The sequence below is a fragment of the Shinella fusca genome, from assembly GCF_014203155.1.
Lineage (GTDB): Bacteria > Pseudomonadota > Alphaproteobacteria > Rhizobiales > Rhizobiaceae > Shinella > Shinella fusca.
In genome coordinates this window covers 166,093-217,779 of record NZ_JACHIK010000005.1, presented here as the reverse complement: position 1 = coordinate 217,779, position 51,687 = coordinate 166,093, and the positions used below count along the sequence as shown (strand labels likewise).

Genomic DNA, 51,687 nt, shown 5'->3' with positions numbered 1-51,687 from the left:
CCCCGTCGGCGCCCTGAGCGTCATTGCTCTTGACGTCGACCGTAACCGGCTTGTTCTCGTCACCGGCCACCTGCGTGGCGCTGTCGTTCACCGCCGTCGGAACGTCATCGACGATCTGGACGTTGAAGGAGCCGGGCGCGGTGTCGTTGTCGCTGTCAGTGACCGTGAAGGCGACGTTGGAGAGGGTGAAGGTGTTCTCACCATTCGCCGCGAGATGCTTGACCTCCTCGGCCAGCGTCACCTGGTAGGTGTAGGTCACCGCGCCGGCGGTCGTCGGGCCGGACGCGGCGGTGATGGCGATGGTCACGACCGTTATGCCACCCACCGAGCCTGTCAGCGTGCGGCCGTTGGACGACAGCGCCCAGGTCACATGTCCGCCAAGGGCGTCGAGCTGGCCATCCAGCCCCGTCGTCAGCAGCTTGATCGCATTCAGCGGGGTGCCCGGCACGTCGTGGCCATAGCCGACCGTGATCGTGCCCGTGTAGGAGGCGCTTCCCGTCGAGGCCATTTCGCCCGGACGCAGCGGGTTACCATCCGCGTTCGCACCGGTCAGCCCGTCCTCGTCGACCACTGCGACCGGGTTGTTGACCGTCACGAGCGGTGTCGAATCCTGCGCCAGCGTGATCGTCACCGTCGCCGTCGAGGTGTCACCGTCGCCATCCTTGATCGTGTAATCGAAGGTGACGGTGCCCTGCTCGCCCGCACCGGGCGTGTAGGTGAACGTGCCGTTGCCGTTGTAGACCAGCGAGCCGGCCGCCGGGTTGGAGCCGTTCATCGGTGTCGTGCTGGTCACCGAGCCGGACGGGATGTTATCCCAATCGACCCCGTCGGCGCCCTGAGCGTCATTGCTCTTGACGTCGACCGTAACCGGCTTGTTCTCGTCACCGGCCACCTGCGTGGCGCTGTCGTTCACCGCCGTCGGGCCGTCGTCGTCGAAGGAGAGGAACGATGAGTCCTTGCCGATCAACGGCACCTTGGACGTATGGGTAACGGTGTCGTTGTCGCCATCCGTCGCCGTCACGGACAGTTGAAGGCTGATGCCCTGATTGTCTTTCATGAGAAGCGAAATCGCCTCGTCGTAAAGGCTCGTATTGCCATGGGCGATCGGCAGGAACTGATCGACCACGATCTTCGGGTTCGCCGGGTCGCTCGTGTTCAGCGAGATGCGGAAGGCGACATAGTCATCGGCCTTGCCTGTCGGGTTGTGTCCGATCTTCCCAATGATCTGGCCGTTCTCGATGCTCAGCCAGACGGTTCTGCCTGCCTCGGACGTTCCTGCAAGGTCACCCGAGGCGGTGACGACGAGCTTGGTCTCGGCTGGCTGCCCGGACTGGTTGGACGTCCAGACGAAGCTGTAGCTCGAGGAAAGCGGGTTGTTTGCCGCCGCTCCGTCGGCGCCGTATTCGACCGCCGACGTCGTGAAGAGGTTGGCCACGGCATTGGATGCCGTTTCCAGATGGCCGATCTGCTTCGTCGATGTGGTGTCGGTCGTGTACGTCACCGTCTTGTTGGAGGTGTCGTCCAGCACGCCGTTCGGCGCACCATCGTTCGATTCGCCTTCGCCGGGTTTATAGGCGTCGGGCGCCCGCTCGACCGTCTCGTCGAGATTGAGCTTGATCGCCTTAAGCGTGTCCTCTCCGTTCGCGCTCACCGTGAAGCTCGGGCCGTCGTCGCGGAAGCTGATGTTGCCGGAGATGTCGACGGAGGCCGTGTCCTTGTCGCCGTCGCCGTCCGTGACGGTGACGATCGCCCGGACGGTGCCGTCCGCAAGCGAGATCATGTCGTTGGCGTTGTTGCTATTGAGGTTATGCTGCAGCGACAGGTATTCGACAACGGAAACCTGGCCGCTCGCCGAATCGATGGCAAGCGCGATGGCGGCCGGACCATTTTCGCCGCCGACGCGGCCGACAATCAGCGTGTCGGCGCCGTTTTGCAGCGTATAGAGGAAAATTTTCTCGCCCGCCGTGGTCATGAGGCCGGAATAGACCCCGTCACCCTTGAGGCCCAGCGAATAGGTCACCGCCTTCGTGGTGGCAGCGCCATCCGAACCGAAATCCGCGATGTAGTGGATCGCGGCTCCAGGTGCGGTCGCGAAGGCAAGTGGCTTGCCGCCGCGATCCGGGTCGCTGCCGGGGTTGAGACCATCAACGGGGTCACCGTTAACCTTGGTGAAGGCCTGCAACGGGCCGTCCACGTCATCTTTCTGATTGCCGATCGTTTCGTCCGCGGTCACGCCGTAGCCCTTCCAGACGAGCGTGATCTCGGGACCGTCGTCCTGGAAGCGGATTGCGCCGCCGATATCCGCGGATTTGCTGTCCGTATCACCGTCGAAGTCCGTGATCGTGACGGTGGCCTGTATCTTGCCGGCGGCCAGGGAAATCTCGTCGTCCGAATCGGCGGCATTGCCATGCGCCAGCGACATGTACTGGACCACGGACACGACGCCGGTGGCCGGATCGATGTGAATGGCGAATGCGGCCGGGTCCGCGCCCGGAGCGCCGTCGTCATACCGGCCGACGATCAGGTCGCCTTCCTTCTGCAGGTAGATCGCACGATGATCCGTCGTCTCGACGCCGGAATCGACCTTGTCGCCCCCGGCAGCCGGGATCAATGTCAGCGAGAACACCTTCGCGCCGCTCGCCGCCGCGCCGTCGGCGCCATAGTCGGCTGTCACGGAGAATGCAGGGCCGCTGCTGCGGGCGTAGCCGAGGACAGATCCCAGCACGTCGGGGTCGTTGCCCGGATTGGCGACATTGTTGAAGACCGGCGTGTAGAGGATATCGTCGGCGTCGCCGTAAATGGGGAAGCCCTTGCTCTGCGGCAGCGGGCTTTCGTCATGTGTGACGCCGAAATTCGCGCTCGGCGTGATGCTGACTGTCGGGCCGGCATCTTTAAAGCCGATATTGTCGCCGAGGTCGGTCGAGACCGGCGCCGTCACTGTGTCGCCGTCGCCGTCGGTTACCGTCGCGGTTGCGGAGAGCGTCACCTTGTCGTTACCGAGGAAGGTAAGGTCGCTGCCCTTGGCATGATCGATCTGATGGTACTGCGTCAGCGTGACGTGGCCGGTCCCGGCATCCACGTGAATGCGCAGGACGTTGCCGTAGCCCTCCGCCTTACCCACGACATCGCCGCCGTCCAGCTCAAGCGTGATCGCCTTGCCATGGATCGTCAGACCGGACTCCGGGCTGTCGACCGTCAGCTTGTAGCCCGACACGGTAACGGAACCGTTTTCGTCCGCGCCGTAGGTCTCCTTGACCGCACTACGGAACGCCTGCGCGAATGTAGCGCCGAGGTCTTCCTCCGCCGTGCTTTCGGCGCCGTTAACCGTTTCCGCGTCCTTCGTCACGAGTTGGATGCCGCTATCGTCCACATCGCCGACCTCAACGCTCGGCCCGTCATCCCTGAACGAGAAGAACCCGCCGTTGCCGAGTTCGATCCCTTCAGAATCGCTGTCGCCGTCGCCGTCGGTAATGGTCGCCACCAATTGCAGCGACGCGCCCTCGGTGTGCAGTTCCAGGCTCACCTTGTCATTGGGATCGTTCGGGCGTTCCGGATGCCAGATAGCATTCTTTTGTTCGAGTATTACCGTGTTGTGCTCGTCGAGGGTAATGGTGAAGTACGTCTTGCCGTTCACCGAACCGGTGATGGTGTCACCGTCCTGCGTCAGCATGATCTCGGCACCCTTCGCACCGTCCTCGCCATGCGCGAACAGGCCGGAGCCGACCGATCCACCCGAAAGCACCAGCTTGTAGCCAACCGATCCCTCAAGGTCGGCACCGAAATGGAAGCTGCCTTCCGGGAACAGCGCGTGCGCCTCGAACGTCGCGACCTTACCGAGAACCGTCTCGTCCACCTCGGCAGACGGAACCACCTCAGACTCTCTCAGCACGACTTCCGGCTTGTCGTCCACGATGTCGATGCGCAGGCTTGCCGAGGCGCTGAGGCCGCCCCTGTCCGTGATGGTCAGGGTGAAGATGTCCTTGTCCTGTTCGATATCCGGCGATTTGTCGCCGTTGGTGCTGTGGAAGGCCTCCTTCAGCGTGTAGCTGTAGGTCGCTTGCCCCGTGGCGGCGTCGAAGCTGAGGATCTTCATTTCACCATAGGCGCCCTGGATCACCAGCCCCTCAAGGGCAGCGAGCGAATAGGGCGTGCCGTTGATGGTGACGCTGGCGATGTCGCTGAGGCCATCCGGGTCGGAAATGGTGAAGGTGCCCGTCGCCCGGGAGAGGTCGATCCCTTCCTGCGGGTTCTGCTCGCCACCCTCGCTGAGCGACATCATGCCGCCGGGAGACCACCGTGCCGATCCGTTCGGCAGATAGGATTCGTAAACGGTTTGATCGCTGAGCGCGATGCCGCCGGCACTGCCGCTGGCATTGCCGTCAAGGCTGATGGACGGCCCGCTGTTGGTAAAGGCCGGCAGCAGGATTTCTTCCTCCAGCGTGCCGAACTGCAGCGCCGTCGGGGGCAGGAGGTCGATCGCCGGGCCAGCGTCGCCGATGCCGGGGACGGCTTCGGAGAAGTTGCCGCCGGCACTGGAGTTACCAGCTGCCGATGCTGTCAGCGTGCCGTCCGGGCCGGCCGCGACGTTGATGTTACTCGCCTCGAGCGCGGCGACCAGGGCTTCCTGCGGAATCTCGACATCGTCGATGACGAAGGTGGGAACGTGCAGGGCGGCGTGCTCGATGACGATGCGGCTGCCGTCCGGCTGGACGAGAATGAGATTGTCGCCGTCGATCTCGACCTGTTCGATGGAGGTGCCCGCGGGCAGCTTGACGATATTGTCTTCAATCGCGACGGTGTGGACGCCCTGCTGTCCCACGGCTGCAGGATTCTGCTGCGTCTCGGCCTGCGCCAGGTGCTGAACCTCAAACCCTGTTGCTTCGCCAGGGAACGCCACCGGGCGCTCGCCATCTTCAAGCGAAACGTTGGAAACGTACGAATTCTCGATAAAGCCCTCGGTGGTCATAGCCAAACCCCTTCTACAATAGCGTTAGTCAAGCCACGGATTTTTTGGCCAATCAATAGCGCGGCATCGAGTGCCATATATCGGGCTATATAGCCCGACCGGCTTTTTTACGATTGGTTAACTTATGCCGCCGCATTCACAACTCCATGCGCTACTGAAGTCTCGCCGCGCCAGCCTGCAGCCAACTGCCCATCGCGGGGTAGTCGCCTGATCTGAGGGCTTGGTTCAAAAGTAAGCGCTGGGTGAACACCCGAGCGATCGGCGGAACATGGCGGAAAAGGCACTCGGGCTATTGTAGCCACATTCAAAAGCGACATCGAGGACGCTCCTGCCTTCGGCCAGCATCGCCAAGGCAGCGAGCATTCGGGCTTGTTGGCGCCAGTGCCCGAAACTCACGCCGGTTTCACGCTTGAACAGCCGCATGAAGGTCGCTCGGCTCATGTGGAGTAAGGCGGCGGCGCCTTCAACGGAGAGGGTTTCCGTCAGATCGTTACGCAAGCGCTCGCAGATCTGCGCCAGCCCGGGATGCTTCGGCGTCGGCAGATTGAGTGGCTGCGCTGGCTGGAAAGAAAGCTCCATCAGAAGCAACCTGACGACGGCGTCCGTCCTGTCCCGGCTTCCGGGGTTCTCGGCAAGGTCGGCGAGCTTCAGGATCAATTCCCGCAGGAGAGGCGTGATCGCCACGACGAGGCATTCGTCGGGAAGTCCTCGCATTTCGCGGGTGTCGATCAGAAGCGACCGGAATTTCACGCCCGCATGGCTCGACGTTTCGTGATCGAGCCTCGGCGGAAGCCAGACGGCCCGGCTTGGCGGGACGACCCAGGTGCCCTGATCCGTCTTGATCGATACGACCCCGCTGACCGCATAGAGAAGCTGAGCCTGTTCGTGACTGTGCCTCGGGCCCGAAAAGCGGTGTCCGTCATGCGCGATGACGGCGATTTCGTCCGTAATGCTCACACCGTTCTTCAAGACTGATCCTTTCGCGACGATCAATGATCGTTCGGCGTTAGAATGTCAATTTCGCGGTAGCTAAGGTAGGCCATTCGCCAGCAGGAAGTTCTCGTCAGGTGTCCGCCCGCAATCGCCCCATTGACCGCATCGACGTGCCGCATTCCGCGGCATTCGGCGTTGTCGTTGCGCGCGTGGCCCAACCGCTTCCCTCTTCGGTGATTTCCCTTGCGCTGCGACTTACCGGCGGTCGTCGGGCCTGACGGCTTCCCGGCGACCGTAGTCGGCCGTGCCGAATCCCTCACGCAACGCATCGCAACGGATCACACCATGTTGACCAATCCTGAAATCAAGTATCGTCCTTTCGTTTCTCCCATCGAGTTGCACGATCGCAAGTGGCCGTCCAACCGGCTCACGAAAGCGCCCCGCTGGCTGTCCACCGATCTGCGCGACGGCAATCAGGCGCTTGCCGATCCGATGGATGTCGAACGCAAGCTGCGCTTCTACGACATGCTGCTCGCCGTCGGCTTCAAGGAAATCGAGATCGCCTTCCCATCGGCGTCGCAGACCGAATTCGACTTCGTGCGTGCCCTGATCGAAGACGACCGGATTCCTGACGACGTGACGATCCAGGTGCTCACCCAATCCCGCAGGGATCTGATTGCCCGCACCTTTGAATCGCTGGAGGGGACGCGACAGGCGATCGTCCATCTCTACAACGCAACGGCTCCGCTGTTCCGCCGCGTCGTCTTCGGAATGGAGCGGCATGAGATCGTCGATCTGGCCGTCACCGGCGTCACCGCGATGCTGGAGGAAAGCCTGAAGCGGCCTGAAACCGACTGGACCTTCGAATATTCGCCGGAGACCTTCTGCTTCACGGAGCCTGATTTCGCGCTCGAGATTTGCGAACGGGTGCTGGACGTCTGGCAGCCGACACCCGAACGCCCCGCGATCCTCAACCTGCCGGCGACGGTCGAGGTGGCGACCCCGAATGTCTATGCCGACCAGATCGAGTGGTTCTGCCGCAATATCTCGCGCCGCGATGCGGTGGTCATCAGCGTTCATCCGCACAACGACCGGGGAACGGCCGTGGCAGCGGCCGAGCAGGCATTGCTTGCCGGTGCGGATCGCGTCGAGGGTTGCCTGTTCGGCAATGGCGAGCGGACCGGCAATGTCGATCTCGTGACGCTGGCCTTGAACTTCTACACGCAGGGGATCGATCCGAAGCTCTATTTCCCGGCGATCCGTGACGTCGTGAAGACCGTCGAGCATTGCAACGGATTGCCCGTGCATCCGCGCCATCCCTATGCCGGCGAACTCGTGCACACCGCCTTTTCCGGCTCGCATCAGGACGCGATCCGAAAGGGGTTCACCGCCCACGGGCAGCGCAACGACGGCATGTGGGAGATGCCCTATCTGCCGGTCGATCCGGCAGATATCGGCGAGACCTATGAGGCGGTCATTCGCGTCAACAGCCAGTCCGGCAAGGGCGGTATCGCCTGGGTGGTCGAACGGGACAAGGGCCTGAAACTGCCGCGGCCGCTCCAGATCGATCTCAGCCGTCGTGTCCAGGCGTTCGCTGACGGCAGCGGCAAGGAAATCACGGCCGCGATGATCTGGTCGATCTTCGAAGAGGCTTACCATCTGACCGGCCCGCAGGAGTTCGAGCTGCTCGGCTATCACGATGGACGTTCGCGAAAAGCCGGGAACCAGCGCGTCTTTTCCGGACGCATCCGCCACAAAGGCCGCGAGATCGCGATCACGGGTCGCGGCAACGGTCTGATCTCCAGCGCCGTCTCTGCACTGGAAGAAGGCTGTGGTGTCGCGCTCGACGTGGTCGACTATCACGAACATGCCCTGAAACGCGGCACGGATTCCCAGGCCGTCGCCTATCTCGAATGCCGCACTCGCGACGGCCGCAAGATTTTCGGCGTTGGTATCGACGAGGATATCGCCACGGCTTCGGTCAAGGCCGTACTCAGCGCCGCCAGCAACGGCTGAGCTGCCTTTACGGCCAGGCTTTCGGGCCTGGCCGTAATCTGCCTGTCGGATTCTCTTCGCCAAGGAGAAACCCTGACGGGCTCCACCCAATCATTTGCCGGTGCCCGCATCTCGCGCTCTTCGCGCCTTGATTTGGTCGTTCAGATAAGTGGCGCTTTGTTTTCGTGTGCCAAAGCTAGTGCAAATTTGTGCCAAAGTTCGCGCCGCGCCGCAGACAATGCCTCTGGTTCACGGACATGGGGTGCCAGTTAACGGGTATGGGGTATTCATCAGTTCGGTGGCGCACCCGGCAGGATTCGAACCTGCGACCTTTGGAATCGGAATTGGAAGAAACAGATTCTAACAGCTTGATTTTTATAGTGTGGTTTTCATGCTGCGCTAGGACTGCGCTAGATTTTGTTCATCGCTTCAGATTTCTGATTAGCTCAGTGCGATTCTCCTTTGGCAGTTTAATTAAGTTGGTTGTTCTGCATCGACTAACCTAGGGTCAAGTTCGCCGAGTTGTGGTGCGTATCCCGCGAATTCCAATATGCATCGATGCCCAATGGCGATGGTTGTGCGCTGCATCCAGGGAATACTTATTGTTTCAATAGGCTGCGAATCGTGTCTTAGTCGGCCGGGTTCCAGACTGAGGCGCGCAATAAATGACATCATCTAAGCTCAAGATACTTTACGGTCCGCCGGGTACGGGCAAAACGTGGCGAGCTGCGCGCGAAGCCGTGAGAGTCATCGAACCAACGGTCTCTGACAGCGACATAATGGATCGACACAGCGCTTTGGTACTGTCGGGAGCCATTGTCTGGGTAACGTTCCACCCCAGCTACACGTACGAGGATTTCGTTGAGGGCTTTCGTCCGGAAGCTACTGACAAGGGCATACTTTACAAACCGAGATCCGGGCCTTTCCGGATTGCGTGTGAGAATGTTACTCGTTCTGCCCCATTGCAGCAGCAATTCTATGTCGGTCAAGAAATCGTATCAAGCACTGGGCAGGATTATGAGGTTGTGGCCGCGTCTGCGGATAACGTCCTGCTTCGGAACAAGAAGGGAAAAGGTGCGGGTCTACAAACTCCGGTATCGTTGGGCCTAATCAGTAAACTTTCGGAACTCGGATATCTGCCCGGCGACCTTTCGATTCCAGGCTCTGAGCATGAGCGGAAAAAGGAGATTGCCGAGAAGGTCGGATATGACATGCAAACTTTGTTTGGCATGACCGGTCCCCTTAGGGCGGTCTGGGAGGTTGTTGCTCAGGCTGTGCCGCCTAAGGTTGATCCTCGTAAAGTAGTTTTGGTGATAGATGAGATCAACCGAGCCGATTTGTCTAGGGTGTTTGGGGAGCTCATAACCCTATTGGAGCAAGACAAGCGATTAGGTGCTGCCGAAGAACGTAGAATTCTCCTCCCGTATTCCCAAACATTGTTCGGCGTTCCGCAGGAGTTGAGTGTGATAGGCACAATGAACACCTCGGACAGGTCGCTATCAACTATGGATGCCGCTCTCCGTCGGCGCTTTGAATTCGAGGAGGTCCGACCAGATGTTTCTCGTTGTGCATATCCATACGCGGGTATCGACCTAAGGGCTATTTTGGCGGGGATAAACAAGACAATAGCCGTGACGGCAACTCGCGAACGACAAGTTGGCCACGCTTTTTTTGAGACAACCAGGCTTGAGGCAATCCGAGAGGACCACTCGTACGCCAAAACCACCCAGGGTGAGCTACGGGCCGTAGCAGCAATGCTTCGATCATTTATCACCCCGTTGCTGCTGGACCTGTTTAAAGGAGATTGGAAGCGGGCAGACTTCGTATTAGGTCGAGATTTTGCGAGCGGTAAGGGAGGCCTTCTTGAAGAGGTTTCGAATAGTTCGATCTTTGCTCGTGCCGGTGATGAACTGGATCTAGTTGACCTTGCAGAATTCGCTTATCCGGCTTGGTGGGATCCTGACAGTCCCTCATGGGACGGTGATAAATTTGGCACTTACCTAAGTATGGCGGCGAACTAGTCGATGGCTCTGACTATAAATGTGCTGGAACACCGGCTCATTGAGCTCCCTGAACGATTTGATAACATTCGAACCAAGCGTCGATTGTTGCGAGCTGGACAAAGTGAGCTGGGAGCCGCTTTGCGGTTGGAGCGTGAAAGGCTGACAAGCTTAGGGTTGGTGGGCCTGGTCTCGACACCCAAGGTACAAGTACAAATTCTTCCAAAAATATACAGCTCTGACGACAGCGCGATTGCTAGCGGCTTGCAGTTCCTGCAAGCGGCTTTTCCCTTGGCATTAGCACGCAGGGTCGGAGTTAAGGAGGCCTTGGTCGCAAGGTCCGGTACTAATCTACTGGATGTTGTCCTATCATTTTTTCTCCAAAAAATGGCTGGTTTGTTAGAGTGGGAGTTCCCGCGCGAGTACTTCGAAGTTGATGAAAGGCGCGATTGCATCTCTGGCCGTGTCGATCTGAACAGTTTTGCAAGGCAGCCTCCTGGCACTATGCGGGGCGTGATGGTGCGACATGCTCCGCTTCAAGCTGATAACCTTACTGCTCGCCTTTGCAGGGCGGTAGTGGAAGAGGCGGGTGCTCGCTCATCCGACGCCAAGATCATATGGCAGACTAGGCAGCTTTTGCTCTCGCTAGGTGCCGTGAAGGCGGTAAGCCTAACGCCGGAACTTGTTGAGAAAGTTCGAAATGGTACCCGCACTGGAGGGCTTGAATGGCTCTTTGCATTTGCCGATCTGCTCGTGGAGCGCACGAACTCCAACCCCTGGGAGGGAGGGAGCAGTTTAGGCGTAGGCGTTCTCTTCCGCCTAGAGCATTTATTTGAGGAAGCTGTGCGGGCAGCTTTGGCGCGTGGAATGAAAAGAACGGCGGGAGGAAGTGTTGAGAAGGCCAGTCTGGGGCACCTTCTACATTTAGGCGGTGCAGGTTTCCTGAAGCTGAAGCCGGACCTGAAGGTCAAGTGTCATGGAAATGTCCTGGTGGGGGATGTGAAGTGGAAATTGCTCAAAGGCCAATTGCCCTCGGAGACTGATGTGTACCAGCTGCTAGCATACGCTCGTGCTCTTGAGGCTTCAAAGTGCTTTCTTGTGTACCCATCCCCCAGCCGCAATAAAGATGCGGTCCATTTCACCGAGTACACTGCATTCGGCGAAGCTATGCGTGTCGGCGTGTTTCAGGTGGACCCACTTCAACTTCTGCAGACAGACATGCTTAGAAGGCAGGTTGCAGAAGACGTTTTTGCGACTGCTGTTGCTGAGTTTTGCGATCTTAAAAGTCATTCGGCGGCTGCCAACCGTTGACCCGAGTTTGACAAATGGAACATGCCATTAGCAATGTGCAATTTTACCAACTGTTCGGCAAAAGCTCTTGCCATAAGCGGTGGCACCGCGTTCCCGATTGCAGTGTAGGCATCCACCACACCCACACCCGAAATCTTGAACCAGTCCGGAAAGGACTGAACACGTGCGGCTTCTCTGATGGTGATTGAGCGGCGCTCAAAGGGATGCCAATAACCGTAGGTGTCCTTACCAATGTGGGCAACTATCGTCTTACACGGCTTTGATGCAGATAGTCGCTCGAACCAGTCGCCGTGCTGCGTAGCGCCGTTTTTAAGGTAACCTTCTAACAGCAGATGCTGCTCATCAAGCCCTTTTGCGATCTGGTTGTGTTCGAGCAGGAGGCGGAGAACGATGCTGTCATCGACAATTGTTTCCAGCCACGACAGTTCGTCGGAAACCGACATTTTTTTCGACTTTTCCTGCAAGTTTCGAAGAATTTCTCGCGCCTTCTTAAGGGTAGGTGACTTCGAAGGCTTTAAGTCCATCCACCGGATTCCGGGGGCGACATATTCTATAAACGCGCGATCATCGTCTCGCCCGAGCCGATAAATATGTCCTGTAGTCGTAAGAGGGATTTCGCCAGTAAGCGGGTTTGGTGCGTGGACCCACCGCCTGTAAGATAGTTCGGCTTTCGGCATCCGCTCATCGATTTTGTGATAGACGTTAACTCGTCCCTCATGTCGTGCGCTGGAGTCGAACGGATGAGCTGCCGCCAGGCCATCTAAAGCTACCGCCAATGGAACATCGTCCTTGAAGACGGGCAGATCAAAGAAGCTCGTTACCTCCTTCTCAGCATCCGTCCTGCCCTCCCGTCGGACCCCGAACATTATGAAGCGACGCCTATCCTGGGGAACTCCGAATTGCCTTGCATTCAGTACTTTGTGCTTCACCGCATAGTGCGCACTATCGGAAATCGCGTCGATCAGCTCTGCGAGCATCGATGGGGCGTCCAAGACACCATTGGGCGTTTTCAATGCCGACTGAAAATTCGCCACGTTCTCAAAGAGGAAGACATCAGGTCCCAAAGCTCCAAGAAATAGAACATATTGGCACATCAATGCATTTCTTTCATCGCCGTACTCACGATGGCTCCAGGCGTGCACACCCTGATCGCGCAAGCTTTGAATGACGGGACGACCGATCCTGCTAAATCCCTTACATGGAGGGCCGCCCAGAATGACGTTGACCCTCCTTCCTCCGGTGTAAAGTTCATCTATCTGTTCACGATGCTCCACGCAGTAACTCGCACGGATCGTCTCACGAGTGGCCCGCCACTGTACCCACAACTGTCCAAGGGCTGCTCCCTGCGGCGAACGAAGAAAGGCGACTACATCTGAAACCTTGCTGGCGTTATCTTTTAGCTTCCCGCGTCCAGTTTTCTCAGAAGCATCGAGCAATGATTGTACTTGAGTGTCCCACAGCTCTTGCATGCTTTTCGAGATTTCGGCATCAATATCCGGAGCGGATAACGGACGGCGGCCTCTGGCGTGTTGATACTCTTCGCTCCACGGGAGGTGACCCAAGGCCGGACGTGGCGAAACCAAGGACGTTAGTCCCAGTTTCCCCATCAGATTTTTGACTAGAGCGGTGGATGTAGAGCCTCGCATTGATCCGTTGATGGCCGACTTGTATTTTGGCCCGTCGGCTAGCGTTGCGAACCTCTCAGAAAAATCTCGGTCGCATTGTTGTATACTTAGCAGAAAATCATCCACGTTCAGCGCATTTAGTTGCGCCAAAAGTGGATCATCGGCCCCAGTGAGCGCAAGGTGGACAAGGTAGAAAAGTCGTATTTCAGAAGCATGAGCAAACCAGTTAAGGTCAACTTTGCGGCCAATATTTACTTTGGCGTTCGGTGCTCTTGTCCCGAAATTGTCATTGTAAATGCTGATAGCGCTCGGGTCGATGTCAAGCCCAAGCACCGTTTTGAAGTTGATCTTGTCGATGGTACCTTCGAAGCCGCAGGTGATGCCACCTGCGCCACTAAATAAATCTATTATCTTGACTTCTTGCATTATCAATTCTTTCGGGGGGCGAGCTTGTGTCTCCGCGGCCGATTCTCTAGATTGCGCGCCTATGTATCGTACTTCCAGTGGGTCTAGGTCGCAATCTTTTGGCCGGATATCTAGGCAGTTTACTCAGCAGGCAGTCGATGGCAGACCGTATATCTCCTGCTCAGCGCTCAGCCAACATGTCGAGAATTAAAGGGCGAGACACGCGACCCGAGCTTCATGTTCGGCATCTCCTGCACGCCCTGGGGTATCGATACGTGCTTCATATGGCTGGCTTGCCCGGGACGCCAGACATCATCTTCAGCAAGCGGCGAAAGGTGATTTTTGTCCACGGATGTTTTTGGCATCAACACGACGGATGCCGGAATGCCAGGATACCGAAATCGAACACCATATTTTGGGAAGCGAAGCTGAGCCGTAATGTGGAGAGGGATCAACAAAACTTGGAAAAGCTCTCTGAACTGGGTTGGGGCGTCCTGATTATCTGGGAGTGCGAGATAGATAAACACGCGCATACGCGCGATAAAATAACTCGGTTTCTAGGGCCCCCACGCCTTGGAAGCTAGTCCCAACCGTGTAATGATGGAGACGGACAATTATCTCTTTATTTCAACTTTCGTGCGCTGCACCACGTTTCTGAAAAAGTTCATTGAATATCCTATCCGCGCCCCAAGCCTGTGCGGACGTGAATGCTAGTTGCCTCAGCTCATCATCGTCGAGACTTTGATTGGCAGGTTTGTAGCCCAAGTCGTGATTTGCTTCTGACCATGCGTGCTGAAAAAGCGTTTTGATCTGCAGTTCGAAAAAATCTGGGACCAGGCCTCGATCAAACGATGTATCTATGACGTCCTGCGGAAGCATCAAAATATGGTGGTTTCCGAAGTATCCAAACTCCCAGACCTTCTCGGGTAGCAAATCCTTGGACTCGATAGAGTGGAAGTACTTTTGTACGATCGCGGAGAGGCGACTGACATCCTCCTTGTAGAAGGTGATTATGCGAGCCCCGATCTGATCTTGGATTTGGTGTAAAGGATCGACGTACTTCGGATTTCCGCCAATCTTTGAATTCGCTTTTGCCATGAAACGGTCGACGGACTTGGGCCTGGTCGATATCCGGTCAATGCGCGCGTGTCCTTCAAGGAGATCTTTAAGTAACGCTTCTAGGGAACTGGCGATAGGCTGCAATACGGTGTCAAAGCGGGAGCGATACTGGTTTTCAACGGTCACTTCGTTTTCTCCAGCTTTTGGCCGGTGATAGTGCCAATTGTGCTGAACCTAATGCCCTCCGCGGCCGCGTCTTCCTGGTTAAAGAGCTCGTCGAATTTTTCTGCCGGCGCGGTCAGCATGGCTCCCGTATTCAACTCCACTGTGCGGTATGGAAGCTGCTTTTTGAATTCGTCCCCATCGAACGTAAAGTTGTCGCTAGCAAGATTTGCGTGGCCAAGTGCTTTTAGTACGGCGGCCCGTGACTCGGGAGAAAAGTTATAGCGATTGCAGAAATCGGCTACATTCAGCGTCTGCCCAGCGAGACCGGCAGCCAGCGTGGCAGCGGCGGTGATTTGGCTTTTTACAGCAAGATCGTCGGATTTACTGATCGCGTTTTTGAGGGCGACAGCCAATCGTCTCGTGCCCAAAGCGGGGCTAGTGACAAAGTCCGATAGCAGGAACTCCTTTACCCAGTAATCGGAAGAGTCGAGATCCTGACTATTGATTTGCTTATCAACGGCCATGCCCTGCCAAAAGCCGCCTGCCAAGGATTGATGTTGGTAAACCACGGCCTTGTAGGAGGAGGCGTTTTTCATGAACACCCTGTTGATGAACTCGACGGTCAGCATGTCCGCGCCCTCAGTCACCAACACTCCGTTGTTTGCGCGGAACCGGGAAATAACTAGCTTGTGCCTATCTCCTTCGGTGCCTTTGATTAGGAAAAGCAGTCCAAGACCTGACCTTTTGGTAGTCAGCTCGGATAACCGCTGGGCAACTAACCGACCTGGTTCGATTTCGGGTGCCGCTGCATAGGAGACCAGTAATTCGCGGCACACATTGACCTGGTCTCCCTGGGCACTTTTATTGAAGGCGATACCGATATTGCATTCCTGGTCGGCTTTTTCGTAGACCGACGCTAGCAACTCGAACATCTCTCCTTCATGGGGCACCAAGCTGCCGATCACTGCGGCTGGCTCTTCCACATTCTTATTCGGGTGGACGAGATAGGTATGAATGAACTCGATCGCCAAAATGCCTCCCAGCACCACAATGATTGCTTTTTTGAAACAGATCTGGTGGAAATGCAATCAGTCAGCACAACTGCAGTAGAGATCTGTCAACCTAAGCTCGCGGGAGGCTTGCGTTAGAGGCTGTGTCCGGATTCCCGATGCCTTTATCGGCGGCGTGCGCCGGTTGTCTGCAGCAATTAGATTGGATCACACGCGGACTAACTGCTGTCGTAGATGATCTGTGACTGACTCTGGTGCCGCCAAAATCAGCTAATGCCGCCTAGCCGATCGGTTAGGCTGACCAGAAGAAGTGAATCTAACAAAACACGCAATTTGTGACATTCGGGCTCTTCGCTCATTTCGCAAGGTCCGCAACATCTCGCCTCGCTATGCGTGCGGCTGATTGCTGCATTCGAGGTGAACAACGTGACCGCCAGATATGCCAAGTTAAGTCCGTCGAAAATATCAGCGAGGGAATGGATACTCCGCGTCACCGCTCCGATAGTCGGTGCTTGCGTAGTGATTGCGTGTTGGGCTGTCTACGTGGAGTTATCGGAAGTCCCACCTTACATTTTGCCGGGGCCGGGTACAGTCGCCATGGCGCTTGTAAACGATTGGCCCATATTGGGGCCGGCGCTTTGGGTGACCGCCCAAACGACTTTTACGGCGCTGCTCCTCGCTGTGGTAGGAGGAGGATGCGCAGCGGTGGCATTGGCACAATCTCGATGGGTCGAGACGCTGCTGTCGCCGGTCATGGTAACATTGCAGGTAACGCCGATCGTCGCGATTGCGCCGCTGATCCTGATCTACGCGCCGACACCTTGGATTGCCCAGTTGATATGTGCGTTTCTTGTGACGTTCTTCCCGATCATGCTGAATACGCTGCAGGGCTTGAAGAGTGCCGACCGAAATCATGCTGATCTGCTGAAGACGTATAGCGCATCCCGTTGGCAGGCCCTCGTTTACCTAAAACTGCCGTCGGCGTTACCCAATTTCTTCGCGGGGCTGAAAATCGGCGGCGGGCTTGCGTTGGTGGCGGCTGTTGTCGGGGAGTTCGCGGCAGGGCAGGCCGGGAACAACGCTGGATTGGCCTTTCGATTGCTGGAAGCGCAATATCGGCTGAACATGCCGCGTCTCTTTGCGTGCCTCGTCCTGCTTGCCATTCTCGGGGCGGTAATCTTCCGCCTCATGTCCACGCTGTCCAGGCTTACCCTTCGCCGTTGGCACGAGAGCGAGCAGAAATAACCGCTGGGGAGCCTCCGAAGCCAAACGTCATAAAACGCACATTTTCTGACGTTTGGTGCTCTGGATGGCGCTGACGCCTTGATCCCGCAGAGAAATTTCCCACCTGCGATCAACGCTCGCCCTTCCTGTTCATCGGCAACATAACGAGCGGCATGGAAATGCTGCTTTTTGTGAGGTTCTGATGAAGCAAGCGCGCGTTTTGACGGATGCCGAATTTAAACGGCTGCTTGCGGTGGTGACACAGATGAAGCATGCGGGGCGAAACAGGCTTGCGTTGATGTTGTCGCACCTCGCAGGGTTGCGCGTAGGTGAGATTGCCGCGCTGACCGTGCGCGACGTGATTGACGGCGAGGGCAAGGTGCGCGAGCAGTTGCGGCTACGGGCCGAGATCACCAAGGGCGGTCATGCCCGCGTGGTGTTTTTGAATGAGAAGCTGCGCCGGGAGATCGAGCGTCATCGAGCTGACTGGCGCGAAAATCGGGATGTCGATGCACCACTACTGTTGACGCAGAAGCGCACGGCGTTTTCCGCAAACACGCTCTGCCAGTTGATGGGGCAATTATATAAGAGCGCCGGCCTCGATGGCGCCACCTCGCACAGCGGTCGCCGCTGGTTTATCACACGACTTGCGCATTCCGGTGTCAGCCCGAAGGTCATCATGACGCTGGCGGGTCATCGGAACCTGACCACGACGCAGCGCTACATTGATGTCCGCGACGAAATGATGAAGGCGGCAGTCGATTTGCTTTGACCGCCGCCCAATCCGGCATGGCAAAAGTTCGCTCAACGAACTTTTCTGAGGAACACTATAGGGGCTTGGCGACCTCGATCCGTTTCGGCTTGTCGCGCCAGCAGGCGGTCTCGAAGTCCCTTTTGTCGAGGGAATGGGAACCGGCCTTCATGCGCAAACCAAACTGACCGAATTTCGCGACGAGCTGTTCATGTCCCTCGCGCATCTTTTCCGTCCGGTCATCGTCACCGTTTGCGAACGTGCTTTCGCCTGAAAGCTCTTCCAGAACCATATTCCACGAGGTCATGGTTGAGTAGCCGAGTGAGACGGCTTGCAGCACGACATAGGTGTCTTCGCCATGTGTGCGGAAGCTCGGATCAGGGAGCAGCGGTTTCCGCCCCTCTTTTTCAAAGTTGCGTACAACAATCATGCTGCCTTTCAAGTCCGTGCTCTTCTTGAAGACGTGATTGTTCGCGTACGGATTTCCGGGGGCATTAAGCTCCTTGCTGAAAGGAACCTTCCTCCCATAGATCGGGGCAAAAACATCAACGCCATCGTAGACATCTTTCCCGTTCGCTGCCATTTCCGCAAACAGACGGTAGCTGCTGTTATGGGTTTCGGCCTGCATCAGCACTGCATCGTCATCCATGATGATGCCCCAATCGAAATCGCTGGCATATAGGTGTTTGAGGCAATCGATGCGGTTTTCGATCAGGATGCGAGCACCGACGCGCGTAATGCCGCCGCCATGTCTGGCAAGCAGACCAAGCTCCTTGCTGGCGGCAACTTCCTCGTCGGTCCAATTGGACGCCACGACATGAACCGGAATATCCGTCATGCGGCGCCACCATTCGAGTTGCCATTCAAAATCGAACTTCCTGTCGGCTCGATGTTCGACGTCGTTAGGCAAGAAGCTCGTGATGAAGGCACCGAATGCGCGTCTGCTGGAGGACGGCGCGGCCGGAAACGTTGTTTTTTGCCGCCTGTTCTTTTCGATCAACTTATAGTTTCGGGGGCGAGAATTGGGAACGGCTGTAGCAGTGCTTGCAGGGACCGATGCCGTTTTCGCGGTGCCCGAACGCGAAGAGCCGCCGGATTTTCCTGTTCTATTGGAACCCATCGACCCCTGAGTCGGCGTTTGCGGTGCAGGCGGCGTTGGTATGGTTGCCGGAGCGAACGGTTCGCAAATCTGCGTCGGGTCCATCTTCCTGCCGATGATCAACGGCGATCTGTAATCGACGGTATCGCCATTGACGAAGGTATGCTCGATGCAGAATGCAGCATCTTCGACTTCGCCATGCGCGATGTACCCGCCAATATCTTCACCATAGGCGAGGAACGAATTCCAGACAGCCTGCGCATCGGCGAGCAAAAGCTCGTTTTGGGGCAACGTGCTCGTCGTGTCCTTGAATGCAACCGACGGATAGTTGGTGTTCATCATGCCGGACGTCTGTTCGAAGCCGAGTTCGATATGCTTGCCGTTAAACACCCATTGGAATCGCTTGGGGCGCGAAATCGGCGTCGTCCTTTGCGCGTTCGCCTTCTGAAACAGGGTCATCGCGATATCGAGATTCTTGCTATCGCGCTGCATCGCGTCCAGCGACATCGTGAAATGCCGTGTGCGCAATCCGAGTTTGCGACCCTGCCGAAGCTTTCTATCTGCGTAGTCAGATACCGGGGACAATGTCAGTCGGGTGGGGGATTTGGCATTGTCAGCCAAAACCAGTGCGCCATTGTCTTCGCTGATCGCCCATTCGGTATCCTGCTGAAACTGCTGCCGGAAGATATCGGCATCAGCCAGATCGAGAATGAATTGTCCCTTGCCGTTCAATTCGGGAAGCGCATGGGCCAGCGTGACCGTGGCATGGGTGAAGCTGTAAGCTTCGGAAAGAAAGCGGAGTTTTGTAACAGGGCCGTCTTCGGCATCCTCGTTCCAGATGGCAATGCATTGCGACTGACCTGCCGATGACGGTTTGCAGGTGCCGGAAATCAGATCGATGGCGCGATACACAGAAAACAGCGGCTTGTCAGCAAGCGGATGAGTTGTGACGGCCCTGTCGCCTATCGCTTCCAGCAGGTACTTTTCGAGTGTCGCGTCGCTATCGCCTTCCCTGATATCGACAAGGAAAGTTTGGCCACCCTGCGAAAACAGCATCGACCGATGAAAACCATCCGGCAGGCTGACACCCGGCAAAGCGGTTTTTACAATCGGCTTACGCTTCAATTCTTCCGATATCGTACTCAACCGAATAGAGCGGAGCTTTTCGGCCTTGGCTGTCGCCGGTCGCGCAAAGTGCTGGACGGCGAGAATGTAACAGCCCGACACCCCGCCGTTGCTGCCGAGCCAATCGACAAATTGCTGATCGCCGATTGTTTCCGCCGCGAGGGCGAGAACATTGCTCATCTGACTGCGCCACGATTTGCTCCGCTTGTCGGAGAAGGCCAGATCGACAAGGGCATTATAAGGATTGGCCTTCGTCACCTTGTTGGAGGCTTTTCCGTGATCGTTCAGGAAGCTTTCGAATGCCTGCGGGTCTTGGCGGATGCTTTCGCCGAATTCGAAAATCTTGTCCAACGCGACATGCAGCAGGTTTTCTGTCTTGCTCTCGTGCTGCTCGAATGCGCTGGCTGCACTTTTGATCGTGGCGAACTGTGCTTCGTAATAATTTTGGTCGCGAATTGTTTGTTTTTTAACCGCTATTCCCACTGGATGCCTCACGCATTTTATTCAACGTGGCGCAATCAGACCGAGCAATCCTTAAAATTTGCAGACGATCCCAATGCGAAAAATCTTTGACGGACGACATGTTTAACAAGCCCTCAAAATATGCCATCTACACCCCCGCAATAAGTCAGGAATTCGCGAAGCTCGGATATTCGCAGCACCTCAAACGGCGCTTTGCGTTTCTGGAAACCGACCTGAACTTTCTCGATCCGAAAAGCGGTCTGTTTCACTACCCCTATGCGCTGTACAGCGCGGGTCAGGCTGCAAAGACGGCGAACTCGGCACTCGAAGACAACATTGTCAAGCTGCGCGACCGGAATGCGACCACGGTAATCGGTGACAGCGGCGGTTTCCAGATACAGGGCAACAGGATCAAGTTCACTGGCGATCCGACATGCGAGCGCATGTTGCGCTGGCTGGAAACACATTCCGACTATTCGATGTCGCTGGACTTCCCAACCGGCGGCATCACGCCCGGCAATGTCGCCATGCATGCCGAACGGCTAATAGCCGAAGGTCACAATCTCGATGCGATGTGCGCGGCAAACGGCCTGTCACTGGATTTCAATGCCTGCTTGAAACAGTCTTTGCTCAACCTCGATTATTTCGTGCAAAACAGAAAGTCTGGGGCAACGGAACTGCTCAACGTCCTTCAAGGGCGCAACGAGGCGGAAAGCAAAGCATGGTATGAGGCCGTGAAGGGTTATGGCCTCGAAGGCTGGGCATTTGCAGGTGCTCACCAGAACTCCTTTTCGTTGCTGCTCAACCGCCTTCACGACATGCGCAACGATGGCCTGCTGCAGACAGCGAAGTGGATACACATATTGGGCATTTCCACGCCCTCTATCGCCTACCTGTTCAACGCGCTGCAACGCTGCGTGACCGAAATCAATCCCGATCTCCAGATCACGTTCGACACGGCAGGCCCGTTTATTTCCGCTGCGAAGTTTCAGGCGCTGATGACCCACCGGCTGGATAAGACCGGATGGACGTTCTCGACGGTGTCCATGCCGAAAGAAGGAAGCCCCTTGGATACCCGCACTCTTAATGAGCTTGCATGGGAAATTGCACAACGTCGCCCGAGGGCAAAGCGGGGCAGTAAAGCCATGCAAGACGAACAGACCCTCTACGCGATCCCTGCGTCAACGACGGTCGGCGCACGTGTGAAGGTCAATGAAATCTGCGTCGGGTCGAACGGTTCGTCCGATCTCGACAATGATAGCATTATGATCCTCATGAACCACAACGCCGAAGCCTATCTGCGTGTGTTCAAGCAGGTGAACAGGATTTTCGATAATCCCGAGGAATACGAGAACGATATTCCCGTCATCCTGAAAGGGCTTCGCTTCGCTATCGAGGATATTTGGGCTGACCCGCAATCGAAGACGACGCAATGGCAATCGTTTCTCGATACGATGGCAGCGGCTTGATCGCCGCTGCTGGTGCTTAAATGGCGTCGGGCCATCGGTCCCGACGCTGATTCACAGGCAATCTATTTCTTCAAATTCAGTCCGACGCCCTTGCAGGAAAAGCGTGCATCGAATGCCTTAGTATAATCGGTGTCGGCCTTGAGCAGCTTCACCTTCACCAGTTCTTCGGCGAGCTGCTTGTAGCGATCGGCAGTCATGCAGCCGATTCCCTTGTCGAGCGCATCGCCGCTATCCACGATCCCGTAGTGCTTCATCTTGTCGATGGCGTATTCGATCTGGCCATCCGTCATCTCGGGGTTGGTCGCTTTAATCAGCGCATTGGCGGCTGCATTGTCCCCGTACAGGTAGTTGTACCAGCCCTCAATTGAGGCATCGACAAACCGTTGCACGAGATCGGGGTTGGTGTCGATGAGGTTTTGCTGCACGGTGATCATGGTCGCATAGGGCTTGTAGCCGCTATCGGCGAGTAGGAAAATCTCGGGTTCCGTGCCGGTCTGCTTCTGGATCTCGTATGGTTCAGCGGTAATCAGGCCCTGTTGAGCGGAGTTCCTATCTGCGAGAAACGGCGCAGGGCTGAAAGTGTAGGGCCTGTACTGCTCATCACGGAAGCCACCGAAATTGGCCTTCATCCACTCGAAATAAGCGCCAAAGCCACCCTGCGTCATGAAAATCGTTTCGAGCTTGGCCAGGTCTTCGAATTTCTCAACGCCGCTGCCCGGGTGGGCCAAAATGACCTGTGCGTTCTTTTGATAAAACGCCGCGACATCAACCAAGGGAATGCCTTGCTCGATGCCGACAAGCTGTTCCTGCTGGGTGCCCAGATAGAAGTCGAGCTTGCCGGTTAGGAGAAGGGCGCGGTTCTGTGCGCCGGGACCACCCTGTTGGATTTCAACATCGAGGCCGTATTTGGCGTAGGTGCCGTCAGCGACGGCCTGATAGAAACCGCCGTGATCGGCCTCAGCGAGCCAATCGGTGCCGAAACGGACTTTATCAAGGGAATAGGCGGGCGAGGCGATGGAGACTGTGGAGATTGCCAGCGCGGCAACAATCGCTGCCTTGCCGGATGAGATATGCGCGTTCATGGGAAATTCCTGATACGGAAAGATGCGGTAGTTAAACGCGGTGATTGTATTGGGTAGCCCTTGGCCAAACGTTAAAGACCGATGCCGACGAATTTCCGGGTCTCGGATCGAGGAAGCCGGGGCCTTCGAGGAGAGAGCTTTTTAACGATAGGTCGCTACGCTTTCGAGCCTAATCATCCAGCGAAATGAGAACATGACGTTTGTTGGCATGCCGCCGCACACGAAGGAAATCGATATGACCTATTTCAGTAAGCCCACCGATCTCGGCACAATGCATCGCGCAATTACGAATGCAATGCTTTGTCATAGCGTCGACGTCATTGTGAAAAAATATGTAGCCGGCAAGAGGATCTTCTCGCACAAGACCCCGATACTGAAATCATTCCAGATGTTAGGGCCTGCGGATACAAAGGAAGTTTTTGAGGATATTGGCTATGATCTCGCTGTTGGCGATCAGTCAGATTATCGCTTTTACTATCAGGCCAGTGTCGTTAAGCGAATGAAGGAAAATTCCTGGCTAAGGGATTTTACGAAATTTGGGCCGAGCATAACAACGGTTGACTTGGAATCTGGATTTTCAAACATACGCTTCATTATAGCTGAATTTTATCAAAACATGGATAATTGGCAGGCACGAGCGATGTACTGGAAGTTACATTACCATGGATCCGACGAAATTCCATGTTTGGATAACTTTGTATGACTAGACGTTTCGGCTGCGAAGTCTCGACCGAGATCGCAGAAAAACTGCCTGGCGAAGCAAGTCTATACAGAGCGCTGGCTTCGTAGACCGGAACGGCGGACATCGGTTATTGCCCGGCGCTCGATTTCGCTGGCGAGTTTCTGCTGGAAATCTAGCAGCGCCGGGTAGTTGTCCAAGCGCATTCGCTTCAGCCGCCATGAAATTCCGCAAAGCGTGGCAAGCCCCGGCTCTCGGTCGACGGCGATGAGGTGCGAATAATAACGTGGGCTACGTCCGAGCCATATTCGCGAGAACTCCATCTGCGAACTGGTCAACCCATCCGCCCGCAATGCCTCGTAGATGTCTTTGATTTTCATTCTGCTATCTCCTTGAAACAAATATTTATTTCCAAGAAGGCACGGCGCTAAAATGGTGCTGGATAAATAGCACGTTATTTCAGCGGGGGATTTTCAATGAAGACAAGGATGGAACAGCTACAGGCGGATATGATGACGAAGGGTGTCTTCACCCGTCACGAACGCCGCCAAATGAAATATCTGACAAAGGCCAACGAAGCTCAACGCCAATATGTGAAAGCGGCACTTCCGGCGAACCATCTGGCCCGACGCTGGATGGAAACCTGTGGCGAGGTCGATGATTACGGCAATATCGATTATTGCGGTGTCCCGCTTTGCCCGCGTTGCCACATGCGGGAACGCGCAGTGCAAACGGGAAAGGCCATCAAGAAGATATTTTGCGATGCAGCGAACGAGGAGCTTGCCTTCGCAACGATCCTGCTGCCGCCGCAACTGGACTTCGCCGGCATGACTGACCTCGTGGAGAATGAAAAACGCCGTCTTCGCACGTTTATAGATCGCCAGCGCAAGAAAGATCATCGCTGGGATGATTTTCATTTGTTAGGTTGGTGGGAAATCGACCGCATGAGCTTTGGCGATTTCGAGACGTGCGGGCGAAACACGCGAATTGCCTTGGATGCATTGGGCTTTCCGCTAATGGAAGCCCCGGATAAAACAATCTGGCGTCCGCATCTTCATGCAATTGTCCGCAAGGGCGGATTGACCACGGAAGAAATCGCCAGCGTCTTGCGCAAGGAAACCCACACGGCAAAATATCAGGTGGATATCCAGCCATTTCGCGCATATCGCGATGCCGGCGACAATATTCAGAATATCGTCCGCTATTGCCTGAAATTCCGCATCGAGTGCGACTACAAGCGGCCAGATGCTCAGGACTTCATTGAGGCAGAACAAGCCGATGAGGCAAAGCCAACCGAACGCAATTGGTGGCCAGCCGAAGATATCCGCGCATATGTGGACTGGCTATGTCTGGAGCGATCCGGCTTTCAATCGCTTCGCGTTGTTATCGGGCAAGCCAAAGACAAATCGGCTAGCGGTGTTCAACGTGTCATGTCTTCGAGCATTTCAATTGGTGAAGAGATTGAAGACGGTAAGAAATCGACAAATGCGATGCCTGACCGTTCTGGTACTCGACACCATATTAATGAAATGAAAGTAAGTCACGTTGTATCGGATATGAATGGGATTTTCGTTGTCGAAGACAATCGCAGTGTTTCGAGGAGTAATGCGGATATCTTCGATGTGGGGAATGGCGTAACGCTTATTGTGTATAATAATATTGTACAGGATACTAACTGGACTGATGCCAGCAAAAGCAGCCTCTTGCAGCGACCGGGCGTTGGCAACATTCCTGCGGGTGCGATCGCTGTCAGCAAGACATCCAGATGCGCCGGAAGCGTCGTTAGCCTTGCCGAGCGGCTGCGTAATATCGCGGATATAAGGCAAGCCAGTGGTGATCAACGCGGCGGTGCGACGTATTGACAAAAGTTCGTTCACCGAACTTTTTGCCTCCGTTCATACAAACGAATAATCATCGTATATGGTCAGGCCCCGCAGCGCCTCCAATGCAGGATTTTCCCGGCACGCTTGATCGAAGACGCTGCGAACTGCCTTCGATGACGGCTGCGTTGCAAGCCGGGACACGTCGCCGGTGAGAGGCAAAGCTGAAAGCTCCGGCTCCTCGACAATTCGGCCTGTGATAGCGGCGGCTTCGATATACGCGCTGATCGGCATGGTGGCTGAGAAAGCCTCGTCGTGGAAAAGCTCAATGCCGAGCATAGGCCGTAACGCCATGATGTCGGAAATCCACAACGGTTGAAATACAGGCCCGCCATCGGTGAGATTGTGGAGCGCATCAACAGCATGACCACAAATACGGTTGCGGGTCAGCAGCATAACGGCTTTGCTGTTGGGATCGTAGAGGCGGGCGACCGGCGGGAAATTCGCATTCGGTCGCGCATGCCACTGAAGGCGGCGAAGCATGGTTTTCGGGAACAGTCGCTGGTATCGCCCTGGCTGGTCCATTTCGTGGACGGTGACGGTTTTTCCCTCTGTCAATGCGAACAGCAAAATCGCCCGCCACGACAGCGCCGACAAATAGCTGCGCTGGTGCATCACGCCGTCGAGCTCATAGCGCAGGTTCAGCGACGTGCCCCTGCGCTTAACCTTGTAGAGCCGTTCGGACCCCACATGCAGGTCGGTCATGAATAACATCGCCAAGTCGATTTGCGGTTGCGTGGGCGTCTCGTCGTGATCGTCGTTTGAAGGGGTCTGCATCTGGTCTCCGCTCGATTTCGGCGGAAACTAAATTCCAGATGGCGCAAAGGGCGAGTTCAAAGAACCGCTTGGACCAATGGCGACGGTGCGCATGCTTCCGGGGCCAAGTTCGGCGGGTAACGCGCGTCAAGCAGAAGCACAGAAGCGCCAAGGAACGCGGCCCAGCCCGAAAACAGTGTTGCGCAGCGCCCCGCACCGAACGCGCGTCCGTGACGCTCTTTGATGACATTGCAGCAACGCCGGAACGCACGAAGGGCATGGGATCAAATGATCCCATGCCCTTCGGATGCTTACCCGGTAAAAAACTGCGCTGTTTATGCGGATTTGCGCAGCATCTTGCCGCGTTCGACGGCGGCGGCGGTCAACTGCGCGTCAAGCTCGCCAGCCCGGACAGCTTCAACGAGCGTGTCGATGACCTTCGGCAGCGCCGAAAGCTCGCCGATCTCGACAGCATTCTTGTCCTTGGCGAATTCGATGGTCTTGCCGGCATAACGCAGGGCGAAAAACACCTTTCCGTTGCCGTCGGTGAACCAACCCTGACGCACACGCTTGGTCGCTTCGACCTCGACACGGACACCTTCGGCGTTCTTCTTGCGCACGACATGCGTCGGCGTGAACGCCTGACCGGCGATCTTTGCTTCCGCCATCTGCTTCTGCTCGGCCAGTGCGGCAATCATCTTTTCCCGCGAACGCTGCACCGGATCGGCGGTTGCGCGAGCCGGAACGGCGGAAGTGAGCTTGAGGGCCTTGAGGTGGGACATGCTGCGATCCTTTCCGAAACCGTTGAACGTGTTCTCGGGATACAGCCATCTGCCAAAAGGGCGAGCGAAGAATGTTTTCCAAGGTGCCGCCGCAACAATTTTAACGTGTTTCTCAACGTGATGTAAAAACGCACAGCATACTCTTCTCTTATGAGCAAGTTTCCTTTGATCGTCGCCGGCACTTGGTTGACCGTGTTCCTTGGAACCGGAGGCTATGCTTTCGTGCCGCGCTCTCTCTACGACCCCGCCTGCGACATCAAGGGCAATATCTCGATAAACTCAGGCGAACGCATCTATCATGTTCGGGGTCAGGAGTTTTACAACTCGACCGTCATACGCCGTGAATATGGTGAACGCTGGTTCTGCTCCGAGGATGAGGCACGTCAAGCCGGTTGGCGCAAGGCGCATCGATAGGGACTATCGGAACAACTGCATGATGTTTTCAGCGCTCGCATTGGCAATGGATAGAGACTGGATTGCAAGCTGCTCTTGTGTTTGAAGCGCCTTGAGCCGGGTCGATGCCTCGTTCATATCGGCATCCACCAGTCGACCGATACCTTTATCAATTGTCGCCATCATTTTGGCGGTGAACTCGGTCTGCATCTCGATCCTCTTCGAAAGAGCACCGAAAACCGAACCGCTCGATATCGATCGTTGAAGCATGTATTCAACACCCTCGATGTACTCGTCAACGGTGAAAGCCTCGGTCGTCACATCAATCTCGGCTAGGTCAAACATAAGTGCCCACGGCGGGTCAGACCGCACATTTCCAACGCTTACTCTCGCCGCCCGATTCCCGGCCTCTGGATACATCGTTTGATCGGCCGCGAAAGTAATTCCGTTTCCTGTTGGTGTCGCAGTCAGTCCACTACCGGCGGTGACATATTCGATCACGGTGGCAAGTGCAGTGGCATCACCGATATAGCCGTCTGTCGAGCCAAGAGCTGCATCTACCACCGCCCTGTCGACGACATAGGTGGCTGACGCAGACGGCCCAACTTGGACATCAAACCAAAACGACGCTCTCGGTGAGACCGTAAACCCCTTTGTGAATTGTATTCCCGCCACCGGATACATGTTGTCATGATTATCCACGGGTGGGTTTTCTAACCCCATGGCGAAGCCTGCGGGGTATGCTCCGTTGAAGTCAGATATCACATTGAACAAATCGATACTGGAGCCCGGCTCTCCCGTATTTTCTAGCGAGCCGATTTCAAATCTGGGCGAACTCGAACCGCCAGTGAACAAAGTTTCATATGCGGTTGCAGGAACGGAATTGTCCGTGAAAACTTTCTGAAGAACAGCCCGCATCTCGGATGCAGTTCTGATCGTTCCATCAGTTCTTCCAAGAGCTACGTCGACGACATTCTTGTCAATTCTAAGCCCCGTAAACGACACCCCAGGGCTATGAATGCCAGCATCAATAACGACGTCAAATTCTACGTAATCTGCGAGGCCAAAAGTTGCCGGGCCGGTGAAGTTATGGGACTCGTGACCTTGGTGCGCAACAGAATTCGCGTTCGTTCCTCTAAACCCGCCAATGTCTCCGATGCCGTCGATTTCTTTTTGAAGGATGCCGCCTCCGCCGAGATTAAGCATACTTGTGTTTTTAAGGTTAATTTCGGCCGCTTTCAACGAAATCGAGCCATCTGACGTCCTGACGAAAGACGAGAGGGTCGAAGTTTTCAAGTCTGGCGTTTCCATCAGATGTGTAGCTGCTGTCGTTTTGAGCCAGTTCACTCCATTGAAGCTGGCCGACGCAACAACACTCTCAGCCTGAGCATTCAACTGCGAGAGTTCTTCCTGTATTTTTGAGCGGTCGACGCCATCTTCGCTCGCCGCAACCAGCCTAGCCTTAAACTCGGTGAGGATATCAACAATCGAAGTGGTCGCGGCATAAGCAATATCAACCTTGGCAGCGCCAAGGCCAAGGGCATCCGAGACAGCAGATAGCGCCATGTTATCGGAGCGCATCGTAGTGGAGATCGACCAATAGGCCGCGTTATCCGCTGCGATCTGAACGCGAAGCCCCGAACTGACTTGCCGTTGTGTCTCGGCCATACTGCTGTCGATCATGCGCAAGGTTTGCAGCGCGGCCATTGCGGATGTGTTCGTGAGGATGCTGGTCATGTTGAAGCCTAAAGCAAGGACGAGCTCAAGGGCGACCGATGCAATCGGCTTTAAGCTCAACGATGATGGAGACACTTCAACGGTTAACCCATAAGGGTGCCCGCCATTATAGCGAGACCGTAACCCTACGCGAAAGATTCGCACCCACGTAGAGTGCAGCTTCAGCTCAATGATGTGTTCATGAAGCTGCAAATTCCTGATGAATCGTTGCTACAACCTGCATAGTTAATAGGAAGTTAATTTCGATTCCGACGCTCAAAATGGGGGACGGCAATCGCTACCGGTCACTTCTCTGAAGGCCTCTGCGGTTCCTATCGTAAGACGCTTCTAATCCGCTGCACTTCAGCTCCTCGATCCGTCGCTCCAGCAGTTTGATTTCATCGTACGTGTCATCGTCGAGCAGAATAGGCTCGTTCGCGAATTCCTCCTGGCCGGGGCGAAGGAACTCCTTGATTTGCTCGGTATTCACCTGAGCATAGTGCTTGTCGATCATAGCAAGCGATGTGCGGGTATTGCGGGCGACGTGGTGAACCGAAACGTTGTTTGCGAGCATCTGTGAGATGTAAAAGTGACGGAATGAGTAAGATGTTCGACGTATGCCGCGGTTGTCTTTCTCCAAGCCAGCTGCCGTCAGCAGCGCCCTCAACCCATTCTTGAACGACAAGATGCGCTGACCATTTTCATCTGCGAAAACTGGGTCTTCATCCCTTGGTTCGCGGCCGATCTCGTGGATGAATAGATCCCAGAGCATGCCCAGTGCGGAGAGTGCCCCATACAGAGGCACGGCGCTGCCATGTTTGCCTTTGCCCCGCACCGCCAGACGAGCGTCCTGTTGATGCAAGGGGAGGTGCCGCGTTTCGCGAAATAGAGAAATATCGCCCCAGGTCAGGTTCTTAGCCTCGGTGGGGCGCAGGCCGGAATTTGCCAAGAGCTCGATGTAAGCGTGCAATCGGACGCGGTCAGCTCGGATGCCTTCCGTAACGGCTTTCTGTGTCCAAACACGGCCATCCTTGGCCTTGATGACTTTCAGATTTGTGTGGTGTTCATTAATGCGCTCAATGCTCTTGGCAATCAGCTTTTCGTATTCTTCTGGTTTGAAGCCCGGACGGCGATTGTCTGGCTTTTTTCTCGCTTCGACGGTTGGTAACTCCAAAGGCTTGCAATAGCCCCATCGTGAAGCCTGACGGAAAAGCTCGCGGAGAATGACCATCTCGCCCTTCATGGTCGTCAGTGCAGCGACCTTGCGCGGGGCAGCGCGGGAGAAGACGCGGCCATCTTCCCGCTCGCAACGGATTTTCTCGATTTTCGATCCCGGCCCAGTCGTCCAATAGGTTTTGCGCCATTCCAGATAGCGTTCGGCGTCGGCGGTCGTGATGAGGTCGATGGCCTTGTCCCCGAAGTATGCAACAGGAAAGCGCCGGATTATCGGCGGCCAGAATGTCGGGTGATAATGGCTGCGCTCACCTCGCTCAGCTTCCGCGCAGACCTTTTCTATGAATTCTTCGGCGACATCATGGAAGGCGTGCGGGACCAGTGATAGGCCCTGCTTATGCCGATATTTTTGCTCGTGATAAATCTCGTTCGCGCGCTGGAGAGCAGAATCATAGTCAGCGATGCCGAGCGACTTCTTGATCTGCCTGCCGCCGAGCGAATAGCGCATGGACCAATTGCGGGTGCCTTCGCGCTGGAAAAGCGTGAAAGGGGTATTCGGCGATTCGGTACGCTGCAACATAACCTAGGCTCCAACGGAGTTACTTTCGTCGGAGCGCTGCGCTGAAACTGCGCTAACTCCGTGTCCGAGCCCCGGGACGCTACATTGAAATCATTGAGAAATTCCGAACGGCATGCGCTGCTGAGCTAAGACTGAGCTAACATATTTCCGTTGCACACGAGGGCAAGCGAAAGCTGATACGTCAATGAAATCAATTAGTTCAATGGCGCACCCGGTAGGATTCGAACCTACGACCTTTGGAATCGGAATCCAACACTCTATCCAGCTGAGCTACGGGTGCTTGCCTGACGATGACTCGTCTGTCCGATGAGGGGTTCTTAGCCCAGGTGGGGGCGGGCTTCAATCGGGAAATTGCGGGAAGGCTATCTCTTTCAAGGGAAAAGCCGCCGGGGTGGGCCGGCGGCTTTTTCTTGGGTCAGGCGGTCTGCATGGCGCCGGGGCCGGGGATGGCCTTTTCCGGGACCTTGCCGAGGATGATCATGCCGAGCACCTCGTCCTTCGTCACGTCCTCGGTGCGGGCGTGGCCGACGACCTGGCCGTTCTTCATCACCGAGACGCGGTCGGCGAGGTCGAAGACGTCGTGGATGTCGTGGCTGATGAGGAAGATGCCGATGCCTTCCTTCTTGAGCTGCTTGATCAATTCGCCGACCTGCGCCGTCTCCTGGGGCCCGAGCGCGGCCGTCGGCTCGTCCATGATGAGGATGCGGGCGTCGAAGAGGATCGCGCGCGCGATCGCCACCGATTGGCGCTGGCCGCCGGAAAGCGCTTTCACCGGCTCCTTGAAGCGCTGGAAGTTCGGGTTGAGGCGGCCCATGACCTCGCGGGTCTTGGCCTCCATCGCCACGTCGTCGAGCGTGCCCCAGGGGGTGCGCAGCTCGCGGCCGAGATAGAGGTTGGCGGCCGCGTCCACGTTGTCGGCGACGGCGAGCGTCTGGTAGATCGTCTCGATGCCGTATTTCTTGGCGTCGCGCGGATTGGTGATCTCGGCGGGCTCGCCGTTGATCAGGATCTCGCCGCTGTCGCGCTTGTAGGCGCCGGAGAGGACCTTGATCAGCGTCGACTTGCCGGCGCCGTTATGGCCGAGCAAAGCCACGACCTCGCCGGGATAGAGATCGACCGAGGCATTGTCCACGGCATGGATGCCGCCGAAGGAGATGGAGATGTTCTTCATCTCCACGAGGGGCGTACGGGTGTCCGTCATTGGGTGGGCTCCTCTTACTTGGCGCGGGCGCGGTAGATCGTGTCGAGCCAGACGGCGACGACGAGGACCACACCGACGACGATGCGCTGGAACGGCGTGTCGATGCCGACCAGCACCATGCCCGATTGCAGCGATTGCATGACGAGGGCGCCGAGCATGGCGCCAGCGATTGTGCCCATGCCGCCGGCGAGCGACGTGCCGCCGATCACGGCCGCGGCAATCGTGTAGAGCTCGTCGAGCTCGCCCTGCGCGTTGGTCGCGGCATTGAGGCGGGCGGTGGAGATGGCGGCGGCGACGGCGCACAGCACGCCCATCAGCGCGAAGATCTTCACCGTCACCCAGCGGGTCTTGATGCCGGCAAGCTCGGCCGCCTCCGGGTTGCCGCCGAGCGCGAAGACGTAGCGGCCGAAGCGCAGGCGCGTCGAGATGAAGGTCATGACGATGCCGACGACGATGGCGATCAGTACGGGGATGGCGATGCCGTGCGGGATGAAGAGGCCGCCTTCGGGCCAGGCGATGCCGTTGGCGTCGGCGAACTTGCGGGCGATGGCGACCGGCCAGGGATAGGAATTGACGACGGTGACGGCGCCGAGCACCACGGCACAGCCGACGGCGACGAGGAAATATTCGGCCCACATGGGACGCAACGGGAAGCCGAAGCGCTTGCGCTGCTTGCGCGAATTGGCGATCGTCGCGACGATGGCGATGCAGGCCAGCGCCCCGACGATCCAGCTGGCGGTCGCGCCGATGGAGCCGTTGGTGCCGCCGCCCATCAGGCGGAAGGTCGCGTCCATGGGAGCGACCGTGCGGCCGCTGGTGACGAACCAGGTGGCGCCGCGCCAGACGAGAAGGCCGCCGAGCGTGACGATGAAGGACGGCACGTTGAGGAAGGCGACGATGAAGCCCTGCAATGCGCCGATGGCCGCGCCGAGCAGGAGGCCGGCGGCGAGCGTGATGATCCAGATGGCCGGATGCTCGAAGCCGAGCAACTGGGGTAGCAGTTCGGCTTGCAGCACGCCCATGGTCATGCCGACGACGCCGAGGATGGAGCCGACGGACAGGTCGATGTTGCGCGTGACGATGACGAGCACCATGCCGGTCGCCATCACGGCGACGGAGGCGGTCTGGACGGAAAGGTTCCAGAGGTTGCGCGGCGTCAGGAACAGGCCGCCCGACAGGATGTCGAAGCCGATCCAGATGATCAGCATGGCGCCGACCATGCCGAGCAGGCGGGTGTCGATTTCGGTGGCGCGGAAGAAGCGCTTCACCGGATTTTCGCTGGCCAAGCGCGCGCGATTGGCAGCTGCGGTATTCGTGATGTCGGCCATGGCTTTGCCGTTCCCCCACTTCTGTTGAACGTGTCGTCCGGGCGTTTTCGGGACGGGGCCCGCTCGAGGATGTGTCGCCGCCTCATCCTCCGCCCGCTGCCCATCTTGCGCAAGCGCCGCAACGTTTCACGTTGCGGCGCCCGGCAATGGTCAGGTCAGTCCGGTGGTCCGGTTCAGTCGCAGGCTGCGAGCGTGCCGGCCTTGACGCCCTGGCAAGCCGTTTCCTTGGAGATCCAGCCGGCGTCGATGACGACGTTCAGGTTGTCCTTGGTGATCGGCAGCGGTGCGAGGAAGACCGATTTCATCTCGACGCCCTTCGGGCCGCCGTTGAAGGTCGTCACGCCTTCGATGTCGTCCATGGTCTTGCCGCCGGCAAGTTCGGCCGCGATTTCGGCGGCGCGCTTGCCGAGTTCACGCGAGTCCTTCCAGACCGAGACAGTCTGCGTGCCGAGCGCGACGCGGTTGAGCGCGGCGTGGTCGGCGTCCTGGCCGGAGACCGGAACGGAGCCGGCAAGGCCCTGTGCGGCAAGCGCTGCGATCGCACCGCCGGCCGTGCCGTCGTTCGATGCGACGACCGCGTCGACCTTGTTGTCGTTCGCCGTCAGGAACTGTTCCATGTTCTTCTGGGCGTTTTCCGGCTTCCAGCCATCGGTGTAGGCTTCGCCGACATTCTTGATCTTGCCGGCGTCGATGGCTTCCTTCAGCACTTCCTGCTGGCCTGCGAAGAGGAAGTCGGCGTTCGGGTCGGAAGACGAGCCCTTGATGAAGACATAGTTGCCTTCCGGCTTCACCTTGAAGACTTCGCGGGCCTGCATGCGGCCGACTTCCTTGTTGTCGAAGGTGATGTAGAAGGCGGCCGGGTTCTCGATCAGGCGGTCGTAGCCGACGACCGGGATGCCTTCAGCCGCGGCCTTTTCGATGGCCGGGCCGATGGCTTCGGAATCCTGGGCGAGAACGATGAGGGCGTTGGCGCCCTGCGAGATCAGGGATTCGATGTCGGTCAGCTGCTTTGCGGCGGAGGACTGGGCGTCAGCCGAAATGTACTTGTCGCCGGAGGCCTCGAGCGCAGCCTTGATGGCGGCTTCGTCGGTTTTCCAGCGCTCTTCCTGGAAGTTGGACCAGGAGACGCCGACCACCAGGTCCTTGGCGTGCGCGACGGCCGAATGCATGGAAACGATGATGGCAGCCCCTGCCATCAGCTTCAGAACGGATTTCATAATTATCCTCCCAAGTGAATACCGGCCGTCCGGGCGAACCTCCCGCCCAATCAACGACCGATCACGATAATACTGTCCAGATGCCCCTCCCGGTGATGCCGGGACTTTTTTCTCGACAGTCGAGAAAATAGATGTCAGAACTTTCGAAGGCTGTCAACAAGCCTTTGACGGGTCTTGAACGGCGGCGTGACAGATGCTTTGGGAGGGGCATGTGTTGCAGCAAGTGAAAGCGGGCGGAAACGGGCGATGCTGGTGAAGTCGAGCACGGAGCTTGTGCGTCAGCAGAACAGTGCGCTGGTCCTCGCCTCGCTGCGCCGGCACGGGCCGCTTGCCCATACGGATATTTCCCACCACACGGGCCTTGCCTCGGCTACGGTCTCGGCCATCACGGCGGAGCTGGAAAAGGCGGAAGTGCTGGAGCGGCGCGAGCAGCAGGCGTCCGCCTCGCGGGGCCGGCCGCGCGTCATCTTCGGCCAGCGGCGCGATGCCGGCTACCTCGTCACCGTGCGCATCTCCTCCGATGCCGTGCAATATTCGCTGGCCGACTACGGCGGCACGCTGATCGACCGTTTCGAGGAGGCGCGCAACCATGCGGATTCCTCGACGCAGCCCTTTGCCGACGCCTTCGTCGCCGCGCTCGACAGGCTGGCGGAGCGCTCGCAGATCGCGCGGGAGCGGGTGCTGGTCGTGTCGATCAGCAGCAAGGGCCTCGTCGATCCCGCGCACGCCCTCCTCGTCTGGTCGCCGGTCTTTGGGGAGCGGCAGGTGGATTTCGCCGCGCTGCTTTCGCCGCGCTGGCGCGCGAAGATCCTCATCAGCAACGAAACCCTGCTCGTCGCCCATGCCATGGCGCTGCGCATGGAAAAGGCGGGGGCGGAGAACCTGCAGGCCGTCGCCGCGCTCTCGCTCGGCCACAGCATCGGGCTCGGCATCGCGCGGCGCGAGCGGTCCGGCGAGCTGACGGTGACGGCGCCGAATTTCGGGCACATGCTGAATTCGTCGGACGGCAAATTGTGTCGCTGCGGCTCGCAAGGCTGCATCGAGGCCTCGGCCGGCTTCTACGGCATCCTGCGCACCGCCTTCGAGGTGCCGCCCGATACGATCCCCGCGAAATTCGTGCCGCTCGCCGAGATGGACAAGATCGCGCTGCGCGCGCGGCAGGGCCACCGCATGTCGGAATACGCCTTCCGCCAGGCCGGCCTTGCGCTGGGGCAGGGGCTTTCGCGCATGGTGAGCCTCTACGACAACATGCCGATCGCCATCACCGGGCCCGGCACGCGCTATTACGACCTCATCCAGCGCGGGATCGAGGAGGGATTGGCACAATCGCAGCAGATCCGCCTCTTCGGCGCCCCGCCGATCTCCGTCGTGCCGGAGGAGGCGACGCTGGTACTGGAAGGCCATCTCGACCGCGCGCTGGCGGAGATGGACCACGATATCATCGCGGCGAAAGCTGTGGGGGATTGAGGGGGGAGGCTGCGAAGGCTGGTTGGGCATCGCAAAGGCTGGCTCAGGTACCGCAAAGGTTGGCTCAAGCATCGCTTAGGGCCCGAGTTCAAGCATTGAATGTAGCCCGACCTTTCCTCCACCCAGAACCTCTCCTCCATCCCGAACCTCTCCTCTACCCTGAACCTCTCCTCTACCCTGAACCTCTCCTCCGTCATGCTCGGGCTTGACCCGAGCATCCATGCGGCACCCGCTGCGGGCGAGGTGTGGATCCTCGGGTCAAGCCCGAGGATGACGATGGAGAGTGGGGCGGGGGCGGAGGCAGGGACAAGGGCAGAGGCGGGGGGCAGGGGCAATAGAGGCTCCTGCACAAGTGAACCGGCAACACACCCTCCACAAAAAAGACCGGGCGATTTCTCGCCCGGCCAGTTGCCTTGGGAGGAGGGGCCGTCAGGCGACGGGGATCTGGCGCTTTTCTTCCACGGACTTCACGGCCGCGTCGGCGAGTGCGAGGGCGGCGAGGCCGTCGGCGCCGGAGGGGGAGATCGTCGCGCCCTTCTCGATGGCAGCGATGAAGGCGGCGATCTCGTTGGCATAGGCTTCCGTGTAGCGGGTCATGAAGAAGTCGTGCAGCGGCGGACGGGTATAGCCCTCGCCGTTGGCGACCTCGATGGAGACCGGGCGCTGGTTCTCGGCCGAGACCATGCCCTTCGAGCCGTGCACCTCGATGCGCTGGTCGTAGCCGTAGGTGGCGCGGCGGGAATTGGAGATGACCGCCTGCCTGCCGGATTTCGTCTGGAGGATGACGGAGACGCTGTCATAGTCGCCGGCCTTGCCGATCTCCGGATCGACCAGCACGGCGGCGGTCGCGAAGACGGAGGCGATCTCCTCGCCCAGCAGGAAGCGGGCCATGTCGAAGTCGTGGATCGTCATGTCGCGGAAGATGCCGCCCGAGCGCTTGATGTAGTCGACCGGCGGGGCGCCGGGATCGCGCGATGTGATGGTCACCATCTCGACCTCGCCGATGCGGCCCTCGTCGATGGCCTTGCGCACGGCCATGAAATGCGGGTCGAAGCGGCGGTTGAAGCCGACCATCAGCTTGCCGTTGGTCTCCTCCACAACCTTCATGCAGGCCCTGACGCGCCCGACGTCGAGGTCGATCGGCTTTTCGCAGAAGATCGCCTTGCCGGCGCGCGAGAAGCGCTCGATGAGGTCGGCATGGGTGTCGGTCGGCGTGCAGATCACGACGGCGTCGATGTCGCCTGCGGCTTCGATCGCCTCGATGGTGCGGACCTCGCAGCCGTATTGCCCGGCGATGGCCTCGGCGGCGGCGGGAAACGCATCCGCGACGGCGACGAGCACGGCATCGGCATTGCCGGACACGGCCTTGGCATGGACCTTGCCGATGCGCCCTGCGCCGAGGAGGCCAAATCTCACAGTCATCTTCATTCTCTCTGCTATGCCGCAAGCCTTCGCGGCGGAAAGGGGCGGGGCGATTCGCTCGCGTCCCGCAAAAGCGCCGCGGCTTGCCGCGGGTGTTTCTCTATGCGATTCCATCCAAAACGGAATGGATGAGCCGTAATCGGTAATCTTTGGAACAAGTGTTCCATTTCTTGCCGGAGGCGTCAAGCCTGCGGGGCGCCGGGCGGGACACGCAAGGGCGGTTTCCCCCGGAAGAAAAACCGCCTATGTAGGCGCGCAAGGCGACAGGAGACCTCCATGAAGTTCATCGATCCCGACCATCCGTTCTACCGCCCGCTCTGGCGGCGGGTGCTGCTGGTCGCCGCCTGCGCCGCCTGGACGGGCGTGGAGTTCTACAACGGCCAGCAGGCCTGGGGCATGATCTTCCTCGCCGTCACGGCCTATGCCTTCGCCAACCTCATCCTCTTCTTCAAGCCCTCGCCGCCGAAATCCCCGGAAGAGGGCGGCGGAACGGAAGGCTAACCCCTCAGGCCGAGGCTGCGCTCCACCTCGATCCGCCGGATCGTCTCGTCGATCAGCATGTTGGCGATCTTCATGCGCAGCGTCGCGTTGGTGCGAAGGTCCGCCGGTGCGCGGTCGGGGTGGTTGTCGCGCGCGAAGGCGCGGCGGCGGGCAAGCAGGTCCTCCACGCTCTCCCGGCCCGTCAGCGCAAGGTCTTCCGCCACTTCCTCCGGCGCGGTGCGCAGGAGGTGCGGCGGCGCCGGTGGCGGCTCTTCGGGCGGCGGTGCCGGTTCCTCGTAGAGGTCGAGATAGGCGGCGGCGGCCTGCGGGGCGGAAACGAAGGTCTTGCCCATGCCCAGCCCGGCAAAGCCGGCGGGAAGGCCGCGGACCTCCATGGCGATGTCTTCGTCGTCCGCCGGAAGATCTTCCGCCGCTTCGCGCGCCTCGGCCTTCAGCCGCTCCAGCACCGATTCGAAAACGGTCATGCCGAACATGGATGGTCTCTCCTCAATCCGGCGAAAGCATCCGGCTGCGTTGAAGGATCAGATCATAGAGCAGTTTGGCGCTCGGGGGGAGCGCCCGGCCCTTTACGGAGATAAGGCTGTAGGGCTTGATGTCGATCTCGAAATCCGTGTTGAGGATGGAAATCTCGCCGGCCTGCGCGCCGACATCGGCGATGAAGACGGCCATGTCGCGCGCGACGGGCGCGATGGCGTTCGAGCCGCAGACGATGGCGGTGGTGAGAAGGATCGACGAGGTGTTGACGACCGTGGCGGGCAGCGGCACGCCGCCGGCGATGAACAGCTCCTCGATGCGCCGCCGGAGCAACGTGCCGGCCGGCTGGAACACCCAGTCGAAATGCGGCAGGTCGGCAAGGCCGACGATGGGTTTTTCCGCCAGCGGATGGCCCTTGCGCACGATGAGGCAGGCCTTCTCGATGCCGATCTCGGTGACGTTGAAGAGGCGCGGATTGAGGTCGTCCGGCACGCGGGCGATGATGAAGTCCTGCCGGGCGGCGAGGAGCTCGCGGGCGAGCACGTTGCTCGTCTCCACGCGCACGTTCACCTCGATGCCGGGATAGGCGGCGCTGACCTGCTGGATCGCCGGCACGGCAAGGCTGATGGCGGGCGCCGTCACCGCGCCGAGGAAGACCGAGCCGCCGGTGCCCGACTTCAGCGCCGAGAGCTCGCGGTCGACCTCGCGCAATTCCAGGAGGATGGTGCGTGCGCGCCGCGCGAAGGCGCGCCCGAAGGCGGTGAGCGCCACGCCGCGCGAGACGCGCTCGCACAATTGCGCCTTGAGGATCGTTTCCATTTCCGTCAGCATGCGCGAAGCGGCGGGCTGGGAGATGTTGAGCGCGTCGGCCGCCGCGCTCACCTGCTTGTGTTCCTCGATGGCCACGATCATGCGCAGGTGGCTGAGTTTCAGGCCGGAGCGCAGCAGGCCGATGCCCTGCAGGTCGCTGCCGCCCTCGCCGGGAAAGAGCTGTTCGTCGGCGTCTTCGTTCAAACGCATCGTTACTCCGTTCGGTAAAAATATTATATTTCCGTTGTCGTATATCAATTTTGATATCGCATTAGAAGCTTATTGCATTTGACAGTTATGGCAATTCAGGAGAGGTTTCGCGAATGTGCGCTGGGGTCCTTGGGAGTGGGGGCCGGCGGGCCTTTGCCCGACCAGTCCAGGCCGTCGTCTGAAGGCGACCCCGCCCGCGCACAGATCAAAGCCTGGCCGGGTCCGGCCAGTGCGCACAAGGGAGAGACCTTTCAATGAAAATGATCACTTCGCTTCTCGCCGCTGCCGCCATCAGCGTCGCGTCGTTCGTGGCGCCGTCGTTTGCCCAGGACAAGGGCATGGTCGGCATCTCCATGCCCACCAAGACCTCGACCCGCTGGATTTCGGACGGCGAGACGATGGAAAAGCTGTTCAAGGAAGCCGGCTACACCCCGGACCTGCAGTTCGCCGACGACGATATCCCGAACCAGCTCGCCCAGATCGAGAACATGGTCACCAAGGGCGCCAAGGTTCTCGTCATCGGCGCCATCGACGGCACGACGCTCTCCGACATCCTGCAGAAGGCTGCCGACGCCGGCGTGAAGGTCATCGCCTATGACCGCCTGATCCGCGATTCGGGCAATGTCGACTACTACGCCACCTTCGACAACTTCCAGGTCGGCGTCCTCCAGGCCACCAGCCTCGTCGACGGCCTGAAGGCCAAGTTCCCGAACACCAAGCCGTGGAACGTCGAACTCTTCGGCGGTTCGCCGGACGACAACAACGCCTTCTTCTTCTACGACGGCGCCATGTCGGTTCTCCAGCCGCTGATCGACAAGGGCGACATCGTCATCAAGTCGGGCCAGACGGGCATGGAAACCGTCGGCACGCTGCGTTGGGACGGTGCGGTCGCTCAGGCCCGCATGGAAAACCTCCTGTCCTCGACCTACACCGACGGCCGCGTCGATGGCGTTCTTTCGCCCTATGACGGCCTGTCCATCGGCATCCTGTCGGCCCTCAAGGGCGTCGGCTACGGCTCGGCCGACCAGCCGATCGCCGTCGTGACCGGCCAGGACGCCGAACTGCCGTCCGTCAAGTCGATCCTCGCCGACGAACAGTATTCGACGGTCTTCAAGGACACGCGCGAACTGGCCAAGGTCACGGTCGGCATGGTCAACGCGATCATGGAAGGCAAGGAGCCGGAAGTGAACGACACCAAGACCTACGACAACGGCGTCAAGGTCGTTCCGTCCTACCTGCTGAAGCCCGTCGCCGTCGACAAGTCGAACGCCGAGAAGATCCTCGTCGAGGACTCCGGCTACTACACGGCCGACCAGCTGAAGAACTGATCGTTCTTCCTTCTCCGGGGTTCGCGCTTTATGCGCGAACCCTCTTTTATCCGGATCGCAGAGCGAATAGGCTCGCTTTCCCTGTCACGAGGCAGGGGATGGCCGCTGGAAACTGTATATGAGCAAGACCCTTCTCGAAATGCGTGGCATCACGAAGACGTTCCCGGGCGTAAAGGCGCTCGACAACGTCAACCTGAAGGTCCGCGAAGGCGAGATCCACGCCCTTGTCGGCGAAAACGGCGCCGGCAAATCCACCCTCATGAAAGTGTTGAGCGGCGTCTATCCGGCCGGCTCCTATGAGGGCGAAATCCATTTCGACGGCGAAGTCCGTCGTTTCTCCACGATCTCCGACAGCGAGCATCTGGGCATCATCATCATCCACCAGGAACTGGCGCTCGTGCCGCTGCTGTCGATCGCCGAGAACATCTTCCTCGGCAACGAGGTGGCGTCGAACGGTGTCATCGACTGGAAGAAGACCTTCCGCCGCACGCAGGAGCTGCTCGACAAGGTCGGCCTCAAGGAGCCGCCGGGCACGCTGATCACCGATATCGGCGTGGGCAAGCAGCAGCTCGTGGAGATCGCCAAGGCGCTTTCCAAGAAGGTGCGCCTGCTCATCCTCGACGAGCCGACCGCCTCGCTCAACGAGAAGGACTCCGACGCGCTGCTGAAGCTGCTCATGGAGTTCCGCTCGCAGGGCATGACCTCCATCATCATCTCGCACAAGCTGAACGAGATCAAAAAGGTCGCCGACCAGATCACCATCCTGCGCGACGGCGGCACGGTCGAGACGCTCGACTGTCACAACGAGGACATCTCCGAGGACCGCATCATCAAGGGCATGGTCGGCCGCGAGATGGAGGACCGCTACCCCCCGCGCGAGCCGAAGATCGGCGAGACGCTGCTGGAGGTGAAGAACTGGAACGTCTTCCACCAGCAGCACCGCGACCGGCAGTTCCTGCATGACGTGAGCTTCACGGTGCGCGCCGGCGAGGTCGTCGGCATCGCCGGCCTCATGGGCGCGGGCCGCACCGAGACGGCGATGAGCCTCTTCGGCAAGAGCTGGGGACACAAGATCACCGGCGAGGTCTTCATGCGCGGCAAGCCGGTGGACGTCTCGACGATCCCCAAGGCCGTCGAGGCGGGCTTTGCCTACGTGACCGAGGACCGCAAGCAGCTCGGCCTCGTGCTGATCGACAACATCATGCACAACACGACGCTCGCCAACCTCAAGGGCGTTTCCAGGGCGACGGTCATCGACAGCCACCAGGAGGCCAAGGTCGCCTCCGGCTACCGCTCGCAGCTTCGCATCCGCTCGCACTCGATCTACCAGGAAGCCGTCAACCTTTCCGGCGGCAACCAGCAGAAGGTCGTGCTGTCGAAGTGGCTGTTCACCAATCCCGAGGTGCTGATCCTCGACGAACCCACGCGCGGCATCGATGTCGGCGCCAAGTTCGAAATCTATTCCATCATCAACCAGCTTGCCGCCGAGGGCAAGGGCATCCTGATGATCTCGTCGGAGATGCCGGAACTGCTCGGGACCTGCGATCGCATCTATGTCATGAACGAAGGACGCATCGTGGCCGAGCTCTCCAAGGCGGAAGCAAGCCAGGAATCCATCATGCGCGCCATCATGCGCTCCGGGGAGAAACACTAATGGCCACCGATACCGCGACCAAGACGACCCAGCATTCGGTGGGCGACTACCTTCGCAAGAACATCCGTGAATACGGCCTGCTCGTGGCGCTCGTCGTCATCATGGTCTTCTTCCAGGTCGTCACCAACGGCGTGCTCTTCCGCCCGGTCAACATCACCAACCTGGTGCTGCAGAACTCGTTCATCGTCATCATGGCGCTAGGCATGCTGCTGATCATCGTGGCGGGGCATATCGACCTGTCGGTCGGCTCCATCGTCGCCTTCATCGGCGGCATATCGGCGATCATGCTGGTGAAGTGGAACATGCCGGCGATTATCGTCGTGCCGCTGTCCATCCTCATCGGCGCAGCCATGGGGGCGGCGCAGGGCTACTGGGTCGCCTACCAGAAGATCCCGTCCTTCATCGTCACGCTCGCCGGCATGCTCGTCTTCCGCGGCATGACCTATGTGGCGCTCGGCGGCCGGCCGGTCGGCCCGTTCCCGAAGGAATTCCAGATCCTCTCCACGGGCTTCGTGCCGGATTTCCTGTCGCTGACCGACCCGGCAACGAGCCTCATCAAGAACTATGTCGCGCTCATCGCGGTGCTGCTGCTCGTCGGCTACGCCATCTATGCGGGCCTGCGCGAGCGGCGCATGAACGTGCTGCACGAGACGGAGAACGAGCCCTTCACCTTCTTCGTCATCCAGATGGCGGTCACCGGCGTGGTGGCGATCTTCCTCGGCTTCCAGCTCTCGACCTATCGCGGCCTGCCGAACGTGCTCGTCATCATGGGCGTCCTCATCGCGCTCTACACCTTCGTGACGACGCGCACGACGATCGGCCGGCGCATCTACGCCATGGGCGGCAACGAGAAGGCGGCCAAGCTCTCGGGCATCAACACCGAGCGGCTGACCTTCTACACCTTCGTCAACATGGGGGCGCTCGCCGCGCTCGCCGGCATGATCATCGCCGCACGCCTCAATTCGGCGACGCCGAAGGCCGGTGTCGGCTCCGAGCTCGACGTCATCGCGGCCTGCTTCATCGGCGGCGCATCGGCCTCGGGCGGCGTCGGCAAGATCACCGGCGCGGTCATCGGCGCCTTCATCATGGGCGTCATGAACAACGGCATGTCGATCATGGGCATCGGCATCGATTACCAGCAGCTCATCAAGGGCCTGGTGCTGCTCGCCGCCGTGTTCTTCGACGTCTACAACAAGAACAAAGGCTGACCGGAAACCGGCCAGCCGCAAGGATTGCAAGAGTGCTTGACCGGCCGCCGGCGCGGCCAGTGCGGTGACGCCTGTCTGCCGCAAGTGCGGAGCTTTGGCCGAAAAGGCTTCAGGAAGGATACGGAAATGCTGATTTCGCAGGTAGCAAATGCCGATGGCTCGATCACCGTCGCGGTGCGCGAGGAGGGCGGCAAGGCCCGCGCCGTCAAGGGCGCCGGCAGCGTCTATGCGCTCGCCATGGAAGCGGCCGATAGCGGCCGCCCGCTGAAGGCCGTCATCGAGGAGAAGGGGCTTGGCGAGGAGGTCGATCTGGAAGCGGCCTATGCCGCCGGCCGTTTCCTGTCGCCGATCACCCATCCCGATGCCGCGCACCTGCACCTGACGGGCACGGGCCTTACCCATCTCGGCTCCGCCGCCACGCGCGATTCCATGCACAAGAAGACGTCGGAAGCGACTGAGGAGACGCTGACGGATTCCATGAAGATGTTCCGCATGGGCCTTGAGAACGGCAAGCCGAAGGCCGGCGAGACGGGCGTCCAGCCGGAATGGTTCTACAAGGGCAACGGCGTTGCGGCCGTCGCGCCCGGCGCCGCGCTGACGTCGCCCTCCTTCGCGCTCGACGGCGGCGAGGAGCCGGAAATGGCCGGCATCTACGTGATCGCCACCGACGGCTCGCCCTTCCGCATCGGTTTTGCCGTGTCGAACGAATTCTCCGACCACGTCACGGAGCGCATCAACTATCTCTACCTCGCCCATTCCAAGCTGCGCCAGGCGAGCTTCGGCCCGGAAATCCGCGTGGGCAGCCCGCCGGACGATATCCGCGGCTTCTCGCGCATCGTGCGCGGCGGCAAGGTGCTTTGGGAAAAGCCCTTCGTCTCAGGCGAGGCGAACATGTCCCATACCTTCGCCAACCTTGAGTACCATCATTTCAAGTACGGTCTATTCCGTGTGCCGGGCGACGTGCATGTCCACATGTTCGGCACGGCCACGCTGTCCTTCGGCGACGGCATCCGCACGGAAGAGGGCGATGTGTTCGAGATCGGCGCGGACGGTTTCGGCCTGCCGCTGCGCAATCCTTTGGCAATTGCCAAGGAAGAGACGATCGAAATCCGCCAATTGTAACCGATGCGGCGGCCCGCCCGGCGGGTCGCCGAGGGAATGACAGGAGGCCTTGCGCCATGACCATCCACCAGAACCTGATTGCCGGCGAATGGGTCGGCGCGGACGGTGTGAAGAACATCAACCCGTCGAACACCAACGACGTGATCGGCGAGTATGCCCGCGCCTCCGTCGAGGATACGAAGGCGGCGATCGCCGCCGCGAAGGCCGCGTTCCCGGCCTGGTCGCGCTCGGGCATCCTGGAGCGCCACGCGATCCTGCGGAAGACCGCCGACGAGATTCTCGCCCGCAAGGACGAACTCGGCCGCCTGCTCTCGCGCGAAGAGGGCAAGACGCTGGCCGAAGGCATCGGCGAGACGGTGCGCGCCGGCCAGATCTTCGATTTCTTCGCGGGCGAGACCCTGCGCCTTGCCGGCGAGACGCTGCCCTCCGTGCGGCCGAACATCGGCGTCGAGATCACCCGCGAGGCCGTTGGCGTCGTCGGCATCATCACGCCCTGGAATTTCCCCATCGCCATTCCCGCCTGGAAGATCGCCCCGGCGCTCTGCTATGGCAACACGGTCGTCTTCAAGCCGGCCGAATTGGTGCCCGGCTGCTCCTGGGCCATCGTCGACATCCTCCATCGCGCCGGCCTGCCGAAGGGCGTGCTCAACCTCGTCATGGGCAAGGGCTCGGTGGTCGGCCAGACCATGCTGGACAGCCCCGACGTCAACGCCATCACCTTCACCGGCTCCACCGGCACGGGCAAGCGCGTCGCCGTCGCCTCGGTCGAGCATAACCGCAAGTACCAGCTCGAAATGGGCGGCAAGAACCCCTTCGTCGTGCTCGACGACGCGGACCTCAATGTCGCCGTGGAAGCGGCCGTCAACTCGGCCTTCTTCTCCACCGGCCAGCGCTGCACGGCCTCCTCGCGCGTCATCGTCACGGAAGGCATCCACGACCGCTTCGTCGCGGCCGTCGGCGAGCGGCTGAAGAGTATCGTCGTTGACGACGCGCTGAAGGCCGGCACGCATATCGGCCCGGTGGTCGACGAGAGCCAGCTCAAACAGGACACCGACTATATCGAGATCGGTCAAAAGGAAGGTGCGAAGCTCGCCTTCGGCGGCGAATTGCTGAAGTGCGAGACGCCCGGCTTCTATCTTTCGCCCGCGCTCTTCACCGAGGCGACGAACGACATGCGGATTTCCCGCGAGGAGATCTTCGGGCCGGTCGCCGCGGTCATCCGCGTCAAGGACTACGAGGAGGCGCTTGCCGTCGCCAACGACACGCCCTTCGGCCTTTCCTCCGGCATCGCCACCACGAGCCTCAAGCACGCCACGCACTTCAAGCGCAATGCGGAGGCCGGCATGGTCATGGTGAACCTGCCGACGGCGGGCGTCGATTTCCACGTTCCCTTCGGCGGCCGCAAGGGCTCGTCCTTCGGCTCGCGCGAGCAGGGCAAGTACGCCAACGAATTCTATACGACCGTCAAGACCGCCTACACGCTGGCGTGAGACAAAGCCGTCCGGGTTTTCCGGGCGGTCCCTTCGAGGACTGGAAGAGATGAAGAAGAAAGCTGAATGGCCGCGCAGGCTGCGCTCGCAGGAATGGTACGGCGGAACCAGCCGCGACGTGATCTACCACCGTGGCTGGATGAAGAACCAGGGCTATCCGCACGACCTGTTCGACGGCCGCCCGGTCATCGGCATCCTCAACACCTGGTCGGACATGACGCCGTGCAACGGCCACCTGCGCGAGCTCGCCGAAAAGGTGAAGGCCGGCATCTGGGAGGCCGGCGGCTTCCCGATGGAAGTGCCCGTGTTCTCGGCCTCCGAAAACACCTTCCGCCCCACGGCGATGATGTACCGCAACCTCGCCGCGCTCGCGGTGGAGGAGACGATCCGCGGCCAGCCGATGGACGGCTGCGTGCTGATGGTCGGCTGTGACAAGACCACGCCGTCGCTGCTGATGGCGGCCGCCTCGGTCGACCTGCCCTCCATCGTCGTCACCGGCGGTCCGATGCTGAACGGCTATTTCCGCGGCGAGCGCGTCGGCTCCGGCACGCACCTGTGGAAGTTCTCCGAGATGGTGAAGGCTGGCGAGATGACGCAGGCCGAATTCCTCGAGGCGGAAGCCTCGATGAGCCGCTCGTCGGGCACATGCAACACCATGGGCACCGCGTCGACCATGGCCTCGATGGCCGAGGCCCTCGGCATGGCGCTTTCCGGCAATGCCGCGATCCCGGCGGTCGATTCGCGCCGCAAGGTGATGGCGCAGATCACCGGCCGCCGCATCGTGCAGATGGTCAAGGACGACCTGAAGCCCTCCGACATCCTCACGAAGGAAGCCTTCGAGAACGCCATCCGCACCAATGCGGCCATCGGCGGCTCGACCAATGCGGTGATCCACCTGCTGGCGATCGCCGGCCGTGTCGGCATCGACCTTTCGCTGGACGACTGGGACCGCTGCGGACGTGACGTGCCGACCATCGTCAACCTGATGCCGTCCGGCAAGTACCTGATGGAAGAGTTCTTCTATGCCGGCGGCCTGCCGGTGGTGCTGAAGCGCCTCGGCGAAGCGGGCCTCCTGCACAAGGATGCGCTGACGGTTTCGGGCGAAGCGATCTGGGACGAGGTCAAGGACGTCGTCAACTGGAACGAGGACGTGATCCTGCCCGCCGAGAAGGCGCTGACGCAGTCCGGCGGCATCGTCGTGCTGCGCGGCAACCTCGCCCCCAAGGGCGCGGTGCTGAAGCCCTCGGCGGCCTCGCCGCATCTCCTGACGCATCGCGGCCGCGCGGTCGTCTTCGAGGACATCGACGACTACAAGGCCAGGATCAACGACGACAATCTCGACATCGACGAGACCTGCGTCATGGTCATGAAGAACTGTGGCCCGAAGGGCTATCCGGGCATGGCCGAGGTCGGCAACATGGGCCTGCCGCCGAAGGTGCTCAAAAAGGGCATCACCGACATGGTGCGCATCTCGGATGCCCGCATGTCCGGCACGGCCTACGGCACCGTCGTGCTGCACACCTCGCCGGAAGCGGCCGTCGGCGGCCCGCTCGCGGTCGTCAAGTCCGGCGACATGATCGAGCTGGACGTGCCGAACCGCCGCCTGCATCTCGATATTTCCGAGGAAGAGCTGGCGCGCCGGCTCGCCGAATGGAAGCCGAACCACGAGCTGCCGGAATCGGGCTATGCCTGGCTGCACCAGCAGCATGTGCAGGGGGCCGATACCGGCGCCGACCTCGACTTCCTCAAGGGCTGCCGCGGCAGCGCCGTCGGCAAGGACAGCCACTGACCTTTCCGGGCGCGGTTTCAAGGCCGCGCCCGCTCTGTTTCGTTCCGGCACGGATGGCCGCGTTCCGGTGCCGGTGGCAACGTTTCCTTTGCCCTGTCGAGCGGCTACCGCCGCGTGCAAGGAACCGGCCGCAAACCTTCTTCTTTCAACCCCAGATACCGATCCCATCCCGGGCCGGTCGTTGAAAGGAGGGTTCCATGTTCAGGAAGAAACGCGAAGTCTCGATCTCCAGTCTCCCGGCATCGATGCTGGTTGCGGCGGTTCTCGTCGTGCCTTTTCAGGCAGATGCGCTGGATCTCGGCGTCAGCGTCGGCGGCGTCAAGGCCGATGTCGGCGCGTCCGTCGGCGGCAAGAGCGTTGCGGGTGCCGATGTCGGCGCCAGTGTCGGCGGATCGAACGGTGTCAACGCGAAGTCGAGCACCAGCATCGGCGGCTCGCGCGGGCTGGTCGATTCCGGCACGACCGCCTCGATCGGCGGCGGCAACGGTGTGAACGCGGACGTCAAGGCGAATGTCGGCGGATCGCGCGGCCTGGTCGATGCGGACGTCAACGCCAATGTCGGCGGGCGTAACGGCCTTCGCGCCGGTGTCGATGCCAATGTCGGGCAGGGCAGCCTGCTCGACGCCGATATCGGCCTCGGCCTCGGCGGCGGTGACGATGCCGCCGCTCCCGGCGGCAATGAACGCAACCGCGATATCCTGCGCCAGTTCTCGCAGATGCCGCAGGCCGAGCGCCTGCAACTGATCAAGCGCTGCCGCGGGGTTTCCGGCGGCGGCTACGATGCGGCGCTGGTGAAGCTCTGCCGCCTGCTGGAGACGGCTTCGCGGTGAACGGGCTGATGGCGGCAGCACGGAGGGCTGCCGCCGTCAGCTCTGGCTTTGCGACTGGCTCTGCCCGGCCGCCTCGACCTTGATGGAAACGTTCATCGTCTCGGCCGCCTTGCCCATCACCATGCCGGAAACGGGTGCGGCGTCCTTGTAGTCGAGGCCGGTGGAGAGGCGGATATAGCGTTCGTCCGGGCAGATCTTGTTGGCCGCATCGAAACCGACCCAGCCGAGGCCCTGAAGGTGCACCTCCGCCCAGGCATGGCTTGCCGTCTGCTCCGGGTCGTCCATCAGCAGGTAGCCCGAGACGTAGCGCGCCGGGATGCCGAGATGGCGGGCGGCAGAAATGAGGATATGGGCGTGGTCCTGGCAGACGCCCTGCTTCTTCTCCAGTGCCTGTTCGGCGGGCGTGTCGGATGCCGTCTCGCCGGGCCTGTAGGCCACGGTCTCGTGCAGCATGCCCATCAGCGCATGCATGCGGGCAAGCTCGTTGTCGCCGTTCGTCGCCTTGGCGAGCTCGCGCACCAGCTTGCCGGGCTTGGTGAGCGGCGTCTCGCGCAGGTAGAGCCAGAGCGGCACGAAGCCCTGATGCGGGCCGTAGACGCCGGCCCGGTCCTCCGTCTCCACCTCGCCCTCCGCGACGATGCGGATCGACACCTGCTCGGCATTCGTGCTGACGAGGTCGACATGGTTGCCGAAATGGTCGGTATAGCCGGCCTCCACATGGGCGCCCTGGACGGTGGTCTTCCAGTTGCGCACGGTCTGGCCCGGCTGGCTCTTCGGCGTCAGGCGAAGCCGCTGCAGGGAATACTGCACCGGGTCGTCATAGTGGTATTCCGTCACATGGCTGATCTTCAGTCGCATGGCTTGGCTCCGGTCTACCGATAGAAACGGTAGCCTTCGGAGACTTCTTCCCCGAGGCGGTTGTTGTGGACGATGAACTCCTCGATGAACTCGTGGAGCCCCTGGTCCATGATGTCGTTGATGCTGCGGCTCCTCAGCGCCGCAAGCGTTGCCGCCGCCGTCTCGTGCGCGGCGTGCTTCTCGCCATAGGCCTTGGCGAGGTAGCCGAGGTTGCTGACGATCTTGTCGTAGCTGTAGGCGAGCGAGCGCGGCATCCGGTCGTTGAGGATGAGGTAGTCGGCGATGTTGGCCGACGAATAGTCCCCGTCATAGACCCAGCTATAGGAGCGGTGCGCCGAGACCGAGCGCAGGATCGATTCCCATTGCATGTTGTCGAGCGAGGAGCCGACCTTGGCGATGGCCGGCAGCAGCACGTAGTATTTCACGTCGAGGATGCGGGCGGTGTTGTCCGCCTGCTCGATGAAGGTGCCGATGCGCGAGAAATTGTAGACGTCGTCGCGCAGCATCGTGCCGTGGAAGGCGCCGCGGATGAGGCCGGTGCAGCGCTTGATCATGCCGATCGCCTCCGGCATGTCGGCGGCGCGCACGCGCTTGGCGAGCGTGTTCTTCAGCTCGATCCAGCACTCGTTGGTCGCCTCCCAGGTCTCGCGCGTCAGCGCCGTGCGCACCATGCGGGCATTGTTGCGCGCCGCCTCGATGCAGGACATGACGCTCGACGGGTTGGCCCGGTCGCGCAGCAGGTAGTCGATGGCATCGGCGCCGGTCAGCGTGCCGTGCACGGCGTCGAAATCCTCGCGCACGCCGGCGCTTTGCAGCACGCCGTCCCAGTCCTCGTCGGAGGAGCCGGAGCGCGTCAGCGCCATGCGCAGGCCCGCGTCGATGAGGCGGGCGATGTTCTCGCCGCGCTCGATATAGCGGAACATCCAGTAGAGGCCGTTCGCAGTCCGTCCCAGCATCGGCTCAGTCCTCCAGAACCCAGGTGTCCTTCGTGCCGCCGCCCTGGCTGGAGTTGACCACCAGCGAGCCTTCCTTCAGCGCCACGCGGGTCAGCCCGCCGGGAATGATCTGCACCTTGTCGGAAACGAGCACATAGGGCCGAAGGTCGACATGGCGGGGCGCGATGCCCTTGTTGACGAGGATCGGCACCGTGGAAAGGGAAAGGGTCGGCTGGGCGATGTAGTTGCCGGGCCGGCTCTTCAGCTTTTCCGCGAAGGCGGCGCGCTCCTTCTTCGTGGCGGTGGGGCCGACGAGCATGCCGTAGCCGCCCGAGCCGTGCACCTCCTTCACCACGAGCTCCTCGAGGTGCTCCAGCACGTATTTCAGGCTGTCCTCCTCCGAGCAGCGCCAGGTCGGCACGTTCTCGAGCATGGCCTTGCGGCCCGTGTAGAACTCGACGATCTCCGGCATGTAGGAATAGATCGCCTTGTCGTCGGAAATGCCGGTGCCGGGGGCGTTGGCGATGGTGATGTTGCCGGCGCGGTAGACGTCCATGATGCCGGGAATGCCGAGCGCCGAATCCGGCCGGAAGGTGAGGGGGTCGAGGAAGTCGTCGTCGACGCGGCGGTAGAGCACGTCGATCGCCTCGTAGCCGCGGGTCGTGCGCATCTTCACCCGGCCGTCGACGACGCGAAGGTCCGAGCCCTCCACCAGCTCCACGCCCATCATGTCGGCGAGGAAGGCGTGCTCGTAATAGGCGGAGTTGAAGATGCCGGGCGTCAGCACCGCGACGCGCGGCTTGCCCGAACAGCCGGGCGGGGCGAGCGAGGCGAGGCTCTGGCGCAGCAGCTTCGGATAGTCCTCGACCGGGCGCACCTTGTTGATATGGAACAGCTCCGGGAACATCTGCATCATGGTTTCCCGGTTCTCCAGCATGTAGCTGACGCCGGAAGGCGTGCGGGCATTGTCCTCCAGCACGTAGAACTGGTCCTCGCCCGTGCGCACGATGTCGGTGCCGACGATGTGGGTATAGACGCCGCCCGGCGGCTTGAAGCCGATCATCTGCGGCAGGAAGGCTTCGTTGCGCTCGATCAGCTCGCGCGGGATGCGGCCGGCCTTGATGATCTCCTGCTTGTGGTAGATGTCGTCGAGGAAGGCGTTGAGGGCGATGACCCGCTGCTCGATACCCTGGGCGAGCTTGC

Annotated in this window: 39 protein-coding genes, 1 tRNA gene and 2 pseudogenes (1 of these 42 only partly in view); 19 read left to right on the top strand and 23 right to left on the bottom strand. The window is 59.7% G+C overall.

What is annotated here, in order from left to right:
• Both HNQ66_RS10100 and HNQ66_RS10095 read right to left on the bottom strand, forming a co-directional pair.
• Window positions 1-4,966: DUF5801 repeats-in-toxin domain-containing protein (locus tag HNQ66_RS10100; protein WP_184143709.1), on the bottom strand; the 4,966-nt coding region annotated here is incomplete at its 3' end.
• A 225-nt stretch (window positions 4,967-5,191) separates the two neighbouring features.
• Entirely contained in the window at window positions 5,192-5,935 is a 744-nt protein-coding gene (locus tag HNQ66_RS10095) for an AraC family transcriptional regulator (RefSeq protein WP_184143707.1), read from the bottom strand.
• A 309-nt stretch (window positions 5,936-6,244) separates the two neighbouring features.
• Here HNQ66_RS10095 and leuA point away from each other — a divergent pair, with 309 nt between their 5' ends.
• The 3 genes from leuA (at window position 6,245) to HNQ66_RS10080 (ending at window position 11,205) form a co-directional block, all read left to right on the top strand.
• Complete coding sequence (gene leuA, locus HNQ66_RS10090) at window positions 6,245-7,915, top strand: 2-isopropylmalate synthase (protein WP_184143858.1); 1,671 nt, start codon at window positions 6,245-6,247, stop codon at window positions 7,913-7,915.
• 644 nt (window positions 7,916-8,559) lie between these two features.
• Window positions 8,560-9,915, top strand: a complete 1,356-nt coding sequence (locus HNQ66_RS10085; protein ID WP_184143705.1) for an McrB family protein — start codon at window positions 8,560-8,562, stop codon at window positions 9,913-9,915.
• 3 nt (window positions 9,916-9,918) lie between these two features.
• Window positions 9,919-11,205, top strand: a complete 1,287-nt coding sequence (locus tag HNQ66_RS10080; RefSeq protein ID WP_184143703.1) for a 5-methylcytosine restriction system specificity protein McrC — start codon at window positions 9,919-9,921, stop codon at window positions 11,203-11,205.
• On the opposite strand, the gene HNQ66_RS10075 is transcribed toward HNQ66_RS10080, so the two are convergent.
• On the bottom strand, window positions 11,181-13,256 hold the full coding sequence (locus tag HNQ66_RS10075) for a DNA cytosine methyltransferase (RefSeq protein ID WP_184143701.1): 2,076 nt from the start codon (window positions 13,254-13,256) through the stop codon (window positions 11,181-11,183). The genes HNQ66_RS10080 and HNQ66_RS10075 overlap by 25 nt on opposite strands.
• Before the next feature lie 137 nt (window positions 13,257-13,393).
• Here HNQ66_RS10075 and HNQ66_RS10070 point away from each other — a divergent pair, with 137 nt between their 5' ends.
• Complete coding sequence (locus tag HNQ66_RS10070; protein WP_184143699.1) at window positions 13,394-13,819, top strand: very short patch repair endonuclease; 426 nt, start codon at window positions 13,394-13,396, stop codon at window positions 13,817-13,819.
• Window positions 13,820-13,862: 43 nt separating this feature from the next.
• Here the strand turns inward: HNQ66_RS10070 and HNQ66_RS10065 are convergent, their stop codons facing one another.
• Together HNQ66_RS10065 and HNQ66_RS10060 are read right to left on the bottom strand one after the other, a co-directional pair.
• Window positions 13,863-14,480 carry a RelA/SpoT domain-containing protein gene (locus HNQ66_RS10065; RefSeq protein ID WP_184143697.1) on the bottom strand — a complete coding sequence of 206 codons (618 nt, stop codon included), beginning with the start codon at window positions 14,478-14,480 and terminating at the stop codon, window positions 13,863-13,865.
• The gene (locus tag HNQ66_RS10060; protein WP_184143695.1) at window positions 14,477-15,547 is read right to left on the bottom strand and encodes a hypothetical protein; all 1,071 of its coding nucleotides are present in this window, start codon (window positions 15,545-15,547) and stop codon (window positions 14,477-14,479) included. Before HNQ66_RS10060 ends, HNQ66_RS10065 begins: the two co-directional genes overlap by 4 nt.
• A 339-nt stretch (window positions 15,548-15,886) precedes the next feature.
• Here HNQ66_RS10060 and HNQ66_RS10055 point away from each other — a divergent pair, with 339 nt between their 5' ends.
• A complete protein-coding gene (locus HNQ66_RS10055) occupies window positions 15,887-16,714 on the top strand; it encodes an ABC transporter permease (protein ID WP_380778625.1) in 828 nt (275 codons plus the stop codon).
• A 181-nt stretch (window positions 16,715-16,895) separates the two neighbouring features.
• Window positions 16,896-17,465, top strand: a complete 570-nt coding sequence (locus HNQ66_RS10050) for a tyrosine-type recombinase/integrase (RefSeq protein ID WP_184143691.1) — start codon at window positions 16,896-16,898, stop codon at window positions 17,463-17,465.
• A gap of 55 nt (window positions 17,466-17,520) precedes the next feature.
• Here HNQ66_RS10050 and HNQ66_RS10045 read toward each other — a convergent pair whose 3' ends face one another.
• On the bottom strand, window positions 17,521-20,151 hold the full coding sequence (locus HNQ66_RS10045) for a hypothetical protein (RefSeq protein WP_184143689.1): 2,631 nt from the start codon (window positions 20,149-20,151) through the stop codon (window positions 17,521-17,523).
• Between the two features lie 86 nt (window positions 20,152-20,237).
• On the opposite strand from HNQ66_RS10045, the gene HNQ66_RS10040 reads away from it, so the two are divergent.
• On the top strand, window positions 20,238-21,599 hold the full coding sequence (locus HNQ66_RS10040; protein ID WP_184143687.1) for a hypothetical protein: 1,362 nt from the start codon (window positions 20,238-20,240) through the stop codon (window positions 21,597-21,599).
• 62 nt (window positions 21,600-21,661) lie between these two features.
• Here the strand turns inward: HNQ66_RS10040 and HNQ66_RS10035 are convergent, their stop codons facing one another.
• The gene (locus HNQ66_RS10035; protein ID WP_184143685.1) at window positions 21,662-22,681 is read right to left on the bottom strand and encodes an ABC transporter substrate-binding protein; all 1,020 of its coding nucleotides are present in this window, start codon (window positions 22,679-22,681) and stop codon (window positions 21,662-21,664) included.
• Between the two features lie 235 nt (window positions 22,682-22,916).
• Between HNQ66_RS10035 and HNQ66_RS10030 the strand changes: the two genes are divergently transcribed.
• Window positions 22,917-23,384: a hypothetical protein gene (locus HNQ66_RS10030; RefSeq protein ID WP_184143683.1), complete on the top strand. Its 468-nt coding sequence runs from the start codon at window positions 22,917-22,919 to the stop codon at window positions 23,382-23,384.
• Between the two features lie 62 nt (window positions 23,385-23,446).
• Here HNQ66_RS10030 and HNQ66_RS10025 read toward each other — a convergent pair whose 3' ends face one another.
• Window positions 23,447-23,740 (bottom strand): DUF6626 family protein, encoded by a 294-nt coding sequence (locus tag HNQ66_RS10025; protein ID WP_184143681.1) that lies wholly within the window; start codon window positions 23,738-23,740, stop codon window positions 23,447-23,449.
• 108 nt (window positions 23,741-23,848) lie between these two features.
• On the opposite strand from HNQ66_RS10025, the gene HNQ66_RS10020 reads away from it, so the two are divergent.
• Complete coding sequence (locus HNQ66_RS10020) at window positions 23,849-25,222, top strand: hypothetical protein (RefSeq protein ID WP_184143679.1); 1,374 nt, start codon at window positions 23,849-23,851, stop codon at window positions 25,220-25,222.
• A gap of 33 nt (window positions 25,223-25,255) precedes the next feature.
• Here the strand turns inward: HNQ66_RS10020 and HNQ66_RS10015 are convergent, their stop codons facing one another.
• Both HNQ66_RS10015 and HNQ66_RS10010 read right to left on the bottom strand, forming a co-directional pair.
• Window positions 25,256-26,017 carry a DUF2958 domain-containing protein gene (locus tag HNQ66_RS10015; protein WP_184143677.1) on the bottom strand — a complete coding sequence of 254 codons (762 nt, stop codon included), beginning with the start codon at window positions 26,015-26,017 and terminating at the stop codon, window positions 25,256-25,258.
• Window positions 26,018-26,331: 314 nt separating this feature from the next.
• A complete protein-coding gene (locus tag HNQ66_RS10010; RefSeq protein ID WP_184143675.1) occupies window positions 26,332-26,778 on the bottom strand; it encodes a hypothetical protein in 447 nt (148 codons plus the stop codon).
• 150 nt (window positions 26,779-26,928) lie between these two features.
• On the opposite strand from HNQ66_RS10010, the gene HNQ66_RS10005 reads away from it, so the two are divergent.
• Complete coding sequence (locus HNQ66_RS10005; protein ID WP_184143673.1) at window positions 26,929-27,192, top strand: sunset domain-containing protein; 264 nt, start codon at window positions 26,929-26,931, stop codon at window positions 27,190-27,192.
• A gap of 3 nt (window positions 27,193-27,195) precedes the next feature.
• Here the strand turns inward: HNQ66_RS10005 and HNQ66_RS23845 are convergent.
• From HNQ66_RS23845 to xylF, 7 genes and pseudogenes are all read right to left on the bottom strand, one after another.
• Window positions 27,196-27,498: pseudogene (locus tag HNQ66_RS23845) on the bottom strand (flagellin); the annotation flags it as partial.
• Between the two features lie 1,011 nt (window positions 27,499-28,509).
• A pseudogene (locus tag HNQ66_RS23840) lies at window positions 28,510-28,908 on the bottom strand (flagellin N-terminal helical domain-containing protein); the annotation flags it as partial.
• Between the two features lie 277 nt (window positions 28,909-29,185).
• The gene (locus HNQ66_RS09995) at window positions 29,186-30,640 is read right to left on the bottom strand and encodes a tyrosine-type recombinase/integrase (RefSeq protein ID WP_184143669.1); all 1,455 of its coding nucleotides are present in this window, start codon (window positions 30,638-30,640) and stop codon (window positions 29,186-29,188) included.
• Between the two features lie 203 nt (window positions 30,641-30,843).
• Window positions 30,844-30,920 (bottom strand) — tRNA-Arg (locus HNQ66_RS09990).
• A 135-nt stretch (window positions 30,921-31,055) separates the two neighbouring features.
• Complete coding sequence (locus HNQ66_RS09985; protein ID WP_184143667.1) at window positions 31,056-31,841, bottom strand: ATP-binding cassette domain-containing protein; 786 nt, start codon at window positions 31,839-31,841, stop codon at window positions 31,056-31,058.
• Window positions 31,842-31,855: 14 nt separating this feature from the next.
• The gene (locus tag HNQ66_RS09980; RefSeq protein ID WP_184143665.1) at window positions 31,856-33,169 is read right to left on the bottom strand and encodes a sugar ABC transporter permease; all 1,314 of its coding nucleotides are present in this window, start codon (window positions 33,167-33,169) and stop codon (window positions 31,856-31,858) included.
• A 173-nt stretch (window positions 33,170-33,342) separates the two neighbouring features.
• Window positions 33,343-34,386, bottom strand: coding sequence for a D-xylose ABC transporter substrate-binding protein (gene xylF / locus HNQ66_RS09975; protein ID WP_184143663.1), 1,044 nt, complete (start codon window positions 34,384-34,386; stop codon window positions 33,343-33,345).
• A 246-nt stretch (window positions 34,387-34,632) separates the two neighbouring features.
• Here xylF and HNQ66_RS09970 point away from each other — a divergent pair, with 246 nt between their 5' ends.
• Window positions 34,633-35,853, top strand: coding sequence for an ROK family transcriptional regulator (locus tag HNQ66_RS09970; RefSeq protein ID WP_184143661.1), 1,221 nt, complete (start codon window positions 34,633-34,635; stop codon window positions 35,851-35,853).
• Window positions 35,854-36,282: 429 nt separating this feature from the next.
• Here the strand turns inward: HNQ66_RS09970 and iolG are convergent, their stop codons facing one another.
• Window positions 36,283-37,275, bottom strand: a complete 993-nt coding sequence (iolG, locus tag HNQ66_RS09965; RefSeq protein WP_184143660.1) for an inositol 2-dehydrogenase — start codon at window positions 37,273-37,275, stop codon at window positions 36,283-36,285.
• Between the two features lie 276 nt (window positions 37,276-37,551).
• Between iolG and HNQ66_RS09960 the strand changes: the two genes are divergently transcribed.
• Window positions 37,552-37,776 carry a hypothetical protein gene (locus tag HNQ66_RS09960; protein ID WP_184143658.1) on the top strand — a complete coding sequence of 75 codons (225 nt, stop codon included), beginning with the start codon at window positions 37,552-37,554 and terminating at the stop codon, window positions 37,774-37,776.
• Here HNQ66_RS09960 and HNQ66_RS09955 read toward each other — a convergent pair.
• Together HNQ66_RS09955 and HNQ66_RS09950 are read right to left on the bottom strand one after the other, a co-directional pair.
• The gene (locus HNQ66_RS09955; protein ID WP_184143656.1) at window positions 37,773-38,249 is read right to left on the bottom strand and encodes a hypothetical protein; all 477 of its coding nucleotides are present in this window, start codon (window positions 38,247-38,249) and stop codon (window positions 37,773-37,775) included. The two genes, HNQ66_RS09960 and HNQ66_RS09955, sit on opposite strands and share 4 nt — an antisense overlap.
• A 13-nt stretch (window positions 38,250-38,262) precedes the next feature.
• Complete coding sequence (locus HNQ66_RS09950) at window positions 38,263-39,270, bottom strand: LysR family transcriptional regulator (RefSeq protein ID WP_184143654.1); 1,008 nt, start codon at window positions 39,268-39,270, stop codon at window positions 38,263-38,265.
• A gap of 254 nt (window positions 39,271-39,524) precedes the next feature.
• On the opposite strand from HNQ66_RS09950, the gene chvE reads away from it, so the two are divergent.
• The 7 genes from chvE (at window position 39,525) to HNQ66_RS09915 (ending at window position 48,691) form a co-directional block, all read left to right on the top strand.
• Complete coding sequence (gene chvE / locus HNQ66_RS09945; protein WP_184143652.1) at window positions 39,525-40,598, top strand: multiple monosaccharide ABC transporter substrate-binding protein; 1,074 nt, start codon at window positions 39,525-39,527, stop codon at window positions 40,596-40,598.
• Between the two features lie 118 nt (window positions 40,599-40,716).
• Complete coding sequence (gene mmsA / locus HNQ66_RS09940) at window positions 40,717-42,252, top strand: multiple monosaccharide ABC transporter ATP-binding protein (protein WP_184143650.1); 1,536 nt, start codon at window positions 40,717-40,719, stop codon at window positions 42,250-42,252.
• A complete protein-coding gene (gene mmsB, locus HNQ66_RS09935) occupies window positions 42,252-43,460 on the top strand; it encodes a multiple monosaccharide ABC transporter permease (RefSeq protein ID WP_184143648.1) in 1,209 nt (402 codons plus the stop codon). The genes mmsA and mmsB overlap by 1 nt, the downstream gene beginning before the upstream one ends.
• A 126-nt stretch (window positions 43,461-43,586) precedes the next feature.
• Window positions 43,587-44,582: an AraD1 family protein gene (gene araD1 / locus HNQ66_RS09930; RefSeq protein WP_184143646.1), complete on the top strand. Its 996-nt coding sequence runs from the start codon at window positions 43,587-43,589 to the stop codon at window positions 44,580-44,582.
• A 56-nt stretch (window positions 44,583-44,638) separates the two neighbouring features.
• The gene (locus HNQ66_RS09925) at window positions 44,639-46,072 is read left to right on the top strand and encodes an aldehyde dehydrogenase family protein (protein ID WP_184143644.1); all 1,434 of its coding nucleotides are present in this window, start codon (window positions 44,639-44,641) and stop codon (window positions 46,070-46,072) included.
• A 49-nt stretch (window positions 46,073-46,121) separates the two neighbouring features.
• Window positions 46,122-47,861 carry an L-arabinonate dehydratase gene (araD, locus tag HNQ66_RS09920; protein WP_184143642.1) on the top strand — a complete coding sequence of 580 codons (1,740 nt, stop codon included), beginning with the start codon at window positions 46,122-46,124 and terminating at the stop codon, window positions 47,859-47,861.
• Window positions 47,862-48,058: 197 nt separating this feature from the next.
• Complete coding sequence (locus HNQ66_RS09915) at window positions 48,059-48,691, top strand: hypothetical protein (protein ID WP_210308728.1); 633 nt, start codon at window positions 48,059-48,061, stop codon at window positions 48,689-48,691.
• Window positions 48,692-48,727: 36 nt separating this feature from the next.
• Here the strand turns inward: HNQ66_RS09915 and HNQ66_RS09910 are convergent, their stop codons facing one another.
• The 3 genes in view from HNQ66_RS09910 to HNQ66_RS09900 are tightly spaced (at most 14 nt apart) and all read right to left on the bottom strand, a layout consistent with a single transcriptional unit that may run on beyond the window.
• Window positions 48,728-49,549, bottom strand: a complete 822-nt coding sequence (locus HNQ66_RS09910; protein ID WP_184143640.1) for a transglutaminase family protein — start codon at window positions 49,547-49,549, stop codon at window positions 48,728-48,730.
• Between the two features lie 14 nt (window positions 49,550-49,563).
• The gene (locus tag HNQ66_RS09905) at window positions 49,564-50,505 is read right to left on the bottom strand and encodes an alpha-E domain-containing protein (protein ID WP_184143637.1); all 942 of its coding nucleotides are present in this window, start codon (window positions 50,503-50,505) and stop codon (window positions 49,564-49,566) included.
• Between the two features lie 4 nt (window positions 50,506-50,509).
• Window positions 50,510-51,687: the 3' portion of a circularly permuted type 2 ATP-grasp protein gene (locus tag HNQ66_RS09900; RefSeq protein ID WP_184143854.1), read on the bottom strand. It continues 217 nt past the right edge of the window; 1,178 of the gene's 1,395 nt are visible here — the last part of the coding sequence; the start codon falls outside the window, past its right edge — the gene reads right to left on this strand; the stop codon is at window positions 50,510-50,512.

Excerpts from the sequence above, each read along its gene's own strand:
- leuA (WP_184143858.1), top strand. The coding sequence starts at position 6,245 with ATGTTGACCAATCCTGAAATCAAGTATCGTCCTTTCGTTTCTCCCATC.
- HNQ66_RS10085 (WP_184143705.1), top strand. The coding sequence starts at position 8,560 with ATGACATCATCTAAGCTCAAGATACTTTACGGTCCGCCGGGTACGGGC.
- HNQ66_RS10080 (WP_184143703.1), top strand. The coding sequence starts at position 9,919 with ATGGCTCTGACTATAAATGTGCTGGAACACCGGCTCATTGAGCTCCCT.
- HNQ66_RS10075 (WP_184143701.1), bottom strand. The coding sequence starts at position 13,256 with ATGCAAGAAGTCAAGATAATAGATTTATTTAGTGGCGCAGGTGGCATC.
- HNQ66_RS10070 (WP_184143699.1), top strand. The coding sequence starts at position 13,394 with ATGGCAGACCGTATATCTCCTGCTCAGCGCTCAGCCAACATGTCGAGA.
- HNQ66_RS10050 (WP_184143691.1), top strand. The coding sequence starts at position 16,896 with ATGAAGCAAGCGCGCGTTTTGACGGATGCCGAATTTAAACGGCTGCTT.
- HNQ66_RS10035 (WP_184143685.1), bottom strand. The coding sequence starts at position 22,681 with ATGAACGCGCATATCTCATCCGGCAAGGCAGCGATTGTTGCCGCGCTG.
- HNQ66_RS10030 (WP_184143683.1), top strand. The coding sequence starts at position 22,917 with ATGACCTATTTCAGTAAGCCCACCGATCTCGGCACAATGCATCGCGCA.
- HNQ66_RS10025 (WP_184143681.1), bottom strand. The coding sequence starts at position 23,740 with ATGAAAATCAAAGACATCTACGAGGCATTGCGGGCGGATGGGTTGACC.
- HNQ66_RS10020 (WP_184143679.1), top strand. The coding sequence starts at position 23,849 with ATGGAACAGCTACAGGCGGATATGATGACGAAGGGTGTCTTCACCCGT.
- HNQ66_RS10015 (WP_184143677.1), bottom strand. The coding sequence starts at position 26,017 with ATGCAGACCCCTTCAAACGACGATCACGACGAGACGCCCACGCAACCG.
- HNQ66_RS10010 (WP_184143675.1), bottom strand. The coding sequence starts at position 26,778 with ATGTCCCACCTCAAGGCCCTCAAGCTCACTTCCGCCGTTCCGGCTCGC.
- HNQ66_RS10005 (WP_184143673.1), top strand. The coding sequence starts at position 26,929 with ATGAGCAAGTTTCCTTTGATCGTCGCCGGCACTTGGTTGACCGTGTTC.
- HNQ66_RS09995 (WP_184143669.1), bottom strand. The coding sequence starts at position 30,640 with ATGTTGCAGCGTACCGAATCGCCGAATACCCCTTTCACGCTTTTCCAG.
- HNQ66_RS09985 (WP_184143667.1), bottom strand. The coding sequence starts at position 31,841 with ATGACGGACACCCGTACGCCCCTCGTGGAGATGAAGAACATCTCCATC.
- HNQ66_RS09980 (WP_184143665.1), bottom strand. The coding sequence starts at position 33,169 with ATGGCCGACATCACGAATACCGCAGCTGCCAATCGCGCGCGCTTGGCC.
- xylF (WP_184143663.1), bottom strand. The coding sequence starts at position 34,386 with ATGAAATCCGTTCTGAAGCTGATGGCAGGGGCTGCCATCATCGTTTCC.
- HNQ66_RS09970 (WP_184143661.1), top strand. The coding sequence starts at position 34,633 with ATGCTGGTGAAGTCGAGCACGGAGCTTGTGCGTCAGCAGAACAGTGCG.
- iolG (WP_184143660.1), bottom strand. The coding sequence starts at position 37,275 with ATGACTGTGAGATTTGGCCTCCTCGGCGCAGGGCGCATCGGCAAGGTC.
- HNQ66_RS09960 (WP_184143658.1), top strand. The coding sequence starts at position 37,552 with ATGAAGTTCATCGATCCCGACCATCCGTTCTACCGCCCGCTCTGGCGG.
- HNQ66_RS09955 (WP_184143656.1), bottom strand. The coding sequence starts at position 38,249 with ATGTTCGGCATGACCGTTTTCGAATCGGTGCTGGAGCGGCTGAAGGCC.
- HNQ66_RS09950 (WP_184143654.1), bottom strand. The coding sequence starts at position 39,270 with ATGCGTTTGAACGAAGACGCCGACGAACAGCTCTTTCCCGGCGAGGGC.
- chvE (WP_184143652.1), top strand. The coding sequence starts at position 39,525 with ATGAAAATGATCACTTCGCTTCTCGCCGCTGCCGCCATCAGCGTCGCG.
- mmsA (WP_184143650.1), top strand. The coding sequence starts at position 40,717 with ATGAGCAAGACCCTTCTCGAAATGCGTGGCATCACGAAGACGTTCCCG.
- mmsB (WP_184143648.1), top strand. The coding sequence starts at position 42,252 with ATGGCCACCGATACCGCGACCAAGACGACCCAGCATTCGGTGGGCGAC.
- araD1 (WP_184143646.1), top strand. The coding sequence starts at position 43,587 with ATGCTGATTTCGCAGGTAGCAAATGCCGATGGCTCGATCACCGTCGCG.
- HNQ66_RS09925 (WP_184143644.1), top strand. The coding sequence starts at position 44,639 with ATGACCATCCACCAGAACCTGATTGCCGGCGAATGGGTCGGCGCGGAC.
- araD (WP_184143642.1), top strand. The coding sequence starts at position 46,122 with ATGAAGAAGAAAGCTGAATGGCCGCGCAGGCTGCGCTCGCAGGAATGG.
- HNQ66_RS09915 (WP_210308728.1), top strand. The coding sequence starts at position 48,059 with ATGTTCAGGAAGAAACGCGAAGTCTCGATCTCCAGTCTCCCGGCATCG.
- HNQ66_RS09910 (WP_184143640.1), bottom strand. The coding sequence starts at position 49,549 with ATGCGACTGAAGATCAGCCATGTGACGGAATACCACTATGACGACCCG.
- HNQ66_RS09905 (WP_184143637.1), bottom strand. The coding sequence starts at position 50,505 with ATGCTGGGACGGACTGCGAACGGCCTCTACTGGATGTTCCGCTATATC.